The sequence below is a fragment of the Mesorhizobium sp. M0968 genome (genome assembly GCF_040319065.1).
Taxonomy (GTDB): Bacteria; Pseudomonadota; Alphaproteobacteria; order Rhizobiales; family Rhizobiaceae; genus Mesorhizobium.
Genome location: NZ_JAMYNL010000011.1, coordinates 115,107 through 157,986 on the forward strand (window position 1 = coordinate 115,107; position 42,880 = coordinate 157,986).

The 42,880-nt window shown below is 62.4% G+C and carries 48 protein-coding genes (1 of these 48 running past the window's edge); 27 read left to right on the top strand and 21 right to left on the bottom strand.

Translation table 11 applies throughout. The features are described 5' to 3' along the window. Both NKH67_RS20185 and NKH67_RS20190 read right to left on the bottom strand, forming a co-directional pair. On the bottom strand, nt 1–783 hold the 5' portion of the coding sequence (locus tag NKH67_RS20185) for a tyrosine-type recombinase/integrase (RefSeq protein ID WP_352470540.1). The gene continues 258 nt to the left of window position 1, outside the view; the window shows 783 of its 1,041 coding nt (coding positions 1–783); its start codon is at nt 781–783; its stop codon lies off the left edge, out of view. 8 nt (nt 784–791) lie between these two features. After that, nucleotides 792–1,205 (bottom strand): excisionase, encoded by a 414-nt coding sequence (locus NKH67_RS20190; protein ID WP_352470541.1) that lies wholly within the window; start codon nt 1,203–1,205, stop codon nt 792–794. 763 nt (nt 1,206–1,968) lie between these two features. Here NKH67_RS20190 and NKH67_RS20195 point away from each other — a divergent pair. The 4 genes from NKH67_RS20195 to NKH67_RS20210 all read left to right on the top strand — a co-directional run bounded on the left by NKH67_RS20195 (nt 1,969) and on the right by NKH67_RS20210 (nt 5,752). Beyond that, nucleotides 1,969–2,280 carry a hypothetical protein gene (locus NKH67_RS20195; RefSeq protein WP_352470542.1) on the top strand — a complete coding sequence of 104 codons (312 nt, stop codon included), beginning with the start codon at nt 1,969–1,971 and terminating at the stop codon, nt 2,278–2,280. Further along, nucleotides 2,280–3,326, top strand: a complete 1,047-nt coding sequence (locus tag NKH67_RS20200; protein ID WP_352816902.1) for a DUF7146 domain-containing protein — start codon at nt 2,280–2,282, stop codon at nt 3,324–3,326. The genes NKH67_RS20195 and NKH67_RS20200 overlap by 1 nt, the downstream gene beginning before the upstream one ends. 312 nt (nt 3,327–3,638) lie before the next feature. Next, nucleotides 3,639–4,574: an SLOG family protein gene (locus tag NKH67_RS20205; RefSeq protein WP_352470543.1), complete on the top strand. Its 936-nt coding sequence runs from the start codon at nt 3,639–3,641 to the stop codon at nt 4,572–4,574. Nucleotides 4,575–5,422: 848 nt separating this feature from the next. Continuing rightward, complete coding sequence (locus NKH67_RS20210; RefSeq protein WP_352470544.1) at nt 5,423–5,752, top strand: DUF736 domain-containing protein; 330 nt, start codon at nt 5,423–5,425, stop codon at nt 5,750–5,752. A gap of 192 nt (nt 5,753–5,944) precedes the next feature. On the opposite strand, the gene NKH67_RS20215 is transcribed toward NKH67_RS20210, so the two are convergent. Next, complete coding sequence (locus tag NKH67_RS20215) at nt 5,945–6,160, bottom strand: helix-turn-helix domain-containing protein (protein WP_023674290.1); 216 nt, start codon at nt 6,158–6,160, stop codon at nt 5,945–5,947. 126 nt (nt 6,161–6,286) lie between these two features. Here NKH67_RS20215 and NKH67_RS20220 point away from each other — a divergent pair, with 126 nt between their 5' ends. The 12 genes from NKH67_RS20220 to NKH67_RS20275 all read left to right on the top strand — a co-directional run bounded on the left by NKH67_RS20220 (nt 6,287) and on the right by NKH67_RS20275 (nt 13,340). After that, entirely contained in the window at nt 6,287–6,565 is a 279-nt protein-coding gene (locus NKH67_RS20220; RefSeq protein ID WP_352470545.1) for a DNA -binding domain-containing protein, read from the top strand. A 168-nt stretch (nt 6,566–6,733) separates the two neighbouring features. Beyond that, nucleotides 6,734–6,919 carry a transcriptional regulator domain-containing protein gene (locus NKH67_RS20225; protein WP_352452199.1) on the top strand — a complete coding sequence of 62 codons (186 nt, stop codon included), beginning with the start codon at nt 6,734–6,736 and terminating at the stop codon, nt 6,917–6,919. 46 nt (nt 6,920–6,965) lie between these two features. Continuing rightward, entirely contained in the window at nt 6,966–7,490 is a 525-nt protein-coding gene (locus NKH67_RS20230) for a DUF2285 domain-containing protein (protein WP_352470697.1), read from the top strand. A gap of 125 nt (nt 7,491–7,615) precedes the next feature. Further along, complete coding sequence (locus NKH67_RS20235; RefSeq protein ID WP_352502580.1) at nt 7,616–7,906, top strand: helix-turn-helix transcriptional regulator; 291 nt, start codon at nt 7,616–7,618, stop codon at nt 7,904–7,906. Nucleotides 7,907–7,923: 17 nt separating this feature from the next. Beyond that, entirely contained in the window at nt 7,924–8,355 is a 432-nt protein-coding gene (locus NKH67_RS20240) for a replication initiator protein A (protein WP_352470547.1), read from the top strand. After that, nucleotides 8,352–8,912, top strand: coding sequence for a S26 family signal peptidase (locus NKH67_RS20245; RefSeq protein ID WP_352470548.1), 561 nt, complete (start codon nt 8,352–8,354; stop codon nt 8,910–8,912). The genes NKH67_RS20240 and NKH67_RS20245 overlap by 4 nt, the downstream gene beginning before the upstream one ends. A 44-nt stretch (nt 8,913–8,956) precedes the next feature. After that, nucleotides 8,957–9,283, top strand: a complete 327-nt coding sequence (locus NKH67_RS20250) for a DUF736 domain-containing protein (protein ID WP_353031725.1) — start codon at nt 8,957–8,959, stop codon at nt 9,281–9,283. Nucleotides 9,284–9,287: 4 nt separating this feature from the next. Then, the gene (locus NKH67_RS20255) at nt 9,288–10,334 is read left to right on the top strand and encodes a lytic transglycosylase domain-containing protein (RefSeq protein WP_353031727.1); all 1,047 of its coding nucleotides are present in this window, start codon (nt 9,288–9,290) and stop codon (nt 10,332–10,334) included. Continuing rightward, nucleotides 10,331–10,582: a hypothetical protein gene (locus NKH67_RS20260; RefSeq protein ID WP_352470551.1), complete on the top strand. Its 252-nt coding sequence runs from the start codon at nt 10,331–10,333 to the stop codon at nt 10,580–10,582. Before NKH67_RS20255 ends, NKH67_RS20260 begins: the two co-directional genes overlap by 4 nt. Then, a complete protein-coding gene (locus NKH67_RS20265) occupies nt 10,579–12,321 on the top strand; it encodes a relaxase/mobilization nuclease domain-containing protein (protein WP_353031729.1) in 1,743 nt (580 codons plus the stop codon). The genes NKH67_RS20260 and NKH67_RS20265 overlap by 4 nt, the downstream gene beginning before the upstream one ends. 453 nt (nt 12,322–12,774) lie before the next feature. Beyond that, on the top strand, nt 12,775–13,035 hold the full coding sequence (locus NKH67_RS20270; protein ID WP_352452153.1) for a CopG family ribbon-helix-helix protein: 261 nt from the start codon (nt 12,775–12,777) through the stop codon (nt 13,033–13,035). Beyond that, the gene (locus NKH67_RS20275) at nt 13,032–13,340 is read left to right on the top strand and encodes a type II toxin-antitoxin system RelE/ParE family toxin (protein ID WP_352819822.1); all 309 of its coding nucleotides are present in this window, start codon (nt 13,032–13,034) and stop codon (nt 13,338–13,340) included. The genes NKH67_RS20270 and NKH67_RS20275 overlap by 4 nt, the downstream gene beginning before the upstream one ends. Before the next feature lie 188 nt (nt 13,341–13,528). On the opposite strand, the gene NKH67_RS20280 is transcribed toward NKH67_RS20275, so the two are convergent. From NKH67_RS20280 to NKH67_RS20325, 10 genes are all read right to left on the bottom strand, one after another. Continuing rightward, nucleotides 13,529–14,578, bottom strand: a complete 1,050-nt coding sequence (locus NKH67_RS20280) for an L-idonate 5-dehydrogenase (protein WP_352819824.1) — start codon at nt 14,576–14,578, stop codon at nt 13,529–13,531. Beyond that, a complete protein-coding gene (locus NKH67_RS20285) occupies nt 14,575–15,981 on the bottom strand; it encodes a TRAP transporter large permease (RefSeq protein ID WP_352455844.1) in 1,407 nt (468 codons plus the stop codon). Before NKH67_RS20285 ends, NKH67_RS20280 begins: the two co-directional genes overlap by 4 nt. A gap of 3 nt (nt 15,982–15,984) precedes the next feature. Next, nucleotides 15,985–16,557: a TRAP transporter small permease gene (locus NKH67_RS20290; RefSeq protein ID WP_352455843.1), complete on the bottom strand. Its 573-nt coding sequence runs from the start codon at nt 16,555–16,557 to the stop codon at nt 15,985–15,987. 144 nt (nt 16,558–16,701) lie between these two features. After that, entirely contained in the window at nt 16,702–17,676 is a 975-nt protein-coding gene (locus NKH67_RS20295; protein WP_502893778.1) for a sialic acid TRAP transporter substrate-binding protein SiaP, read from the bottom strand. Between the two features lie 51 nt (nt 17,677–17,727). Further along, on the bottom strand, nt 17,728–18,447 hold the full coding sequence (locus NKH67_RS20300) for a FadR/GntR family transcriptional regulator (RefSeq protein ID WP_352969227.1): 720 nt from the start codon (nt 18,445–18,447) through the stop codon (nt 17,728–17,730). A gap of 147 nt (nt 18,448–18,594) precedes the next feature. Next, the gene (locus NKH67_RS20305; RefSeq protein WP_352969229.1) at nt 18,595–19,500 is read right to left on the bottom strand and encodes a DMT family transporter; all 906 of its coding nucleotides are present in this window, start codon (nt 19,498–19,500) and stop codon (nt 18,595–18,597) included. An 88-nt stretch (nt 19,501–19,588) separates the two neighbouring features. After that, entirely contained in the window at nt 19,589–22,189 is a 2,601-nt protein-coding gene (locus tag NKH67_RS20310) for a TRAP transporter permease (protein ID WP_353031732.1), read from the bottom strand. A gap of 56 nt (nt 22,190–22,245) precedes the next feature. After that, complete coding sequence (locus NKH67_RS20315) at nt 22,246–23,199, bottom strand: TAXI family TRAP transporter solute-binding subunit (protein WP_023674270.1); 954 nt, start codon at nt 23,197–23,199, stop codon at nt 22,246–22,248. A 94-nt stretch (nt 23,200–23,293) separates the two neighbouring features. Continuing rightward, nucleotides 23,294–24,625 (bottom strand): aspartate aminotransferase family protein, encoded by a 1,332-nt coding sequence (locus NKH67_RS20320; RefSeq protein ID WP_352969233.1) that lies wholly within the window; start codon nt 24,623–24,625, stop codon nt 23,294–23,296. Continuing rightward, nucleotides 24,622–25,527 (bottom strand): MurR/RpiR family transcriptional regulator, encoded by a 906-nt coding sequence (locus NKH67_RS20325; protein WP_352969235.1) that lies wholly within the window; start codon nt 25,525–25,527, stop codon nt 24,622–24,624. Before NKH67_RS20325 ends, NKH67_RS20320 begins: the two co-directional genes overlap by 4 nt. A 96-nt stretch (nt 25,528–25,623) precedes the next feature. Between NKH67_RS20325 and NKH67_RS20330 the strand changes: the two genes are divergently transcribed. Together NKH67_RS20330 and NKH67_RS20335 are read left to right on the top strand one after the other, a co-directional pair. Then, complete coding sequence (locus NKH67_RS20330) at nt 25,624–26,472, top strand: beta-keto acid cleavage family enzyme (RefSeq protein WP_352470561.1); 849 nt, start codon at nt 25,624–25,626, stop codon at nt 26,470–26,472. 167 nt (nt 26,473–26,639) lie between these two features. Then, complete coding sequence (locus NKH67_RS20335; protein WP_352452141.1) at nt 26,640–27,032, top strand: GFA family protein; 393 nt, start codon at nt 26,640–26,642, stop codon at nt 27,030–27,032. 379 nt (nt 27,033–27,411) lie between these two features. Here NKH67_RS20335 and NKH67_RS20340 read toward each other — a convergent pair whose 3' ends face one another. Continuing rightward, complete coding sequence (locus NKH67_RS20340; RefSeq protein WP_352470562.1) at nt 27,412–27,777, bottom strand: DoxX family protein; 366 nt, start codon at nt 27,775–27,777, stop codon at nt 27,412–27,414. Further along, nucleotides 27,774–28,139: a VOC family protein gene (locus NKH67_RS20345; RefSeq protein WP_352470699.1), complete on the bottom strand. Its 366-nt coding sequence runs from the start codon at nt 28,137–28,139 to the stop codon at nt 27,774–27,776. The genes NKH67_RS20340 and NKH67_RS20345 overlap by 4 nt, the downstream gene beginning before the upstream one ends. Nucleotides 28,140–28,519: 380 nt before the next feature. Here NKH67_RS20345 and NKH67_RS20350 point away from each other — a divergent pair, with 380 nt between their 5' ends. Together NKH67_RS20350 and NKH67_RS20355 are read left to right on the top strand one after the other, a co-directional pair. Then, nucleotides 28,520–29,191: a helix-turn-helix domain-containing protein gene (locus NKH67_RS20350; protein ID WP_352470563.1), complete on the top strand. Its 672-nt coding sequence runs from the start codon at nt 28,520–28,522 to the stop codon at nt 29,189–29,191. 92 nt (nt 29,192–29,283) lie between these two features. Next, on the top strand, nt 29,284–29,715 hold the full coding sequence (locus NKH67_RS20355) for a VOC family protein (protein ID WP_352470564.1): 432 nt from the start codon (nt 29,284–29,286) through the stop codon (nt 29,713–29,715). Nucleotides 29,716–29,860: 145 nt separating this feature from the next. Here NKH67_RS20355 and NKH67_RS20360 read toward each other — a convergent pair whose 3' ends face one another. The 5 genes from NKH67_RS20360 to ehuB are packed head-to-tail and all read right to left on the bottom strand — an operon-like array spanning nt 29,861 to nt 33,673. Continuing rightward, nucleotides 29,861–30,592, bottom strand: a complete 732-nt coding sequence (locus NKH67_RS20360; RefSeq protein WP_352470565.1) for a GntR family transcriptional regulator — start codon at nt 30,590–30,592, stop codon at nt 29,861–29,863. Continuing rightward, on the bottom strand, nt 30,589–31,368 hold the full coding sequence (gene ehuA, locus NKH67_RS20365) for an ectoine/hydroxyectoine ABC transporter ATP-binding protein EhuA (RefSeq protein ID WP_023717024.1): 780 nt from the start codon (nt 31,366–31,368) through the stop codon (nt 30,589–30,591). Before ehuA ends, NKH67_RS20360 begins: the two co-directional genes overlap by 4 nt. Beyond that, on the bottom strand, nt 31,365–32,024 hold the full coding sequence (gene ehuD / locus NKH67_RS20370) for an ectoine/hydroxyectoine ABC transporter permease subunit EhuD (protein ID WP_023674259.1): 660 nt from the start codon (nt 32,022–32,024) through the stop codon (nt 31,365–31,367). The genes ehuA and ehuD overlap by 4 nt, the downstream gene beginning before the upstream one ends. Next, nucleotides 32,021–32,749: an ectoine/hydroxyectoine ABC transporter permease subunit EhuC gene (gene ehuC, locus NKH67_RS20375; protein WP_352470566.1), complete on the bottom strand. Its 729-nt coding sequence runs from the start codon at nt 32,747–32,749 to the stop codon at nt 32,021–32,023. The genes ehuD and ehuC overlap by 4 nt, the downstream gene beginning before the upstream one ends. A 54-nt stretch (nt 32,750–32,803) precedes the next feature. Then, nucleotides 32,804–33,673, bottom strand: a complete 870-nt coding sequence (ehuB, locus tag NKH67_RS20380) for an ectoine/hydroxyectoine ABC transporter substrate-binding protein EhuB (protein WP_352470567.1) — start codon at nt 33,671–33,673, stop codon at nt 32,804–32,806. 242 nt (nt 33,674–33,915) lie between these two features. Here ehuB and NKH67_RS20385 point away from each other — a divergent pair, with 242 nt between their 5' ends. The 6 genes from NKH67_RS20385 to NKH67_RS20410 all read left to right on the top strand — a co-directional run bounded on the left by NKH67_RS20385 (nt 33,916) and on the right by NKH67_RS20410 (nt 41,338). After that, nucleotides 33,916–35,106, top strand: a complete 1,191-nt coding sequence (locus NKH67_RS20385; protein ID WP_352470568.1) for a M24 family metallopeptidase — start codon at nt 33,916–33,918, stop codon at nt 35,104–35,106. Nucleotides 35,107–35,180: 74 nt separating this feature from the next. Beyond that, nucleotides 35,181–36,329, top strand: coding sequence for a M24 family metallopeptidase (locus tag NKH67_RS20390; RefSeq protein WP_352470569.1), 1,149 nt, complete (start codon nt 35,181–35,183; stop codon nt 36,327–36,329). A gap of 10 nt (nt 36,330–36,339) precedes the next feature. Continuing rightward, nucleotides 36,340–37,596, top strand: a complete 1,257-nt coding sequence (locus NKH67_RS20395; RefSeq protein ID WP_352470570.1) for a sarcosine oxidase subunit beta family protein — start codon at nt 36,340–36,342, stop codon at nt 37,594–37,596. A 13-nt stretch (nt 37,597–37,609) separates the two neighbouring features. Beyond that, nucleotides 37,610–37,891, top strand: coding sequence for a sarcosine oxidase subunit delta (locus NKH67_RS20400; protein WP_352470571.1), 282 nt, complete (start codon nt 37,610–37,612; stop codon nt 37,889–37,891). Continuing rightward, a complete protein-coding gene (locus NKH67_RS20405; RefSeq protein WP_352540081.1) occupies nt 37,888–40,842 on the top strand; it encodes a sarcosine oxidase subunit alpha family protein in 2,955 nt (984 codons plus the stop codon). The genes NKH67_RS20400 and NKH67_RS20405 overlap by 4 nt, the downstream gene beginning before the upstream one ends. After that, nucleotides 40,835–41,338 carry a sarcosine oxidase subunit gamma gene (locus NKH67_RS20410; protein ID WP_352470573.1) on the top strand — a complete coding sequence of 168 codons (504 nt, stop codon included), beginning with the start codon at nt 40,835–40,837 and terminating at the stop codon, nt 41,336–41,338. The genes NKH67_RS20405 and NKH67_RS20410 overlap by 8 nt, the downstream gene beginning before the upstream one ends. 65 nt (nt 41,339–41,403) lie before the next feature. On the opposite strand, the gene NKH67_RS20415 is transcribed toward NKH67_RS20410, so the two are convergent. Continuing rightward, a complete protein-coding gene (locus NKH67_RS20415) occupies nt 41,404–41,868 on the bottom strand; it encodes a cupin domain-containing protein (protein ID WP_352470574.1) in 465 nt (154 codons plus the stop codon). Between the two features lie 82 nt (nt 41,869–41,950). Here NKH67_RS20415 and NKH67_RS20420 point away from each other — a divergent pair. Further along, the coding region (locus NKH67_RS20420) for a transposase (protein WP_353031735.1) at nt 41,951–42,880 on the top strand (930 nt) is incomplete at its 3' end.

Consider the following 42,880-nt stretch of genomic DNA (forward strand, 5'->3'; position numbering starts at 1 on the left):
AGTCGCCGCGGTGTGGCGGAACACGTGCGGAGTAACGTCGGGCCCTAGGCCGGCGATTTCGCGCGCCGTCTTGAAGCTCTTGTCTATCGACCGCACCGGCTTTCCATTCCATTCCACGACAAAATCCTGCGATATCTTGCGACCGATGTTCGCACTTTTGCCGCGCGATTTGGTCTCGATGTGAAGATCAGTGCGCGCCCAGCGCCGGAGGTGCGCCAGCAGCCGCTCGGGCAACGGTACAGGGGGTTGGCGCTTCTTGGTCTTCCTTGCGCCGGTGGCACCGCGATAGAAGATACCGCGGTCTAGGTCCACATGACCGCGCCCTTTCGTTGGGCGTATGGCGGCACCGCAGATTGCGGCCGAGCGCGTTCCTGTATAAAGTGCGACGAGGATGAAGCGCGCGAGATGTCGCCCAGTGCGCCGGCCACTCTCTTGGCCCTTCCATGTCTGCTTCATTCGCCAAGCTGCCCAGATCAGTGCGGCCGCCTCACTGCGGGTCAACCAGCGTTCGCGGGCGGCGGCCCTGTCTGGCAGGGTGATGACCGGTGCGGCGGTTGTATAACCCTCCTTGCGGTAGTAGTTGATGGCGGCACGAAGATCCTCGAGTTGGCGGCGCGCCGCGGCTTCGGTGGGGCGCGACGCAACGTACTCGCGGCAGAGTTTGCCATTGATGGCGGCGAGAGTTTTTTCCCCGAAGTAATCAAGGACCTTATCCAGCCGAGCCGCCGTCTCTTCTGGTGTCGCGTGCTTCGGTGCAACCTCTTTAAGGTAGAGGTTGACCACATCGGCAATTAAGACGTCCTCGGCTCCCCGCGCTCGGTGGTATTTGCTTCCAATGTAGGCGGCGAGCGCCTTTTCAGCTTCAGTTCCTGGACGGCCTTTTTCGCCGCCGCCAGCGCTGATGAAGCTGGTTCCATCGCGGATAAACCATCCAGCTTTGTTTCGGCGCGTTCCATCTTTTTTCCAGCTTTCGTCACGCCATACCAGGCGTGGCCCTTTCGAAGTCCGCGGCATAGTTCCCTCATCCTCGCGATTGCCATCAAGCTGACGTATTCCTTTCCGGCGATTAGCTCCGTTTCAAGTCGACCGGCGTCACGTTCCTTGCGTAGGCCTGCTGCGCTCATCGAGCCGTCGGGAAAGGCAATTCGCGCAGCGATTTCGACGCGCAGTGGTGTGGTCTCGTCGAATTGGTCGGGGATTTTCATAAGAAGTCCTCAGCAGTTCTTAGGTCTGAGCTGTTCGCCGACCTCGTTGAGCACTCCGTCCTGTCTCGCCGTTCTGGACACGGTCCTGCCGGAGAACTCTTCTCCAAAAAACCGGCTGCGAAAACCGCCCGCCGGAGGTGCTGCGGCGAAGAGGCGCCTTCGACCTGTCAATCGGAGTGGTTGCGCAACAAATCTATGGCTGGCCTCTGCTTCCAGTCCGGCCAGACACACTCCTAAAGGGATCCGACCATCGTTTCAGTATCGATGCGGCCGAAGGGCCTATTGCGTCGCAACGCCCGCGCGCGCCGCGCCGCCTTCAGGCGAGCAGGGCAGCGGAGTACCTCCTTCGCTTCTTGGCTGGCAGCGTCATTGCTGGCGACGATTAGCGGCAGGCCGCCCGTGATGACCAACCACGTCCAAATCGATTTCCCGTCGCAAAAAGCGCTCTGTTCGCTCTCGAACTCAGCCGCATGCCCTCGGTGTCGCACGCCACAGCGCCGAAGGCGTGATGAAGAACCTAGATACTTCCAATGGGGCGACCGGCCCCGCTCGTCGTTCATCGCCGCGCTGTGGTCCTTAATCGCTACTGCTGCACGTTTGTATGCAGCCGCGTTTGGAAACAGGAACACCGTCACTGAGTTGCTACCCCGCAACAACCTCGGTTGGCTGCCAAGCACAAGAGGACGAGGAGTGCCGGGATCTCCATGACGAGTTTGAAGGTCGAGAGAGAGGCTCTCGACTGCCCGTCTCGGAGTACATCCCGATGGCGACTACCCCTCAGAAAATTACCCTTCTGTCCTCGCGAGACATTGCCTTCAAGAACGTGGAGTTCTCCATGTCCCAGGTCCGCGTCAAGGCTGACATCTGGATCGAGGACCTACCTGACCTCGTAGCTGAAGTGACGACCCACTCGCACCTCCTCGTGCGCAAGACGACCAGTGGTTGCATCGAGCGCCTTGCCGTCGAGATTCGCGCAGGGTCGGCCAGTCCCACTGAGCCACAGGCGCCCGAACCCGCAATTCTGGGCAAGCTGCTGGAGCGCTATCAGCGCATCGACTCGCGGGAGGATGCATGATGCCCCGACACGACGCGTCCGAACTGGCCCACCGCCTGGGCCGACAGGCCGAAGCGGTTTGTCGCCACTATCTTTCGAACGGACATCGCGAGGGACGCTACTGGCTTGTTGGCGATGTCCGAAACACGCCGGGTCGCTCTATGTTCGTGCGGCTCGTCGGCTCGCAGTGCGGAAAGGGCGCAGCCGGCAAATGGACTGACGCGGCGACCGGGGATCATGGCGATCTTCTCGATATCATCCGCGAAAGCCGCGGTTTGAGCGACTTCAGGGACGTTGCCCATGAGGCAATAACGTTTCTCGGCCTACCGCATCCCGGACCAGAGCAGACATCAATGCGGTCGAAGTTGCTGGCCGCGCCGTCGGAAATGTCGGAGAAAGCGCGTCGGCTGTTTGCGATGTCGCAGCCGATTGCGGGTACGGTCGTAGAGGCGTATCTGCACAACCGCAGTATTACCGCTTTGCACGGGACCGGAAGCCTGCGTTTTCACCCGCGCTGCTACTACCGGCCCGACGAACAAGCGCCGACTGAGACCTGGCCGGCGATGATCGCTTCCGTCACCGATCTCGACGGCCATTTGACTGGCGCACATCGCACATGGCTTGATCCTTCCGGCAGGGGCAAGGCACCGGTCGATACGCCGAGGCGCGCGATGGGCGATCTTCTCGGTCACGCGGTTCGTTTTGGCCTGCCGGGCGACGTCATGGCGGGCGGCGAAGGCATCGAGACCGTCTTGTCGCTTCGGTGCATCCTGCCCGATATGGCTATGGCAGCGGCACTCTCGGCCGCTCATCTTGCTGCCATGCTGTTTCCCCTCACGCTGAGACGGCTCTACATCGTGCGTGACGCCGATCCAGCCGGTAACGGCGCGCGTGACACCTTGATCGAAAGAGCGAATGCTGCCGGGATCGAGCCGGTCGTGCTCTCGCCGGCACTTGGGGACCTCAACGAAGATCTCTGTACGCTAGGCGTGGATGCCGTTCGAGCAGCAGTCCGTGTTCAGCTCGCCCCGCAGGACATCGCCCGTTTCATGGCAGTGGCGGGATAACTCGGAACGAACAGCCTGTCCGCTGTCGCTTGCATCACTGGATGCTCCTGAAGTCGGAGAGAACCACGCCTGCGGGCCTTCGAGAGGGCGATCGGCCAGCAAACGACCCGGACCCGCAATGTCTCCGGCCGACTATTTTCCGGCACGCTCCTCAAGGGAGCGCTTTCCATCGCGAAGCAAAATAGCCGGCCTTCACCCTCCTCCGCTGACACTCCGGCCCTTCGCTTCGCTGCGGGTGCAGGTCCGTCCCGTCCGCCGGCTTCCGTCGCCATGAAGGCCGCGAGGGTCGCGGTCCAACCGGCGGAGCATCCAATGAGCGAGCATGACGACTACGAACCACAGCACTCGTCTTCACCCATCGACCACGTCCTCACCGAACTCCAGCTCTATGGCTACCGTCCCTTCGTGGATGAGCCTGATCCTCGACCGCTTCCAGAGGGCCACTGCGTCGCCGGCGCGATCGCCGACATCTTCGACGCCCTCATCGTGGCACTGCAAGACACTCGCCTCGAGCCCGATCTCGACGATCTTCTGTGGTCGACCGTCAACATCTTTCACCGCGCCGCAGATCGGATCGAGCGCGAACTCGATCACAACGAGCAGGCGCAGCGCCGCAGCCAGCGTGAGCAGGACGGCAGCGAAGTGAAATCCGTCGAGCTGGAACGCCTGACGGCCGAAGGGCAGACGCTGATCGAACGCCAAAGCGCCTTCGAACTGATGCGTGATCAGGCCGCGGAGCACTACGAGCGCCACACCGGATCGAGTTGGCGACCGCGCAGCGGATCGATAGTCAACCATCGCAACATGACCTCTGCGCTGATCGACAGCCGCGATTTTCTCAGCGCCAAGAAACGCGCCTCGCAGGAAGTCCTTCTGCCACCTGGCCCGAAAATCGCCTTCACCGCTGGGCTCGACTTCAATGACCACCAGCTGATCTGGGCCAAGCTCGACCAGGTCCACGCCAGGCATCCCGACATGGTATTGATGCACGGGAAATCGCCGAAGGGTGGCGAAAAGATCGCCTCCTGTTGGGCAGACCATCGCAAGGTACCCCAAATCGGCTTTGCCCCTGAATGGACAAAGCATGCCAAAGCCGCCCCGTTCAAGCGCAATGATGCAATGCTGGAGGCGCTGCCGATAGGCGTCATCGTCTTTCCCGGGACCGGAATTCAGGACAATCTTGCAGACAAGGCAAAGAAGCTCGGCATCCCAGTCCTCGACTTCCGCCCCAAGGGAGGCGGCACGTAAGCGCTGCCCGCCCCTACCCTTTTTTCGATTGTGCGATACGGCCGCGATCGGGCAGCGGGTACTGTATTTGCAGCTCGCTGGAGTGCTTGGCCCGGGATGCCCGATCTCCGGCTTCCTGCGCCGCCCGTCTTTTTGCGATACTCAAGTCCGCGCCCTAGCAAAGGCGCGCGACGCCGTCACGCTTGCCGTCAACGTTCAGCTGCGTCGCAGCTGGCATCACAGCTGCGAATAACGACGCCCGTTCAACCGAACAGGGCCTGGATCTGGGCGAACTCACCGAACAACCGGCGTGGGCAGGATGCTTTTTTTGCCCGTCGCATTGTTAGCGTCGTCGCTGACACGGCATCGCGCGACGCACAGTTCGAATCCACCACGGGGTTCCGACCCGTTCTAAAGATAGCGCATATCCGGTGGTGCACGTCAGCCGTGACTTGAACCATCACGTGCGTGTCTTATCCGCGTTGCTGACAACAGCTTGCGACTTCGCGATGCCTGTACAGAGGAGCATCGACGCCGGTGACCATCGTAGCCAGGATTTCGCCAGCGACGGTATCGCCAGGTTCTCCGTTGATGTCTCTATCTGGTGGGCCGCTCCAAACGGCCTCTCTAATGGGCTGATCTGGCCGAAGGTCGGCTGCGCCTCGATCGCCTAAGCCGCAATGGCGCCAATCGACTTTCTTCCCCTGCCAGCTGCGCCGTCATTCCTCGCCAAACAACAAAGTCGCTTGGCTGCCATCCTCCGCTGGCGCTGCGGTCGCAAGCGATGCGGCGTCGATCGCCTGCGGCCCGCCGATCGCCATTGAGGCCGCAATGGTGCGGGCTCGAAACAGAGTTCAAGGAGAAAACTCATGGCGATAATCGGAAGCTTCAAGAGGACCGGCAACAACGAGTTCACCGGCGAAATCGTCACCCTCTCGCTCCAGGCCAAGAACGTCCGCATCGTCCCCGAGGCCAACCGCTCTGGCGACAACGCCCCCAGTCACCGTGTCTTCGTCGGGCGGGTCGAGATCGGCGCCGCCTGGTCCAAGCGCTCCAATGAAGGCCGCGACTTTCTCGGCCTGAAGCTGGACGATCCGAGCTTCACCGCTCCGATCTACGCCAACCTCTTCAACGATGAGCAAGGCGAAGACTACAGCCTCATCTGGTCCCGCCCCAACGGCCGCCGCAACGCGGAGTAAAGCCCCGACCAAGGCTCCGCCCGGACGAACAGGGCGGGGCCGTCCTCCTTTTCACGACAAGATGAGCGCAGTCGCTGCGCAACGAGCTCCGTCGGACTTCGGGGCGACTACCTGTCGTGTTCGCGACTGGAGACTTCATTCCTGCATGTCGCCTCGCCGATCATCGAAAATTGAGGTGTTTCCCGCGTCAACTCACGGTGCCGATTTTCTGATCAACTCGCATGGGTCCACATTCAGCGCAGTTGCGATCCTCCCAAGAACACTGATGCTGGCCGAGACCCGAGCGCGCTCGATCGATCCGACGTAACGCATGCTCAGTCCAGAGCGGGCGGCCAGTTCCTCCTGCGTCACGTTCTGGTCATGGCGCAGACGACGCATGTTGGCCGCCATGATCTCCTTGAGATTCATGGCGGATTAGGGACCAGAAAGGGAACTATCGTTCTAGGAATGATCGTTCCTATTCGCTATGATTGGTGCTCGATCTAAAGGACGGCTCCTTCGAGATCGCGATCGAAATATGAACGGTCAAATACCATGCTTAAACCGCTGCTCGATCCTGATGTCGCCGACATTGCGCCGGATGCCTCGGTCCTGACCGGCTATGACGAGGAGCGTCTGCTCACCTACATTCGCCTGCTTGACGCGGCGGCGGAAGATGCCGATTGGCGAGAGGTGGCCAGGATCGTCTTGCATATAGACCCGGAGCAGGAGCCGGAACGAGCGTTCCGGTCCTGGGAAACCCATCTTGCCCGCGCGCGATGGATAACGACCAGCGGCTACCGATATCTTCTCGCTGGCGGCGCTCCGCACTGACGCGGCCGGCGCTCCACTTTGCTGAGTCGGCATAATGGTTTGTCGACTCTCCAACTATTCAACTTCCTTATCCGCCGGGAATGTTGACGCCGACGCCTCACATCCGGGTACGCGGAGAGGACAGGAACAGTGCAAGGCGATTGGACCGATCCGGCGGCGTATGCACACATGTGCAGCTACCAGGCTACGGAATTCGCTGCCGAGTATCTGATCCGGAATGACGAATTCGTGGCAGAGTGCAGCCAGCTTGCATCGCAACTCGCTGGTTCTGGAGAACCTGCCGGTCAGCCCGATCTCGCCGCCCGTTGGGGCGCGCGATTTCAAAACTGCCGGTGCCGGACTTCCGAAAGCTGACAATATCATCTGGACGGAACAGGCCTCGCCGCGCGTGCTCCGGGTCATGCGGGTATCTACATCCCATCAAACAGTTCGACCTTCCAGCCTTGCCGGAGCCAGCGTTTGGCCGCAGGACGAAGGCCTTCACATTATTTGGTCTACCTTAATTGGGAAAAGTCATCTCGTCGCTGATGACCGCGCCGGTGAATTCAACGCTACCCTTCTGCCGCTCGACGCTGCATTCGAGACGCGGCTCGATGCAGCGCGCCGGTTCTGGCGCGCACTGAACGGCCGGGCAGGAAGTTCATCTTACGGCGCGCTGCCGCAACAGACCAAGACCAGGCATATCCTCAATTTGCGCGCACATGATGGTCACCGCATGGGTGCAACCTATCGTCAGCTCGCGGAGGTGCTGTTTTCGCAAGAGCCGATTGTGCCGCGAGATTGGCGTGATCATCATCTCCGCCACAAGGTCCGAGCTATCTTACGCCGTGCAGCTTTTTTAGTCGCCGGCGGCTATCGCGATCTTCTCTTCTATCCCCACAACCGCAGCGAAAAGTCCGGCCGCCGAAGTCCTTCTTCGGGATAGCAAAGGGGTAGCAAAAACGCGCCCCCCAATCTTTGCCCTCCCTCGCCTTTCCTCATTTCGATCATGGTCCACTTCGCGCGTCCCGGCAGGCCAGGACGACAGCAGAACCGAATGGAGATCGAGCGATGTCGAAGGGTCCCGCGGACGCGCCCCAAAAGTATTTGCGCACGAAGGAGGCAGCACCCATCGTCGGGCTCTGCGTCCGCACACTCGAAAAGCACCGGACCTACGGCACCGGCCCAAAATACCGGAAGGTCGGCGGGCGCGTTCTCTACGACATCAACGACCTGCACGCCTGGATAGAGCTGGGCGCACGCACCTCCACCAGCGATGCCAACGCGACCTATGTTCCGCCGGCAAAACCCCATGCAGCCCGCGCGCCCGCCTATGTCGGCCGGCGCGACCGCAGCTCCTGATCTGTGGCGCACCGAAAATGCAGTATCGCGAGACCGTTCAGCAGCAATTTGCGCTGTCTTATGTCCCCTCAACCGGCTTCCCTCCACGCGGCACGCGGGACGTCGTGGCGCGGCAGCTCGTCTTATTGGTGAAATCCCGCCGCCTGACACCGATCCACCCTCATGCGGGCGAAGAATCGACCTGCGTTGAGGCGGCAAGTGTGCACGGCATGGGAACGATTTGGAACGCTGCCATCCTGGTCTGGGCTGCGTCGCAAACCATCCACGCGCAAGCCAGGAGATTGCAACCGCGCCGCTTGGTAGCGGCGAAACAGCAGCAAATCCTGACCTTCATGTCGCCGCGTCAACGGCGGCACGTCCACAGCCGGATAGCCGCACGCGAGCAGCCGAGTCCATACACCGGCAAGCGTCGTAAAGCTTTCCTGCTGCGCCCCGGGATCGAGTCATGAGCAAACGCACAAAGATCATCGCCACCATGGTTGGCGGCGCAGTGCTCGCCGCGGCGCCGGCATGGATTAGCCATCCGCCGCTGTCCATCTGGAACGCATCGGCGAGCATCCCCGTCGGGCTCTATCGCGTCCAGCCGGCCGACAAAATCGGTATTGCCAATATCGCCGTCATCATGCCGCCCGAGCCATTGGCGGCCTTCATGGCAAGACGCGGCTATCTGCCGAAAAATGTGCCGCTCCTCAAGCATGTTTTGGCACTCGGGGGCGCAACCGTCTGTCGCCAAGGCACAATGATCATCGTCAACGGCAAGACGTATGGACATGCGCGCGAGCGTGACAGTCGTGGTCGATCCCTGCCCATCTGGCAGGGCTGCCGCGACGTTGCCGAGGCCGACGTCTTCCTTATGAACCCGGGTGCAGCCGACAGTTTTGACAGCCGCTATTTCGGCCCGCTCCCGCTCTCATCGATAGTTGGCCGCGCGGTTCCAGTCTGGACCACGGAGCGCACCACTCCGGTACTGGATATCACCAACGATCCCCTCGCTAGCGAGCCGTGAGGGCTCGGCTCGACGCGCACTAACACTCAGAAAGGAGCACTGCAATGACCCAGATCGGAACCTTCACGCGCAATGATGACGGCTTCTTCGGCAATCTCTCCACGCTAACAATCGAGGCGAAGATTGCCATCCTGCCTGCCGAGAAATCCAAAACCGAAAACGCGCCCGACCATCTGATCTATTGCGAAGGGATGGCGATCGGTGCGGCTTGGGACCGCGCCGGAGACAAGGCTGGGGATTACCTCTCCGTCTCAATAGACGACCCGTCCTTTACGCAGCCGATCCGCGCCAAGCTGTTCCGGTCCGATGCAGAGAACAGCGTCTGGAGCCTGCACTGGAAGCGATCTTCGAAGCGCGACGGGCGAGGCTGAACAGATGCTTCTGGAGCCCTTCGACGAATCTTTCTCGCCAACCCTTTTGATCCATTGCGCGCCGGTGAAAACCTTCGACCCGACCGCCCGCGAGGCAGCCCAGAGGGGGCCGGACACTTGCTTGTGGCTGCGGACGCCGATTTCATCACAATTTTGGCAAAGCCGGTTCGATTGGCGAGCCCCTGCCCTTAACGGAAGCGAACACCGTCGCAGGCTGGCGGCGCATCGGTTCTGCGGTCTGCGGGACGCAGCCCACAGAGGCATGACGACGTTTGCCGCATGTGTGATGCTCGGCTTCGTGGCGCCCGAAACTGGTGCAGCGGCTTCCTCTGCTGGTGAACGGCCGGCGCACTCCGAGTCGACGATCTTGTCGGCTGGCCCGTGGTCGCGGCATATCCGGGAAGCGTCAAAACGCTTCGCCATTCCAGAGCAGTTGCTGCGCGGCGTCATGCATGTTGAGAGCGTCGGCGATGTTCGTGCGCTTTCAAGCAAGGGCGCAATGGGCTTGATGCAGATCATGCCGGCGACGTGGCAAGAACTGCGCATCAAATACCGTCTCGGTGACGATCCGTATCAACCGCGTGACAACATTCTTGCAGGTGCAGCATATCTTCGCGAAATGCTCGACAGCTTCGGGCGCAGCGGCTTTCTTGCCGCTTACAATGCCGGTCCTGGTCGGTACACGGAACATCTCTTAACCGGCCGTCCGCTGCCACGCGAGACGGTCGACTACGTCAGGAAACTTGCGCCGCTGCTCGATGGTGCAGTTCTCACTCCGCGGCGCGCGCGGCACGGAAGGGGCAGAGCCAGCTCACTCCGTGCAACGATCTTTCCGCATCCCCATGACATTCGGAACGCCGCTGCATCGGATGGCAATGGTTATGCCGAGACGATCTTTGCGGCGATTCATTCGTCTGCAATGCGGTCGCCAATGGGCAATCCTGTTGCGGACCTGACCGCGATCGAGCCACAGCCGGGTGAAACCGATTTCCAATCGAACCACGCTGGTTCCGGCCTATTCGCTCAGCCCTCTTTAGCCATATCGCAATGATCGCCACGTTCCTCCTCAATTGCATTCCGGCCTGTTCCGTCGCGGAAATTCCGGCGGAAGGGTTGGCTGTGGATGAGAACAGAGAGATTGGCAGGATAAAGGGCCGCGAGGTGCGGCTCGGTTCGGCCGATTGTTTTCCTTACAATTTTCGTCTCATTTCGCAATGTGCTGGCACAATCAGCGATGTGCGCTATTCCCAATTTTTCAGTGTTTCAATGGAAACCGCACCTCGTGGCCGTCTAGCATGAAGCGTGACGATAGCTTTCGCGTCCGCCCTGGTCGCATCCGCTCCCGCGCCGGCCAGCGCGCACGACCCTTCATCTTCCAGGCTCTTGCGGCCACACAGCGCGCCGGCGGTCACCTTACACGCCAGGGTCGGATCACCTCCCCGCGAGCTTCAACGTTTGGCCGCGGCAGGTCAGCGAGCATCCGCGCCAGTCGCCTCATCTCTGACCGGTCACGCGGCGCCGTCGTCAAGACCCGTGTGGTACGGCAGTTCAGAGGGTCTGGGCCACTCGCCACCCATCTCAAATATCTTCGCCGCGAAGGTGTTACACGTGATGGTGAGAAGGCGAGGATGTTCGGTCCCGACACCAAAGATGCAGATCATGACGCCTTCTGCGACCGCTGCAAGGATGATCGGCATCACTTCCGTTTCATCGTTTCGCCAGACGATGCAATGGAGCTCGGCGACCTCAAGAACTTCGCTTGTGACCTGATGGCCGACATGGCGCGCGACCTCGGCACGAGGCTCGACTGGATAGCCGTCGATCACTGGAACACCGAACATCCGCACGTTCACATCCTCGTTCGCGGCGTTGCCGACGATGGCGAGAGCCTTGTCATCTCGCGGGACTACATCCGCCAGGGCATGCGCGATCGGGCGAGCGACATTCTCACCCAGACGCTTGGGCTCCGCATGGACCTCGACATCCGCCGGGCCATCGAGCGCCAGGTCGACACTGAGCGCTGGACGCAGCTCGATCGCCAGCTTGTTCGTGACGCCGACCGTCATGGTATCATTGATCTCGCGCCACATCCTGATCGCCGGCCCGACGAGTTCCTGGGGCTCAAAGTCGGCCGGCTGCGGCAACTGGAAAGCCTGGGCCTCGCGAACGAGATCCGTCCCGGCCAGTGGATAGTGGTCGAACAGGCCGAGCCCACTTTGCGCGCCCTCGGTGAACGCGGCGACATCATCAAGCGCATGCACCGCAGCCTCACTGTGCATGGGCTAGAAAAAGGGACGGCCGACTATGTGCTAGCCGCCGAAAGGATTGATGCGCCCGTGATCGGCCGACTGCTCGAACGCGGCCTTTATGACGAACGGCGCGGCGCGGCCTATGCCATCGTCGATGGCATTGATGGACGCACGCACCACATTCGCTTCCATGACCCTGATGCGGCCGGAGACTCCGACCCGGGCTCGGTCGTGGAGTTGTGCCGCGATGCGAGTGCAAATGGCGGTGGCCGGGTCACGCTCGCGGTCCGCTCCGACCTGTCAATCGAACAGCAGGTCCATGCTTCCGGCGCGACTTGGCTCGATCGCCAACTCGTTGCACGCGAGCCTGCCGAATTCGGTGACGGCGGCTTTGGTAGGGACGTAAGACAGGCACTGCAAGATCGGGTCGACCACCTTGTCAGCCGCGATCTGGCCAAGCGCGAGGGACAGCGCGTCATTCTTGTGCGCAATCTGATCGATACTTTACACGATCATGAGGTGGAATCGCTCGGTGCCCGCCTCGCCGCCCAGACGGGCCTCTCGTTCACGAAGGCTGCCAACGGCGATCATGTGGCTGGGATTTACCGGCGGCGTTTCTCGCTGGCTTCAGGCCGGCTCGCGATGATCGACAATGGACTCGAATTCAAGCTCGTGCCCTGGTCGCCGTCGCTCGAAAAGCGATTGGGTAATCAAGTCATCGGGGTCGTGTGCTCGGATATGGGGGGCGTGGATTGGAACCTGGGAAAGAAGCGCGGCATCGGGCTATGAAGGTTCCAGGCGTATGCTCTATCCTGATGCTGGGAAGCCAGCACGGTCGCACATTCTATTTGTACCTGCACAGTGAAGCGCCGATTGCCTCGCAAAAAACAGGGACTTTGCGCATCCTCGATTCAGTCTGGCGCCGGCAATCGCGGCACTGGCGCTGTTTGCCTTCGTCTATCACTGGAATAGCTATCTCTGGCCGCTGACCGTTCTACAGGGCAATGCACACGAATATCCGATCGTCATCGGCCTTAGTCGCCTGCTCAGCTACAACAGAGGCGCTCTAAACACGGGACTGGTGATGGCTGGCGCCACGCTTGCCGTGCTCCCGCCACTGGTGCTCTTCGTCTTGCTGCAGCGCTTCTTTGTGGATTCGATCGTCGGCTCGGCGGTCAGGGGATAATGAACCAGCGCGGCGCTCTGTGCTAAGGTGTACACCGATCAACACAGGACACCGCTATGGCCGCTAGCACCACTATGACAATTCGCGTCAGTCCCGATGTAAAGGAAAAGCTCGACCGGATCGCAACCGACACCCGGCGTAGCAAGTCGTTCCTCGCAGGTGAAGCCGTCGCAGCGTATGTCGATCGCGAGCTTGAAATCATTGAAGGTATCAAGCGCGGCCTTGCTGATGTCGAAGCTGGGCGCATCGTGTCTCATGATAAGGCTATGGCAGAAATTTATGCCGCGATTGATGCCGGCACGGGCCGCAAGGTGTGACGCGAGCCGTTCAGTGGTCTCGCGGTAAGCTGGACGACATCAAGGAACAGATCGCCTATATCTCGCAGGATAATCCGCGCGCTGCGCGCCTGGCAGCAGACCGGATTCTGGACGCAGGGGCCGCGCTTGGGGAAATGGCAACCGGGCGACCCGGCCGTGTATCCGGCACCTATAAAAAGCCTTTGAGTCGCCTGCCCTACATCATCGCTTATGCCGTGACCGCCAAGGGCGCCCGACAAAGCATTTCAATTTTGCGGGTGATCCACGCAGCGCGCGATTGGCAGGACGAGGCATGGCCGAACTGAACGAAATCTCGCGACGAAGGGCTTTAAGCGCGAGCGGATTTGCTGCCAACAATTTTGACAGCAAGCTGCCGGGTATTGCTCCCGAGTTTAACCGGAGACCTGGGTGGGAGCATATACGTCGAGCACGTTCTGAGTTTCGTCCGTTCGCAATGAGTTATAGCCGCCAACGATCTGGCAAAAACCACGATTCAGTCCGCGGTCAGCACGACCTTGACACTCTGTGAACGGTCGGCGGCAAGTCGGAAGGCATCGGGGGCGCAAGAAAGCGTGCGCTCCGCTGTCATCAGCTTCAGGACGTCCACCTCCCCCGACACGATGAGATCGACCGCCCGGCCGAACTCCGTGCCGAAGCGGAATGTGCCTTTGAGGTCGATCTCCTTGGCCATCACTGCATTGGCAGGCAGCGGGATCTGGCCACCGGGAAGATTGCCGACCTGGACCACCGTGCCGCCGCGCCGGACACTAGCGATCGCCGCGGCAAGGCCGGCGGCAGTGCCTGAAATCTCGAACGCCACATCAAGCGAACCGCCGGCAGCAAGCGCCTGGAGTTCGGCGTCGCCGCCGGAAAGGTCGATCGTCCTGTCGGCGCCCAAACTGCGGGCGAAGGCGAGCGGCGCGGCGGCGATGTCGGCGACGGTCAGTTCAGCGCAGCCCGCAAGCCTGGCCGCGAGCATGGTCAAGAGACCGATGGGGCCGGCACCGAACAGGATGACATTGCGGCCCCTGATGTCGCCCGCCCGCGTGGCAGCGTGCAGGCTGACCGCCAGCGGCTCGGCAAGTGCGGCCGCCTGGTAGGCCACGTCAGATGGAACCTTGAAACATTGCGCGGGCGTGGCGTCGAACAGGCTGGCGAAGCCGCCCTGCATATGCGGCGTCTTCGATGCCGAGCCCATGAAATAGATGTTCTCGCAGAGATTGGCGCGGCCTTCCAGGCATCGCGCGCAATGCCCGCACCAGCGCGACGGATTGACCGCGACATGGTCGCCGACACCCAGGCCGGGTGCCGCGCCGTTGATCTCGACGATTTCGCCCGAGATCTCGTGGCCGAGGACAAGCGGCGAGGTCACAACGAAGTCGCCGGTCCGGGCATGGCGGAAATAATGCAGGTCGGAGCCGCAGATGCCCCCTGCCCCAAAGCGCACCCGCACCATGCCTGGTGCCAGCGGTTCAAGCGGACGCTCCACGACGCGCAGGTCCTGCGGGCCGAACAGCGTCGCGGCAATCACCTGGCCACTCACCGGATCAAGCCCATCTCGGTCGGCAGCCAAAGCGTGATGGCGGGTATGAAGGTGATCAGAAGCAGCGCCACGATAAGCGGCACCAGCCACGGCAGGATCGCCATGGTGGTGCGCTCAACCGAGAGCTTGGCGACGCGCGACAGCACGAACAGCACCATGCCGAGCGGCGGGTGCAAAAGCCCGATCATCAGGTTGAGCGTCATGATCAGCCCGAAATGCACAGGGTTGATGCCGTAGACGGCAGCGACCGGCAGCAGGATCGGCACCAGAATCGTGATCGCGGCGATCGTATCGAGGAAGCAGCCGACCACCAGCATCAGGATGTTGACCAGGATCAGGAAGACCCACTTGTTTTCGGTGAGCGCGAAGATGAAGTTCGAAAACAGCTGTGCTGCCTGGCTGACGGTGAGCAGCCAGGCGAAGATCGATGCGGCGGTAACGATGAAGAGCACCGAGGCGGTCGTTTCGATCGTGTCGAAGCTGGCCTTGGCAAGCAAACGCAGCGTCATCGTGCGGTAGCGCACCAGCCCGAGGAAAAGCGACCAGATCACAGCCGCCATCGCCGCTTCGGTCGGCGTGAACCAGCCCATCGTCATGCCACCGATCAGGATGACCGGCGTCATCAGGGCCATGACCGCGGAGAAATCGAAATACCAGTCCGCCACGATCAGCACCAGCAGCGCTATGCCGACCGCGATATTGATCGACAGGCCAAGCTGCACCAGCACATAGCAGCCAATCGGAAAGGCAGCCACCACCAGCACCTCGCCCGCCGCTTCGGCCAGCCGCCGAAGCTCGAAGGATGTGTCGGAGCCCCAGCCGCGCCTGTAGGCGAAGATGGCGACCGTGATCATCATCAGCACGGTCATGACCACGCCGGGCAGGATGCCGGCCATGAACAGCGCGCCAATAGAGACATTGGCCATCATGCCGTAGATGACGAAGGGCAGCGAAGGCGGGAAGATCGGCCCGAGCGTGGCTGAAGCGGCGGTAACCCCGACCGCGGCGTCGATCGGATAGCCGTGGTCCTTCATCGCCTTGATCTCGATGGTGCCGATGCCGGCGGCGTCGGCGAGCGCGGTGCCCGACATGCCGGAAAAGATCACCGATCCGATGATGTTGACCTGCGCCAGGCCGCCTTTCATCCAGCCGACCAGGGCAAGGGCGAAGGAATAGATGCGCCCGGTCACGCCGGCGATGTTCATGAGGTTGCCGGCCAGGATGAAGAACGGAACGGCGAGCAGCGGAAAGCTCTCCACCCCGGCGATCATGCGCTGGGCCGCGATGATATCGGGCGCGACGCCGTAGATGACGAGGTAAAGGATCGACGCGGCCGCCATCGAAACGGCGACCGGCACGCCGATGAGCATCAGGACAAGAAAGCCCCCGACCAGAAGCAGCATCGCTCAGACCCCCGCCGTCTCGAACGCGCCAGGACGCTCGAGCACCGAATAGCCGCGCCTGTAATTGCCGATGAAGACCTGGATCGAGCGCAGTAGCATCAGCACGAACCCGGCCAGTACGGCGTAGAAAAACCAGCGCCGCGGCAGGTTGACGGTGACCATGCGCTCATGCGCCACGATCGTGACGTAGCGCCACATCAGCCAGGATCCGTAGGCGAAGAATGCGATGCGGATAACATCGACGGCGAGCGCCAGCCAGCGGCCGACGCGCTCCGGCAGATAGTGGTAAAGCACGTCGACATGGATATGGCGCGAAAGGCGCACGCACATGGCGGCGCCGAGAAAAACGACGACGACGAGCGCGTTGATGGCGATCTCTTCGGTCCACGCAAGGCTGTTGTTCAGCGCATAGCGGGTGAAGAACTGCAGGAAGACACACACGACCATGCCCCAGAAAACGGCAAGCGTAATCCAGTCCTCGATGCCGTGGTCCGACAGGTCGACGTGTACCGGCACCTCCTCGAAGGCGTGCGCGATCTCTTCGACGGTGATCTCGGTGTGGTGTTCCTCGGCCATCGGCGCGGGCTCCCGAAGCTGGTGGGTCGTCAAGGATTGAAAAGGCCGTCCGGCGCAATTTGGAGCCGGACGGAAGGGCAGGTTAAAGCAGCAAATCCGATTGCCGCTCTGTCTTCTTGATCAAGCATCTGATTTCCCGGTGCCCTACTTGATGGCGCGGATCGCTTCCCAATCGGACTTGTTGTAGCCGAACTCCTCGAAGGTGACCTTCTCCAGCACATTCTTCTCGAAGTCGGCACGGTCGACATCGGTTACGCTGATGCCGCGGTCCTTGAATACCTGCACCAGTTCCTTTTCGCGGGCGACGATCTTTGCCGTGGCGCGGGCGGCAGCCTCCTGCATCACCTCGGTGAAGATCTTCTTGTCCTCGTCGGAAAGCGAGGCCCAGCGCGACGCCGATATGATGGTGTTGAGATGATCGACGATATGGCCAGTGAGCACGATGTTCTTCTGCACCTCGTAGAATTTCTTCGCCTCGATGGTGGTCAGCGGATTCTCCTGGGCCTCGACCGTGCCGTTCTGCAGGGCCAGATACACCTCGGCGAAGGCAATCGGCGCGGTGTTGGCGCCGCAGGCACGCGGCATGGCCAGATAGGCCGGCACGTCGGGAACCCGCATCTTCAGGCCCTGCATGTCGGAGCACTTGGCGATCGGACGGTTCGAGGTGGTCTGCCGCGTCCCGTAATAGGTGGTGGCGGCGATGTGATTGCCGGTCTTGTCCTCATAGCCCTTGGTCAGGGCCTTGTAGACGTCGCTCTTGGTGTATTTCAGCAAATGGTCGGCATCGCGGAAAGTGTATGGGAAATAGGTGACGCCGATCGGTGGATATTCGCGCGCCGCGAAGCTCGATCCGGAAATGATGATATCGACGGTACCGAGCATCAGGCCCTGGTTGATGTCTGCTTCCTTGCCAAGCTGCGAGGCCGGATAGACGTCGATGGCGTAGCGGCCCTGGGTGCGCTTCTTGATTTCGTCGGCCGCCCACACGGATTCGGTGTGGAAGGGCTCCGTCGTCTCGTAGACATGCGCCCATTTCAGGACCGTTTCCGCCGAGGCCGACGCCATGGGTATGGCAATTGCGGCGATCGCACCGAGCAGAACTGCGTATTTTCTCAGCATCTAATTCCTCCCTGGTTGAACTTGACGGCCGGATCTCCCCCCGGCCAACTGCTATTCCGCAACCTCCTTGGCTGCGGCTCTCTCATCGAAATTGCGTGAGAATCTGATTTGCGACTGGCGCAGATGCTGCTGCATGGCGGCCTTGGCCCGCTCGGGGTCGCGCGCGGCAATTGCATCACGCACGGCAAGATGTTCCTTTGCCGCGACCTGCCAGGAATCGCTGGTCTCGAAATAGATCGACAGGCGTTCGAAGTACGGGTTCATGCGCTGGTCGAAAAGCTCTCCGATGAAGCGCACCAGCACCGCGTTCTCGAGAATGCCGGCGACGGCGGTGTGGAATTCCCGGTCGAGCGCAATGGTCATCTTGTTGGGGTGACGCATGGCCTCCATCCGGCGCAGCACGTCGTCGAGCCGTTCGATATCTGCAGGCCGGACATGGAGGGCCGCTTCGGCGGCGATCGCGCCTTCGACGAATTCGCGCGCGCGCAACAGCTCGAACGGGCCTTCCTCTATTTCGGGTTCGGAGGCGGCGGCGCTCGGCGGATCGGTGACGTAGATACCCGAGCCGACGCGGATGCGTATGCGGCCTTCAACCTCCAGGGCTATCAGCGCTTCACGGACCGTCGGGCGGGAAATTCCGAGCTGGTCGGCCAGATCCCGCTCGGTCGGCAGACGGTCGCCGACGGAAAACTCGCCGGCATCGATCAGCTGCCTGAGCTGATCGGCGACCTGTCGGTAAAGCCGGCGTGGTTCAACGGCCTGGATCGGCATGCGCGTTTAGTTCCCTCCCGGGCCAACCCTGGTACATTGGTCTGACCCATTGACCGCAGCTTAGACAGAGGATGCGGAGAGTCAAGCTCGATAGAACCGCGACCCGCACAACCGGAACGCGGCGGCATTGCGCAAGCATTCCATGCGTCAGCGCCGTCCCCCGCGAATGACCAGGACGTTCCCGGCGGCGACGAGGGCGAGCCCGGCGACCGCGTAAGCGGTCCAGGCATAGCCTTCCAGCGCCGTGGAGATCAAAAGCGCAAAGACGGGAAATATGACGGTCGCATAGCCGGCGCGGGCGCCGCCAATGCGTCCGAGCAGCGTCAGGTAGGCGGCGAAAGCCACGACGGTCGATATGACGGCGAGGAAGACCAGCGAGCCGATATAAGAGGCGGTCGTCGCGAACACGAACGGCTCACCAAGCAGGAAGGCCAACAACGCCGACCACAAAGTGCCATAAAGCATGCCCCAGGCGCTCGTTGAAACGAGCGGCAGTCCGCGGCGCTGGTTGGCGACGGAGACGAGATTGCCGGCGCAGAAGCTCAGCGTGCCGCAGAGGCACAGAAGAAGGCCCACCAACGTGCCGCCGGAAAGCCCGTTGGCAGCGATTTCGGGAAAGAACATCAGCGCTATTCCGGCGAAGCCGATGATGCCGCCGGCGAGAATGCGCGGCGCCGGGCGCTCGCCGATGACCAAGGCAGCGAGCAGCATGTTGATGACCGAAGCGAGCGAGAAGACGACTGAGAGCAAGCCGCTGACGAGATAGCCGGCGCCATAATAGAAAAACAGGAAGTTCGACGAGAAGATGAGGATGCCGAGCACAGCAAAGCGCAAATGATCGGTGATCGGAAAGCGGAGCCGCCGACCGGAAAAACCCGCCCAGGCAAACATCAGCAGCGTGGCGATGGCGAAGCGCCAGACCAGATTGACCTCGTTCGACACGCCGCTGCCGACCTGAAGTTCGATCGCGAACCACGATGCGCTCCAGGCAATGACCGTCAGCGCGTAAAGCCCGTAGTCGACGGGTTCGAAGGGGCGGTCGCGCGTCGTCATGCGCATTTCCGCATTAGTCGGTTCCGCGGCGCCGTTTGGTTCTCTTGTTACTGACATGCTGGCCAAGACTCTTCCGCTCACAAGACGCTTACAGACCGATTGTCCTCCTTCGCCGCTTCTGAACCCAGAAGACGAGACCGACCAACAACAGGGCCGGGATGGTAAACCAATAGCGCGATGGCCGTTCCGCAGGGACTAGCACCTGGTTGATTTCGTCGCCGGGCTGCAGGCCGAATTTGGCCGCCTGGCTGCCCAGTCGCACGACGCCGACTGTCACGCTATCGCCAAGCGCACTGACGTCCAGGCCCGCAGCCTTCAGGCGTTCGGCCGATGAATTTGCAGGCCCGAGCTGCAGCCGAACCAGCTTCGATATCTCATCGCCGTTGAGGTTCAGTGTCGTCAGGCGCAGGCGAACCGCGCCTCCCTCGGCCGTCTCGTCGACGATACGGCTGAGTTCGGTGGCGGGTACTGCCCGATACGGTTCACTCACCTGATCGAGCAACAATCCCGGCCTGAACAAGATGAAACAGGCCACAAGCAACGCAATCGTCTCGTACCAGCGGTTGCGCACGAGCATCCAATTCTGCGTCGCTGCTACAAACGAGACCATGGCCAGCGTCGATGTCACCACCATCGCGACGAAATCGAACGGACCTTCGAGATCGATCATCAGCAGTCCGGTGTTGAAGATGAAGATGAACGGCAGCAGGCCGGTACGGATCTCGTACTTGAAGCCCTGAATGCCGGTCTTCACCGGATCGGCGCCGGAAATTGCCGCAGCAGCATAAGCCGCCAGGCCCACTGGCGGCGTCACATCCGCCATCAGCCCGAAATAGAAAACGAACATGTGGACGGCGACCAGCGGCACGGCAAGATCGTTCTGCGCCGCCAAATCGACGATGACCGGCGCCATCAAGGTGGCGACGACGACATAGCTTGCAGTGGTCGGCATGCCCATGCCGAGAATGATGCAGATCACCGCGGTGAACAAAAGCATGACGAGGAAGCTGCCGCCCGAGATGAATTCGACCAGTTCGGTCATCACCAGCCCGATGCCGGTGAGCAGAACCGTGCCGACGATGATGCCGGCCGTCGCAGTGGCGATGCCGACCGTCGTCATGTTGCGTGCTGCAGCGGACAGACCACCGACCAGATCGTCGAAACCGTGAAGCCAATGCTGCGCCAGCGCGCGGTCCTTGCGGAAAAAGGCGGTGAGCGGCCGCTGCGTGACGATCAGCGCCATAAGGGCGACAGCGCCCCAGAATGCCGACAGGCCGGGCGACAACTCCTCCACCATCAGGCACCAGATCAGCAGGATCACAGGCAGCAGAAAATGCAGGCCGGTGCGTGCCGTCTCGCCGAAGTGGGGAATCCTGACGATCTCGCCCTCCAGATCCTCCAGCGGCAGGTCGGGATAACGCGCCCGGTAGGCGACAAGGCCGATGTAAACGGCGATCAGCGCGGCAGTGATCATCCAGGTCGCGGCCGTGCCGAAAACGATCTTCGTCCAGCCAATGCCGTAATAGACAAGCCCTGCGAGGATGATGAAACCGCATACGCCCATCAGCCCGCGCAGCGCGCCCTGAAATGCGGAGTGCGTGCTGCGTGACGGCAGGCCCTTCATCCCCGTCTTCATCGCCTCGATATCGACGATGTAGAACAACGAGCCGTAGGTCAGCAGCGCCGGATAGAAGGCGTGCTTGACCACCTCGGCATAGGAAATGCCGACATATTCCGCGATCAAGAACGCGGCGGCGCCCATCACCGGAGGCATCAGCTGACCATTGACGCCGGCCGCGCATTCGATGGCGCCCGCCTTCACCGCAGAATATCCGACCCGGCGCATCAGCGGGATGGTGAAGGTTCCGGTGGTCACGACATTAGCGATCGACGACCCGGAAATCATGCCGGTCAGGCCGGAAGCCACGACACCGGCCTTGGCCGGACCGCCGCGGTATTTGCCGAGCAGCGAGAAGGCAAGCTGGATGAAAAAGCCGCCGGCGCCGGCGCGCTCCAGCAATGTTCCGAACAGAACGAACATGAAGACGACGTTGGTGGACACACCGAGGGCAACACCGAAGACCCCCTCCGACGTCAGCCACATCTGCGAGGCTGCGCGCGATAACGTCGCGCCCTTGTGGCCGAGCAGGCCAGGTAGGTGAGGCCCGGCGAAGATATAGATCAGCATGATCGCCGCGATGACGGTGATGGCAGGCCCGACGGCGCGACGGGCGGCCTCGAGCAGGATGAGGACGCCGGCGATCGAGACGACCAGGTCAGCCGTAGTAGGAAGGCCCGGCCGATGGGCGATATCGCTGTAAAAGACCAACAGATAGAGGGCGGACGCCGCCCCGGCGATGCCTAGCACCCAGTCGGGCAGCGGCACCTGGCTGCGCGACGAGGTCTTGAAGGCCGGAAACGTCAGCATCGCCAGAAACAGGGCGAAGGCCAGATGGATGGAGCGGGCGATGCCATCGCTGATGACACCAAAATTGAGCATGAACGGAAGGGGCGAGGCATACCAGAGCTGGAACAGCGACCATGCCAGCGATACGCCGAGGATCAGCTTCGCGGTGCGGCCGGTCGGCTTGCGCCCACCGGTGTCGGCCTCGGCGACGATCTCGCTAAGCTTGTCAATGTCGATAACGGGTTGGTCAGGCCCTGCCGCCCGCTGGCTTTGATCTGTCATCGTTCCCCACAATTATTTGCGATGCGAGGCGCCTGTGGCGCCTCGCATTGAAGGCCTCAGAGCCAGCCCTTCTCCTTGTAATAGCGCTCCGCGCCCGGATGCATTGGCGCCGACAGACCGGTCTTGATCATCTCCTTGGGATCGAGATTGGCGAAAGCCGGATGCAGTTTCTTGAAGTCGTCGAAATTTTCGAAGACCGACTTCACCAGTTCGTAGACCACCTCATCGGGCGTGCTGGCATTCGTCACCACTGTCGCGCGGACGCCGAATGTCGTCACGTCGTCCGGATTGTTGGCGTACATGCCGCCCTTGATGGTGGCGACTGAATAGTACGGATGAGCTGCCAACAGCGCGTCCACTGCCGGACCGGTCAGCGGGATGAGTTTGGCGCCACAGGCCGTGGTCGGATCCTGGATCGCGGCGGAAGGATGGCCAACGCCGTAGAAGAAACCGTCGATCTTGTTGTCGCACAGCGCGCTGCCCTGCTCGTCCGCCTTCAGCTCCGCGGCAAGCGAGAAATCGCCGAGCGTCCAGCCCATCTGCTTGAGCAACTCCTCCATGGACGAGCGGGTGCCTGACCCGGGATTGCCGACGTTGAAGCGTTTGCCTTTGAAGTCCTCGAATTTGGTGACGCCGGCGTCTGGCCGCGCCAGCACGGTAAACGGCTCGGGATGGACAGAGAACACGGCCCGCAGATCCTTGAACGGCTTGCCGTCGAAATTTCCGGTCCCCTCATAGGCCTGGTACTGGACGTCCGATTGGGTCAAGCCGAAATCGAGGTCGCCGGTCTGGATGGAGTTGACGTTGAAGACCGAACCGCCGGTCGACTCCGTCGAGCATCGGATGCCGGTTTTCTGCCGGTCCTTGTTCATCAGTCGGCAAATGGCGCCGCCGACGGCATAGTAGACGCCGGTGACCCCGCCGGTGCCGACCGTGACGAAGCGCTGCTCGGCTCCGACGGATGGCAGCGCCAGCAGCATGCAGGCCGCCGCGCCGATCAGGGTTTTCATCGAACTGTACATGGTTGCTACCTCTCTGGTGGGTGTCCCGGCCCGTCGCCGATGACGCGTTGGAACTGGTTTGAGGCGGTCCGCGTCGTGCGGGTCAGGCCGCTGAAGCAATCGCAGCGTCGATTGCCTCACCGAGCCGTTCGACGATCCGATCGATATCCTGTTTGGAAATGATGAATGGCGGCGCCACAAGCACATGAACGCCCCGCACACCATCAATCGTCCCGGCCATCGGATAAATCATCAGGCCGCGGGCCATTGCTTCGCGCTTGATGCGGGCGTTGAGTTCAAGCCTCTGATCGAACGGCTCCTTGCTGGCGCGATCAACCACCAGCTCGATTCCCCTGAACAGACCCCGCCCGCGAATGTCGCCGACGTGATGGTGGTTATCGAAGCGTTGGTGCAGGCGTTCGTCCAGCTGCGCGCCCATTGCGCTGACGTTGTCGAGTAGACCGTCACGTCGGATGACCTCCTGCACAGCAAGGCCGGCCGCCGCTGCCATTGGATGGCCCATATAGGTATGCCCATGCTGGAAGAAGCCCGAGCCTTGGGCAAAGGCATCGAAGATATGCCGGCCGAGCAGCACCGCGCCAATCGGCTGGTAGCCACCGCCGAGTCCCTTGGCGATGGTCAGCAGGTCGGGGGCGATGCCGTCCTGTTCGCACGCATGCAGCGTGCCGGTACGGCCCATGCCGCACATCACCTCGTCGAGAATGAGCAGCACGCCGTAGCGGTCGCAAATCGCGCGAATGTGCTTGAAGTAATCGGCGACCGGCGGCACCGCGCCGAGCGTCGCACCCACCACCGGCTCGGCGACAAAGGCGATGACCTCGTCCGGGCCGAGTTCGAGGATCTTGTCTTCGAGCTGCTGGGCGGCGCGCGCCGCATAGGCTTCGTCGCTTTCGCCATGCTTTTGATAGCGATAGGCGTAACAGGGGTCGATATGGTGGGTCTCGATCAGCAACGGCCTGAACTGGGCGCGCCGCCATTCGTTGCCGCCGGTGGCGAGAGCGCCGAGCGTATTGCCGTGATAGCTCTGCCGGCGTGCGATGAGATGGCGCCGTTGCGGCTCGCCTTTCTCGACAAAATATTGCCTGGCCATCTTGAGCGCGGCCTCGACCGCCTCCGAGCCGCCGCTGACCAGATAGACGTGGTCCAAGCCTTTCGGCGCGTCCTCGACCAGCCGATCCGCCAAGCGCTCCGCCACCTCGGTGGTGAAGAAGCTGGTGTGGGCGTAGGCGATGCGGTCAAGCTGGGTGTGCAGCGCGGCAATCACGTCGGGATGACCGTGGCCGAGACAGGACACCGCGGCGCCGCCCGACGCATCGATATAGGACTTGCCCTTGGCATCGAACAGTTCGATGCCTTGGCCGCGAGCGGCGACCGGCAGCGTCGAGTGGATGGTTCGATGAAGAATGTGTGTCATCGACGGTCCCTCAGGGGCATTTTCTTCGGCGCACGCTGGTTCAGGTGGGTCTTGAGGGCGGCGCCCTGCTCATCGAAGCGTCGCAGCGATTCGACGGCGCCCTCGCCTGCCTGTCCTGCGACAAGAGCACCGAGGATCTCAGCAACGATGAAAGCTGGCGTCATGGTGTGGAAAAAGGACGGGCTGCCGGTCGGCACGACGACTAGGTGATCGGCAAGCAGCGCCAAGGGCGCTACCCCGCTGTCGGTGATCGCAATGACCGGTACGCCGCGGCCGGCAGCGTACTCGACAAGCTGGATTGTGAAGCGCGTGTAGGGCAGGACGCTGGCGGCGATCAGCACGTCGTCCTTGGTCGCATGGGTCAGAGCGTCGCCATCAGTTCCGCCGATGCCGTGCAACAGCACCGACTTCTCGCCGATCAGCGACAGGATGTAATGCAGATGCCAGGCCACCGCATGGCTCGAGCGCAGGCCGAGGCAATAGACGCGCCTTGCCGCACTCAGCGCCCTGGCCGTGTCGACCAGACGGTCGATCGACCTGCTTTCGGCCAGATGGGAAAGCTGGTTGGAAATCGAATCCAGAATATCGGCCGCCAGCGCGTGGTCGCCCTTGAGCTTTTGGCTGGCCACCTGAAGGCCCGCCTTGCCAGCGAAACCGATTTCGCCGTCCCGGATCGCGGCGGCGTAGATATCGCGTACCGCCTCGTAGCCATCAAGGCCGAGATGCTGGGCCAGCCGCGTCATCGTCGCCGGCTGCACTCCTGCGTGCCGGGCCTGCTCGCGCATGGACAACAGCGCGACATCATACGGCTTGTCAAGGACATAGCGCGCAGCGGACCGAAGCTGCGCCGACATGCCGTCGAAGGCAGTGACGATCTGTCCAGCAAGCTCTCCCTGGTCCATGGATATTGCTAGCTCGCCAGCCCAGCGATTGCAACGTCTGTTTCAGTGTGATCAAAGATTGATTCATATGAATCTTGTCGCTCACAGAACGTCCCCATGAAGCCGGCCACTGGTCTCGACCGCATCGCCATAGCCGTCGCCCCGAATGGGGGACGTCGCAGCAAGGCCGACCATCCGGCGATTCCACTGACACCAGCCGAACTTGCGAGGACGGCCGCGGAATGCGCCGATGCCGGTGCGGCTATGATCCACGTCCATGTCCGCGACAGAAGCGGCAATCATCTGCTCGACCCCGACGCCTACCGCCAGACGATCGCCGCCATCCGCGGTGCTGCCGGCGACCGCTTGATAATTCAGATCACCTCCGAAGCGCTCGGTATCTATTCGCCGGCCCAACAGATGGCCGTCGTACAAGATGTGAAGCCGCAAGCTGTCTCGTTGGCGCTTCGCGAAATCGTTCCTGATGCCGGATCGGAACTCGCCTGTGTGCGCTTCATGGCCTGGCTGCACACCGAGGGGGTTGCGCCGCAGATCATCCTCTATTCGCCCGAGGAGGCCGTCAGGCTTTCGGACATGCAGCAGCGCGGACTGATCCCCTGGGCAAGCATACCGGTTCTCTACGTGCTGGGCCGATACACGCCGGGACAGGCGTCCGTTCCTGCCGATCTCCTGCCATTCCTCGCGGCGAACATGCCGCGCTTCGACCATTGGAGCGTCTGCGCCTTCGGCCGCAACGAAGCGGCGTGCGTGACCGCCGCCGCGTTGCTTGGCGGCCATGTCCGGGTCGGCTTCGAAAACAATCTTTTCCTTCCGGACGGCAGCATAGCCTCGTCCAACGCCGAACTGGTAGCGACCGTCGCACGCATACTCGCCGACTGCGGCGTCAAGATCGCCTCGGCCGCCGAGTTGGCGGCTCAATGGAACGCGCCGTTTCGTTCCATATGACAAACCAAAGCCTATTTTCGGCGGCAAGCTCGCGCAAGACATAGAGAGGCGGCTGCAATGTCATCGCCACGGAAGAACGACGTGTCCCCGCCCGCGGCGCGGCGATTGCAACAACAGTGCCGGTCGTTGTAACCATTCCGGCCGCTTGATATTGGAGGAGACGCAGCATGGACCGATTCACCGGCGGTTGCCTGTGCGGCAACGTCCGAATTGTCGCGTCAGGGCGCCCATACCGGGTCGGCCTTTGTCACTGTCTCGACTGCCGCAAGCATCATGGCGCCCTTTTTCACGCTTCCGCGATTTTTCCTGAGGATGCGGTGACGATCGACGGCGAAACACGCGACTACGCCGGGCGGTTTTTCTGTCCCCGCTGCGGCTCCTCCGTTTTCGGACGCACCGCAGACGAAATCGAAGTAAACCTGGGGTCCCTGGATGCGCCTGACCAGCTGATGCCAACCTACGAAAGCTGGATCATCCGACGCGAGTCCTGGTTGCCGCCGTTTCCGCTCACCAGACGGTACGAGCGCGATCGTGACGCCACGGGTCGCTTTGAGGAATAGGTCGCAGGAACGGTGCCGAGGAGGCAACGACATCAGAACATGGATTTTCACAGGCCGCCTGCTCACGCCGCTAAAATGTGAACTTGCATGCTTACAAGGTGCGCTGCCTTCATCCACATTGCCCCATGGGCATTCGTGAGCGCCTAAGGCGACCCGTGACAGCCAAGGCGCCGGACCTTAGAGGAGGATCGCAGGGGATGGGATTCATCGTCGCGATCCTGACGCAGGCTTTGTACAGAGCGCCGCGTTCAAAGCTGGCCGTTTAGGAGGTCACGCCGGAAGATCGGCCTTGCGGAAGCCATCAACGAAATGCCCAAGCAGCGCAGCGTCGTGGAATGGCTCTGTCGTGGTCCAGTGGCCCGCCGCCTCGAAACGATGATCACAGGCTAGTGGTCGCGGCGACAATCAACCCGCCCAAGACGGCGACATTGATGGTGAAGCCGGTACGAAGCGCTTCGCGTTCATCGCCGCTGTAGCGCCAGAAGTTGAGCGCCATGAACGACGCCGCAATGGTGAATACGGCCAAGGTCGCGGCGGGAAAGGGTCCACCAAGGCCCGCTGCTAGGCAAAAGCCGCCTGCGATCTCCAGCACCGATCCGGCCGCGAGAAGAGGCCTGGGAGCAGGAAAGCCCCGCTCGGCCAGGGACGCTGTAACTGCCCGGAACCTGAGGAAATGCTCGGCGCCCGCCCAGATAAAGACGCCGCCGAGCAAAACCAATCCAAGGTGGTGGAGGAACGCGATCATTCCTTGCTGCCGTCCTCGGTGTAAACCGCTAGCTCGTAACCATCCGGATCCGCGAAATGAAAGCGCCGGCCGCCGGGGAACCCATAAATCGGCCTGACGATCGTGCCTCCCGCTTCCTCGACCCGCTTGACCGTTGCCGGCAAATCATCGGCATAGAGAATGACGAGCGGGCCTCCTCCGGACCTCGCTGGGCCAGCGGCGAAGCCACCTGACAAGCGCCCGTCGTTGAACTCGCAATATTGCGTGCCGTAGTCAGTGAAGGTCCAGCCGAAGGCCTTTCCGTAGAAGTCGCGTGACCGCTGAATGTCTTTCACGTTGAATTCGACGTAGTCGATCCGTTGATCGTTGTTGTTGCTCATGATGCATACCTCTCGTGTGGTGTACGACGGCGAAAGATAAGCACGCATCTCGCCTGCCGGATTGAACAAAACGGCCATCGACGTATGGCTTCACACGGCGCCGCCGAGGCGATGCATCTGACATGATTATTCACCTACCCTCTTCCTTCCGGCCGGAAGAAACAACCGATTCTTGCAACCGTTTTCGATTGGCAGACGTTGTCGGTCGTGCAGATTGTTGTCTCGAGCGACGGCGGGCGCAGCCACTGCGTCGGTTCACCGCCGGTAATCCGAAGAGGAGCGAGATGAGCGATCCCGTCCCAGCGCAGGCAACGGGTTCATTTCAGCAACGTCCAGCGTCGGCGCGGCTTCACGGGAGCTTTGCTTCGGTGTGGGCGCATCGAATGGACCCGGCGGGCGCACCGCCAATCGTCGTCATGCCCGATGCAACGATCGACCTGCAATGGATCGGAGGCAGCTTCCGAATTGCCGGCCCCGACAAGGAGCCGCAGACCGAGGTCCTGGCGGCAGGCGAGATCGTGATCGGCTTGCGCTTTCATCCTGCCACGGCGGCGGCATGGCTCGGCGTGCCACAAATCGAGCTTGTCGGCCAGAGGCTGTTGCTCGACGATTTATGGGGCGCGCGAGCCCGGCGCCTCGCCAGCCGCGTGCGCGCAGGCGACAATCTCGAGGATCTGGCCTGTTCGCTCGAACAGGTCGTCGCCGAGGAGGCGGCCTCCCGCGCGCCAGACGTTCCCATGCAGGCGGCATATCGCCTGATCGAGCGCGGGCCGCCACCCGACGCGCCGCTCGTCCCTTGGTTGATGCGCGCACTCGAGATGAGCGAAAGGACGTTGCGCCGGCGCTTCGACGAGAGCTTCGGCTATGGCCCCAAGACGCTTGACCGTATCCTCCGCTACCAGCGCTTTCTGCGGCTTTCGAGCCAATCAAACAGCGCCACGGCCATCCTGGCAGCCGAGGCGGGCTATTCCGATCAGGCGCATCTTGTCCGCGAGAGCCGACGCCTGACGGGAAGCACCCCGCGACAGATTCATCACCTGCTGCAGAACGGGTGAAACCACGTCGCGCTCTTCATTGGCCGTTTTGTTCAATTCGTCACTGTCGCCCGACTTTATCCTGGTGTCTCCGACAACCAGAGGAGATCGCCATGAAACCGCGCATTTCGGTTTTGACTATCGCTGTCGCCAACCTCGAGAGTTCTCTGGCGTTCTACCGCGACGGTCTCGGCTTGCCGACGGAAGGGATCATCGGCCGCGAGTTCGAGCATGGCGCCGTCGCGTTCTTCACGCTGTCCGGCGGGTTGAAGCTCGCGATCTGGGCGCAGGACGACCTCGCCTACGACACTGGCCTGCCCAAGGCGCCGATCAGCTCGACCTCGTTCACAGTCGGACACAACGTTGTGCGCCGCGAAGAAGTCGATCAAGTGATGGATGAGGCCGCTCGCGCCGGAGCCGAGATCATCAAGCCTGCCCGGGACACGTTCTTTGGCGGATATGCCGGATACTTCCGCGATCCGAACGGACACCTGTGGGAGGTCGTCTGGAACCCCGCCAACATACCGAATGAGGACGCTCTCTGAGGGCAGGTATGGCCCTGTAGGATCGGGCCGTTCCGGTCATTCCCGGTGCTGGCAAATTCTATCGGCATCGGGGCGGGCGGCCTGCTTTCCCTGGCAAACGAAGCCAGTTCGACGGCAGTCCACCAGCATAATCTTACGGGGCTGATTATGTAGCTCTATCCAGATTCGCCTCGCCTGCATGGCGCATCATGCGGCGGAAGCTCATTGAGATATGCGCCCGCCTTATGTGCCCGATGGACTCCCAGTCGCCGATTTCGGCCGCGGCAAGGACCTCTTCCATTTCGCGGCGGAATGCGGTGAATTCCTCGACGAGGCCCAATTGCGGCATCAGCTTCAGGACGACGCGCGCGACCTGAAAATACAGGCGCTCGCTGATCTCGCGCAGTGGCTGGTTGCCGGTCATCGCCGTGAGCTCGTAGAAAAAATCCATGTTGAGGCGCAGGAAAGCGCGCTGGTCGGGATTGAGTATATCGGCATCGCAGCGCGCGATGAGCGCCCGTATCCGGTCAAGATCGTCCGCCGTGCGCGGAATCGGCGAAAGCTTGCCGACGAGGAGCGCCAGCTCCAGGCGCAAATGATAGACCTGCTGCAATTCCTCGATGTCGACGTCGGTGACGATCGTGCCGACGCCGTGGACGGATTGAACCAGACCCTCGGATTCAAGGCGCGCCAGCACGCGCCGGACCGGCGTGCGGCTGATCTGGAATTCCTGGGCAAGTTCTTCCTCGGACAGGTGGCTTCCCGGCGCATAATCGAGCAGGCAGATGCGGTCGCGCAATATCCGGTAGATGCGCTCGAACCGCTCCCGCGCGGAGAGCGGGCGCGGCGGCGCGGCGGTCACCGTCGTGGGCGGCTTGGCCTCTGTCTCGATCGTCACCCAGCCTCCAGGACAGCATGCAGGAATTGCCGTGTCCGCTCGTTCTTGGGAGCACCAAACAGTTCGCTTGGCGGCCCCTGCTCGCAGATCTTGCCTTGATAGAAGAAACAAACGCGGTCGGAAAACTCCTTGGCGAAGCCCATCTGATGGGTGACCATCAGCATGGTGAGATCATGCTCGCGCCCGATTTGCCTTATCACCTGCAGCACTTCGCCGACAAGCTCCGGGTCGAGCGCCGACGTCACCTCGTCGAACAGCATGATCTTGGGCCGCATTGCCAGCGCCCTGGCGATGGCGACGCGCTGCTGCTGGCCGCCAGAAAGCTGTGACGGATAGTGGTCCTTCTTCTGGGCCAGACCGACCAGCTCCAGCAGTTCGGCCGCTCTTGCCTCGGCGTCCGCCCGCTTCATTCCGAGCACCGTTATCGGCGCCTCGATGCAGTTCTGCATCGCTGTCATATGCGGAAACAGGTTGAACGACTGGAACACCATGCCGATTTTGGCGCGGATCTTGCGGATGTGGGCGAGATCGGCGGGAACAAGCTTGCCGTTCCTCTCCATATGGGTCAGCGGCTCGCCTTCGACCCAGATGACGCCGTCATTGATCGTCTCCAGCGTCATCAGCATGCGCAGCACCGTCGTCTTGCCCGAACCCGACGGACCGATGACGGAGACTTTTTCGCCGCGCGCTATTTCGAGATTGAGCCCGTCGAGAACGGTTAACGTGCCGTAGCGTTTCGATACATTGTCGAAGCGGACCATCGGTTGTTCAGTCATCGGGTGGTCCTCCGGTTGAGCAGCCCTTCGAGGGAGCGGATGAGCGCCGCCGAAACCAGGCTCATGGCAAGGAAAAACAGGCCGACCAGCGTGATCGGCTCGGTGTAGCGGAACGTTTCGGAGCCGATGATCTTGGCGGTCTGCATCAGTTCCATCACGGCGATTGCGGAAAGCAACGGCGTTTCCTTGAACAAGGCCACCAGATAATTGCCGAGCGCCGGAACGATCGGCGGGATCGCCTGCGGAATGATGATGTCGCGGAACGTCGTCCAGGACGAGAGATTGAGCGCGATCGAAGCTTCCCACTGGCCGCGATGGATGTTGTCGAAACCGGCGCGATAGACCTCGGAGCAATAGGCGGCGTAGTGGATGCCGATGGCCAGCACCCCGGCGGTGAAAGCGTCGAGCACGACACCGAATTTCGGAAAGACGAAATAGAGAAAGAATATCTGGATGAGCAGCGGGGTCGAGCGGATCAGCTCGACCAGCACCGAAATCGTCCAGCTGGTCCATGGCACGGCGATGCGGACAACGGCCAGCACCAGGCCGAGCGAGGCGGCAAGCGCAAAGCCGATCAGCGTCGCTTCGATGGAAATGACGGCGGCGCGGGCAAGCACCGGCAGGATTTCCAGGGCAAATCCCCAATCCCAGATCATGCCGCCTTCCCCCGCGCCAGTCCGAGCGACGCTCGCCTTTCAAGAAGCCGCATGCCGATGGTCACAACCAGCGACATTGCCAGGTACATCAAAAGAACGAGGGTGAAGATCGGAATGGTCTTGAACGTGTTCTGGTTCATTTGCTGCGCCTTGAAGGCGAGATCCGAAAGCGTGATCAGCGAGACCAGCGCCGTCGATTTCAGAAGCTCGATGAACAGATTGCCCCAGGGCGGGATCATCGCGACAAAGGCCTGCGGCAGGATGATCCGGCGCAGCATCTGCGGGCGGCTCATGTTCAATGCAGTACACGCTTCCCACTGGCCGCGGGCGACGGACTGGATCGCGCCGCGCACGCACTCCGATCCGTAAGCGCCGACATTGAGGCCGAGCGCCAGCACCGCCACAACGAATGCGTTGATCGTGACGCCGAATTGCGGGAGCACGAAAAACAGCCAGAACAATTGCACCAGTGCCGACGTTCCGCGGAAGATCTCGACGTAAACCGTGGCCAGCCATCTGAGCGGCGTCGGGCCATACATCCTTGCAAGTGCCGCAAGCACGCCCATGATAATTGCCAGCAGGCTGCCGAGGACGGCGATCTCGACCGTCAGGACCGCGCCTTGCAGCAGCCCCGGCATGAACACTCTATAGCTTTCCTGTGTTGCCAACGCGCCGATCACGACTAGCGCGATGACCAGCATGGCAATGAGCGTACGGATTCCCATGCGATTCCCCCGGGAAAAAAGGGCGGCGCTTTCGCGCCGCCAGCAGTTGGGAACCTATTTGCCAGCGCAGAGCTCTGCGGTGGTCTTGTTGGGCAGATAATCCTTGCCGAAGCCGAGTGGCTCGACCAGCGCGATATGCTCCGGCGAACCGATGAACTTCTTCAGCTCGGCGTTGAAAGCCTGCTGCAGGTCGGTGTCTTCCTTGCGGAAGCCGAAGCCGCCATGGCCTTTCACCGACTTGCCGGCGACCTCGCCGAAGGGCTTGGTCGATTCGACACCGTCGGCCTTCTTGGCCATGTCGGCGATCGAAAGGGCGGTAAGCGCGGCAGCATCGGCGCGGCCCGACTGGACGGCGGCGACCAGGCTGGACTGGTCGGGCAAGGAGACGATCTGCCCATCGGCAACGCCCGCTTCCTTGGCGAAGCCGCCTTCGACGGCGCCGGCCATCACGGCAAGCTTGAGATCCGGATTGTCCTTGATGCTGGAAAAATCCTTGATGCCTTTCGGATTGCCTTTTGCCACCAGCATAGCCTCGCCGATGCCGTAGGACGGCTCGGAGTAGTTGATCTCGGCGCAGCGCTTCGGGGTGATGAACATGCCGGCGGCGATGATATCGAAGCGGCCGGCCTTGAGACCTGGAATGAGCGAGCCGAATTCGGTCAAAACACCGTCGACCTGCGGTATGCCCATCTTGGCGAGCACCGCCTTGGCGACTTCCGGCGCCTCGCCGGTCAGCTTGCCGTCTGGCGTGGCGTAACCGAACGGCGCCTCGTTGGCGAAACCGACGCGGATGTAGCCGTCCTTCTTGGCCCGTTCGAGGGTGGTTTCCGCGTGAGCGGACAGCGAGGTCAATGACGTCGCGGCGAGCGCGATGCAGGCAGCCGCTTTCACGACCATGCGGCGCGATATCGATGAATTGAACATGCTTTTCTCCCATTGGACAACTGTGGATGGTTCCCAGGGCGCGGCCTTCTTCGAGGTCGGCGCCTGCTTGATCAGACGTATACAACTGCCCTAGACATTTCGCAAGCAGAGATATAGAAACCATGGAAATTCGGCGATAATTCGTAGTTAGCCAACAAATTGACGTCGAGTTGTGCACAATTTGGGCCTGCTTGCCCATATTTTATCAAAGGGCAAGCGGCGTACTGGAAGGCAGGATTTCGGTGGCGACCGCGAAGGGCTTCGGGACATTCACGCAAGCGGAGTATGGGCAGCGCCTCGCCGGCGTGAAGACACGCATGCAACAAGCCGGCTTCGATCTCATCGTCTGTCAGGATCCAGCCAACATGTGCTGGCTGACCGGCTATGACGGATGGTCGTTCTACGTTCCGCAGTGCGTGCTCGTCCATCTGGAGGAGGACCGGCCGATCTGGTTCGGCAGGGCGCAGGATGCCAAGAGCGCACGCCTGACCACCGGCCTGCCCGAGACAAACATCGTGCCGTTCTCGGAACGGCTGGTGCAGCAGCCCGTCGAACACCCTTATGACGAACTCGCCCAACTGATCCGGTCGCGCGGCTGGGGAAAGGCCCGTATCGGCGTCGAGATGGACGCGCATTATTACACTGCGCGCTGCCACGCCCACCTTGTCGAGGGGCTGCCCGACGCGCATTTCGCCAACAACCACGATCTCGTTAACTGGGCGCGGCTGGTCAAATCCGAAGCCGAGCTGGTGCTGATCCGCGAGGCGGGTGCGATCTGCACGCATGCCATGAACCGCGCCATCGGGAAAATGCGGCCCGGTGTGCCTCAGAACCATGTCATTGCGGAAATCTATCACGCGCAGATCATGGGGGTGCCCGGAGCGGGCGGCGACTATGCCGCGATCTGTCCGCTGATGCCCGTCGGCGAGGGCACCAGCACGCCGCATCTGACGTGGTCCGACGCGCCGCTGCCGGACAGCGGCCCCGCCATTCTGGAGATTGCCGGCGTGAGGCGCCGCTATCACGCGGCGCTGACGCGGACCATACATTTCGGCAAGCCGCCGCTAGCCATCCTCGACATGGCCAAGGCAATCGTCGAGGGTGTCGACGCCGGCCTCGAGAAGGCGCGCCCCGGCTACACCGCCGAACAGGTGGAAGCCGCCTGGCAGGCAGTCCTGCGACGGAACGGGCTGAAGAAGGAAAGCCGGGTCGGCTATCCGGTCGGGCTCGCATACCCGCCCGATTGGGGTGAACGCACCGCAAGCCTTCGTCCCGGCGATACTACCGAGATGCAGTCCGGGATGTGCTTCCATTTCATGGCCGGCGTCTGGCTCGACGATTTCGGCATCGCCATCTCGGAGTCGTTCGTCGTCACGGAACGCGGCGGCGAACGCCTCTGCGACGTGGCGCGCGACCTCATCGTCATCGACTGACATGGCGGCCGGGAAACCGGCTGCCGAAAAGACCATGCCCGCCAGCAAGCCGGCAACAAGCACGAGGACGCCCGATGGACCGCAATCCGTTTTCCGAAGCCGAAATCGCCGGCCGCCTGGCAAAGGTCCGTACTGCACTGATCGAGCGGGAGCTCGACGCGGCGGTGTTTGCCTCGCCGGAGAACGTCTTCTATCTCACCGGGCTTGATCACTGGGGGTATTTTGCCCCTCACCTGCTGATCGTTCCACTCCAGGGAAACCCCGTCCTGGTCACCCGCTCGATGGAGAAGGTGACGATCGAGAAGCAGGTGAAGGCAGCGGAATTCCGCGGCCACTCCGACAGCGAAACGGCGGCCGACCTTGCCGCGCGGGTGCTTGCGGAGCTCGGCCTGTCGGGCAAGCGGATCGGCCTCGAATACTGGACGGCCGGCCTTAGCCATGGACTTGCCGTGGCGCTCCAGACGCAAGCCGATGCAACGTGGAGCGATGTCTCCGGTCTGATCGACGAGATGCGGCGGGTGAAGAGCGCCGAAGAACAGGCGCTGATGCGGCGTGCCGCAAAGGTGACGGACGCCGCCGCCGGTGCCGCGATCGCCGCGATCTCCGATGGCGCTTCCGAACAGGAGGTCGCCGCCCAATGTGTTTCGGCAATGATCCGCGCCGGCGGTCATGCGCCGGGCTTCGGACCGTTCATCCGCCCGGCCGCGCGCCTGGGTGAAGAGCACACGACCTGGGGCGACGGAATCTACCGCAAGGGCGAGCCGGTCTTTGTCGAACTGTCCGGGTGCATCTCGCGCTACCATGCCCCGCTCGGCCGGCTCGTTCGCATCGGCCACATCAGCGATGAAGACGCCGCAATGGCGGAGGTGACCGCCAAGGCCTTCAACGCGGTCGTCGAGGCGCTGCGCCCGGGCGCCAAGGCGCGTGATGTTTACGCCGCCTGGCAGGCCGTCGCCGACGAGGCCGGCCTTTCCCACTATCGCCGCCATCACTGCGGCTACCTTGTCGGCGCCGGCCAGCCGCCGTCATGGACCGGCGGCAATTCGGTGACCGGCTTGCGACACGATTCCGACCTCGAGATCGAAACGGGGATGAGCTTCCACATCCTGTCATGGCTGATGGGAACGGGTCACGGCAATGACTTCGTCTCCAACACGGTGCTTTTGACCGACGCGGGCGCCGAAGTGCTCACCCGCACGCCGGCCGGCCCGATCGTTCGATAGGCCCGCACGCATGGCGCGCTACTCGGCACTCTCGATTTTCCGCAACGCGCTCGCCGGCCAGAAGAATTGGCAGCGCGCCTGGCGTGCGGCGGAGCCAAAACCGTCCTATGATGTGATCGTCATCGGCGGCGGCGGACACGGCCTCGCCACCGCCTTTTACCTCGCCGAGAACCACGGCATCCGTAACGTCGCCGTACTCGAAAAGGGCTATGTCGGCGGCGGCAATGTCGGCCGCAACACCACCGTCATCCGCTCCAACTACCTGCTCGACGGCAACACCCAGTTCTACGAATTCTCGATGAAGCTCTGGGAGGGCATGTCGCGCGCGCTGAACTTCAACGTCATGTTCTCGCAGCGCGGCCAGCTCGTCACGGCGCATTCGGCCGATCAGCTCGACGGCTTCAGCCACCGCGCCAATGTCATGCGGCTGAATGGCATTGATGCCGATATCCTCGACCGCGACGAGGTGCGCCGTCTCGTGCCCTATCTCGATTTTTCCGACACCGCCCGCTTTCCGATCCATGGTGCCATCTTCCAGGGCCGGGCGGGCACGGCGCGCCACGACGCCGTCGCCTGGGGCTATGCGCGCGCCGCCGACAGCCATGGCGTCGACATAATCCAGAACTGCGAAGTGACAGGCTTCCTCCGCGACCGCGACAGTATCGTCGGCGTCGAAACGACGAAAGGCCGGATCGGCGCCGGCAAGGTCGGCCTCGCTGTTGCCGGTCATACATCCGTGCTCGGTGCCAAGGCCGGCCTTGACCTGCCGATCGAAAGCCACGTCCTGCAAGCCTTTGTCACCGAGCCGCTGAAGCCGCTGGTAGATCACGTCGTCGCTTACGGCGCCGACCATTTCTACGTCAGCCAGTCCGACAAGGGCGGACTGGTCTTCGGCGGCAATCTCGACGGCTACAATTCATACGCCCAGCGCGGCAATCTCGGCGTCGTGCGCGAGGTGGCGGAGGCGGCGATTGCTTTGATGCCGTGCATTTCGCGCGTCCGTCTGCTGCGCCACTGGGGCGGCGTCATGGACATGACTCCCGATGCCAGCCCGATCATCTGCCCGACGCCGATCGACGGCCTCTATCTCAATGGCGGCTGGTGCTATGGCGGCTTCAAGGCGACGCCGGCTTCCGGCTGGTGCTTCGCCCACACGATCGCCACCGGCAAGCCGCATCCCCTGATCGCGGCCTACGGACTCGATCGTTTCCGCACCGGCCACACGCTCGATGAGGCCGGTGTCGGCCCTTCCGCCTGGCTGCAATAGGAGGCGGGACAAAATGCTGCGCATCGAATGCCCCTGCTGCGGCCCGCGCGACCATGACGAGTTCCGCTATGGCGGCGATGCCTCGGTCACGCGTCCAACCCATGACGATGCCGATCCGGAGGCCTGGTACCGCTACGTCTATATCAGGACAAACCCGGCCGGCCCGCACCGTGAATTCTGGCAGCACGTGACCGGCTGCCGGCAATGGCTGGTGGTCGAACGCGACACCCGCAACCACGCGATCGCATCCGTCGACTTCGCCAGGAAATCGACTGTCAGGAAACAACCGGCATGAGTTCGAACCGCAAACGCCTGCCAGCGGGTGGCCGCATCAGTCGCGAGGTGCCGGTAGATTTCACCTTCGATGGCCGCAAGCTGATTGGGTATCGCGGCGACACGCTCGCCTCCGCGCTGCTCGCCAATGGCGTCACCCTGGTCGGTCGCAGCTTCAAATATCATCGCCCGCGCGGCATTTTTTCCGCCGGGCCCGAAGAGCCGAATGCGCTGGTTACGCTCGGGAGCGCCGGCAGGCGCGAGCCGAACCTGCCGGCGGCGACGCTGGAACTCGCCGACGGCATGGTCGTGGAGAGCCAGAACCGCTGGCCGTCGCTTGCCTTCGACGTGCAAAGCGTCAACGGCCTTTTCGCGCCGTTTCTGTCCGCCGGCTTCTACTACAAGACCTTCATGGGCCCGACGCGCCGCGCCTGGATGTTTTACGAACATTTCATCCGCAAGGCGGCCGGCCTGGGCAGAGCCGCCACCGGCCCCGATCCCGACCGCTACGAGGTTCATCATGCCTTCGCCGATGTCGCTATCGTCGGCGGCGGCCCGGCGGGATTGTCGGCGGCGCGGGCGGCCGCCGCGGCCGGCGCGCGGGTCGCGCTGATCGAGCAGGATTTCCTGCTTGGCGGCCAGCTTCTGGCGGAACCGTCCGACAGCGCAGCGGCCGCATGGCTGAGGCAGGCCGCGGCCGAGTTGGAGGGCTTCGAAACCATCACGCTGATGAAGCGGACGACGGCTTTCGGCAGCTATGACGGCAATGTCCTTGGACTGGTCGAACAGCGCGATCCGACCGATCCGAAGCCGGCCGGCGAGGCCCGGCAAACGGTCACTATGCTGCGCGCCCGCTCGATTGTTTTTGCCACCGGCGCCATCGAGCGGCCGATCGTGTTCTCGAACAATGACCGGCCCGGCGTGATGCTTGCCTCGGCCGCCCGGACCTATCTCAACCGTTTCGCCGTCCTGCCGGGCAGGAAAATCGTCGTCGCCACTAGCAATGACGGTGCCTGGCGCACCGCCTTCGACTATGCCGCAGCCGGCGCGGAGGTGACGGTTGCTGATCTGCGCGCCGTCCCGCCCGCAGCACTTGCCGCGGAAGCCGCACGGCTCGGCGTGGTGGTGCGGGCCGCAACGCGCATCGTCGACCTGCACGGCCGCCATACCGTCAGGCGCGTAACGCTCAATGGACCGGAGGGACAATCCTCGGCCGCCTGCGACCTGGTCTGCATCTCCGGCGGCTGGTCGCCAACCGTGCATCTCACCTCCCACCTCGGTGTCAAACCTGTCTATCGCGACGACATTGACGGCTTCGTGCCGGGCGTCTTTTCAGCCAGCCAGTTCGGCGCCGGCGCAATGATAGGAGCTTATGCGACCGCCGCTGCCGTCGAGCACGGCCATCGGGCCGGCATCGAAGCGGCAGCCTCCTGCGGCAAGTCGGCGCCGGTGCCCGCTCCATCGAAACTCGATCTCGATGAGACCGCCTCGACCGTGCTTCGCGAAGCCCTGCCCGCTGGACGCGGAAAGGCCTTCGTCGATTTCCAGATGGACGTGACGACCGGGGATATCGAGCTCGCCCATCGTGAGGGCTATGAATCGGTCGAGCATCTGAAGCGCTACACCACGCTCGGCATGGGCACCGATCAGGGCAAGACCAGCAATTTTCCCGCACTTGCCGCCATGGCAGCGCTGCGCGGCGCAACGATTCCCGAGACCGGCACCACGACCTTCCGCCCGCCCTATACGCCGGTGGCGATCGGCGCGCTTGCCGGACGCGCCGTCGGCCATCATTTCAAGCCGATCCGCCGCACGCCGATGCACGACTGGCACATGGCGAATGGCGCCGAGATGCTCGAGGTCGGGCTCTGGATGCGGCCCTATTTCTACCGGCAGTCGGGCCGCGACGTGAACGAGGCCTATGTTGCCGAAATGCGTACCGTGCGTCAGGCCGCGGGGCTGATGGACATCTCCACGCTCGGCAAGATCGATGTCCAGGGCCCGGATGCGGCAATCTTCCTCGACCGCGTCTATGCCAACGGCTTTGCCAAACTGGCGATAGGCCGCGCCCGCTACGGCGTCATGCTGCGCGACGACGGCATCGTCTTCGACGACGGCACCACGACGCGGCTAGCGGAAAACCGGTTCTTCATGACCACGTCGACCGCCAAGGCCGCCGATGTGCTGTCGCGTCTCGAATTCCTGCTCGACACGGCCTGGCCGGATTTGCGCGTGGCCGTTACCTCGGTCAGCGATGAATGGGCGGCGATGTCGGTTGCCGGGCCCAACAGCCGCGCAATCCTCGGTGTTGCTTTTCCTGGTCTCGACGTTTCCGACGCGGCGCTTCCGCATATGGGGCTACTCGAAAGCGAGTGGCAGGTCCGTGGGCTCCGCATCCTGCGCCTCAGTTATTCCGGCGAGCGCGCTTACGAAGTCTATGTCGGCGCCACTGCCGGTGAACAGCTCTGGAGCCGCTTGCTCGAAGCCGGCAGACCCTTCGACCTGAAGCCTTACGGTGTCGAGGCGCTCGGCGCGCTGCGGGTCGAAAAGGGCCATGTCGCCGGACCGGAGATCGATGGGCGCACGACGCTCGACGATCTCGGCCTCGGCCGCATGGCCGGCAAGCGCAGCGGCTTCGTCGGCGATGTACTGCGCCGCCGCCAGGCCTATCAGGCGCCTGAGCGCCAGCGGCTGGTCGGACTGGAATGCGCCGAAGACGGCAAGCGCCTCCGCGGCGGGGCGATCCTGTTCCTGCCCGACGACAAGATCGAGGGCCATGGCCGCGGCCGGGTGACCTCGATCACCTTTAGCCCAGAACTCGACCGCTATGTCGGATTGGCCCTGCTTGCCGGTGATGTCGCGGCAGAAGGAAGCGAGGTCGTGGCGGTCTATCCGATGAAGGCCGAAACGGTTCGCGCCCGCGTTGTCTCGCCGGTATTCATCGATCCGCAGGGAGAACGGCTGCATGGCTAGCTTGACCTCTTCTCGGGATTTCAGTCTGTCCGTGGCGGATTGTCCGCTTATCCAGATCGAGGGCTGGGACGCGACACTGAGACAATTCGAAAAGAGCGTCTCGGCGTCGCTCAACACGAAACTTCCCGCTTCGGTGGGAGAGACGGTTCGCCACAAGGGCCTTTTGACCATCCGCGTTGCACCTCGCCGCCTTTGGCTGGCTCTCGACGAAGGCACAGAAGCGCCAGCCCTTGTCGTCGACCCCGATCTCGGCTGTTCCGTGCCCCTTGGGGAAGGTCGTGTTCGTTTGAAAATGGCCGGCCCTGGTATCGCAAGGCTTCTGTCCGGCTGCATTGCCGTCAACTGGCACGCGCCGACCGCCGCTCCGGGCCGCGCCGTGCAAACATCCTTCCATCACGTGCCCGTGCTCTTCCTGCGCACCGGCGAGACCGCGTGCGAACTCATCGTGCCGCGAAGTTTTTCGCGAAGCCTCTCGGATTGGATTGCCGACGGCTAGCCAATACCGGTTCTTCGGGCAAGGGCCGGCTTTAGCGGCGATCCAAGCCGCCATCACGAAGCCATCTACTCTCTTGCCGGCCAGTCCTGCAGGAGCGTAATCCCAAACTTCGGCGCGGCTACTTTGAGCCGCTCGATATCGGCAGGCGTCGGCGGCCCGACCACCTCTCCCTTGCTGCGTTCATGGCCACCTTCGGCAAGAAACTGCTCGAACACACTTGGCGTGTCTATCAGGATATAGCGAACGAGCTGGTTGCCGGGATTCATAAGCTGGTGCGGGATGCCCCGCTTCAAAAACATGCTCTCGCCGGGCGAGAGCGTTCGGACCACACCGTCCACAATTGCGGTCAAGTGCCCTTCGATGACGTAGACCGTCTCGTCGTCATTCGCATGAACATGGATTGGCGTTTTGGTGTGCCCGTCGCTTCTGTTTTCGAACAGACTCAACAAGCCTCCCGTCTGTTCGCCGGAGACCAGTCGCTTCATGACGATGCCCGCGAGCACGAATTCTTTTGGTTCAACATCCGTCATTGATCGATAGTGTTGAAAAAGTCCGGGTTGCAGCAGTCCTGAAGCACTGATTCAATCTTCGTCGTAAGAGGAGATTGAGTCGATGATGGGCGAGCAAAGTGTGATGCAGGAGGAGCTGTTCTACGGCTTCAGCCTGGAGCGGCATGTGCCGGCGGATCACCTGCTCAGAGCGATCGACCACTTCGTCGACCTGTCCGCCATCCGCCAGCATCTGGCGCCCTTCTACAGCCCGATCGGCCGTCCCTCGATCGACCCTGAGCTGCTGATCCGCATGCTGATCGTCGGCTATTGCTTCGGCATCCGCTCGGAGCGCCGGCTGTGCGAGGAGGTACATCTGAACCTGGCCTATCGGTGGTTCTGCCGGCTTGGCCTCGAGGGTGATGTGCCTGACCACTCAACCTTCTCCAAGACCCGCCACGGCCGCTTCCGCGATGCCGACCTGCTGCGCGAACTGTTCGAGACCGTCGTCCGGCGCTGCATAGCTGAAGGGCTCGTCGGCGGCGAAGGCTTTGCGGTCGATGCCAGCATGATCGTCGCCGACGCCCATCGTCAGCGCGGGATCGAAACGGCCGAGGACCTCAATCCCAAAGCCAAGCGGGCCGTGGCTGAGTATCTCGCCACTCTGGATGACGCCGCCTTCGGGGCCGCCACGCCGGTGGAGCCCAAGTTCGTCTCCCCTGTTGATCCCGCCGCGCGCTGGACTGCCGCTTGGGGTGGCCCAGCCGTCTATGCCTATTGCACGAACTATTTGATCGACGTGGAGCACGCCATCATCGTGGACGTGGAGCCCTCGACCGCGGTGCGCCAAGCCGAGGTGACGGCCGCCAAGACTATGATCGAGCGGGCGCACGACGAGCTCGGCCTCTGGCCGGAGCGGCTGATTGCCGACACCGGCTACGGCTCGGCCGAAATGCTGAACTGGTTGGTGCATGAGCGTGGGATCGAGCCGCATATCCCGGTCTTCGACAAGTCTAGGCGCAAGGATGGCACCTTCTCGCGCGACGACTTCACC

Bases quoted from the DNA above. Each gene is read 5' to 3' on its own strand.
- NKH67_RS20340 (WP_352470562.1), bottom strand. From the start codon at position 27,777: ATGATCGCGTTCCTCCACCACCTTGGATTGGTTTTGCTCGGCGGCGTC.
- NKH67_RS20210 (WP_352470544.1), top strand. From the start codon at position 5,423: ATGGCGATAATCGGAAGCTTCAAGAGGACCGGCAACAACGAGTTCACC.
- ehuB (WP_352470567.1), bottom strand. From the start codon at position 33,673: ATGTTCAATTCATCGATATCGCGCCGCATGGTCGTGAAAGCGGCTGCC.
- NKH67_RS20190 (WP_352470541.1), bottom strand. From the start codon at position 1,205: ATGAAAATCCCCGACCAATTCGACGAGACCACACCACTGCGCGTCGAA.
- NKH67_RS20240 (WP_352470547.1), top strand. From the start codon at position 7,924: ATGCAGTATCGCGAGACCGTTCAGCAGCAATTTGCGCTGTCTTATGTC.
- NKH67_RS20250 (WP_353031725.1), top strand. From the start codon at position 8,957: ATGACCCAGATCGGAACCTTCACGCGCAATGATGACGGCTTCTTCGGC.
- NKH67_RS20350 (WP_352470563.1), top strand. From the start codon at position 28,520: ATGGACCCGGCGGGCGCACCGCCAATCGTCGTCATGCCCGATGCAACG.
- NKH67_RS20410 (WP_352470573.1), top strand. From the start codon at position 40,835: ATGGCTAGCTTGACCTCTTCTCGGGATTTCAGTCTGTCCGTGGCGGAT.
- NKH67_RS20195 (WP_352470542.1), top strand. From the start codon at position 1,969: ATGGCGACTACCCCTCAGAAAATTACCCTTCTGTCCTCGCGAGACATT.
- NKH67_RS20320 (WP_352969233.1), bottom strand. From the start codon at position 24,625: ATGACACACATTCTTCATCGAACCATCCACTCGACGCTGCCGGTCGCC.
- NKH67_RS20260 (WP_352470551.1), top strand. From the start codon at position 10,331: ATGATCGCCACGTTCCTCCTCAATTGCATTCCGGCCTGTTCCGTCGCG.
- NKH67_RS20405 (WP_352540081.1), top strand. From the start codon at position 37,888: ATGAGTTCGAACCGCAAACGCCTGCCAGCGGGTGGCCGCATCAGTCGC.
- NKH67_RS20300 (WP_352969227.1), bottom strand. From the start codon at position 18,447: ATGCCGATCCAGGCCGTTGAACCACGCCGGCTTTACCGACAGGTCGCC.
- NKH67_RS20230 (WP_352470697.1), top strand. From the start codon at position 6,966: ATGCGGGTATCTACATCCCATCAAACAGTTCGACCTTCCAGCCTTGCC.
- NKH67_RS20285 (WP_352455844.1), bottom strand. From the start codon at position 15,981: ATGCTGCTTCTGGTCGGGGGCTTTCTTGTCCTGATGCTCATCGGCGTG.
- NKH67_RS20290 (WP_352455843.1), bottom strand. From the start codon at position 16,557: ATGGCCGAGGAACACCACACCGAGATCACCGTCGAAGAGATCGCGCAC.
- NKH67_RS20295 (WP_502893778.1), bottom strand. From the start codon at position 17,676: ATGCTGAGAAAATACGCAGTTCTGCTCGGTGCGATCGCCGCAATTGCC.
- ehuC (WP_352470566.1), bottom strand. From the start codon at position 32,749: ATGGGAATCCGTACGCTCATTGCCATGCTGGTCATCGCGCTAGTCGTG.
- NKH67_RS20235 (WP_352502580.1), top strand. From the start codon at position 7,616: ATGTCGAAGGGTCCCGCGGACGCGCCCCAAAAGTATTTGCGCACGAAG.
- NKH67_RS20220 (WP_352470545.1), top strand. From the start codon at position 6,287: ATGCTTAAACCGCTGCTCGATCCTGATGTCGCCGACATTGCGCCGGAT.
- NKH67_RS20415 (WP_352470574.1), bottom strand. From the start codon at position 41,868: ATGACGGATGTTGAACCAAAAGAATTCGTGCTCGCGGGCATCGTCATG.
- NKH67_RS20325 (WP_352969235.1), bottom strand. From the start codon at position 25,527: ATGGACCAGGGAGAGCTTGCTGGACAGATCGTCACTGCCTTCGACGGC.
- NKH67_RS20215 (WP_023674290.1), bottom strand. From the start codon at position 6,160: ATGAATCTCAAGGAGATCATGGCGGCCAACATGCGTCGTCTGCGCCAT.
- NKH67_RS20200 (WP_352816902.1), top strand. From the start codon at position 2,280: ATGCCCCGACACGACGCGTCCGAACTGGCCCACCGCCTGGGCCGACAG.
- NKH67_RS20225 (WP_352452199.1), top strand. From the start codon at position 6,734: ATGTGCAGCTACCAGGCTACGGAATTCGCTGCCGAGTATCTGATCCGG.
- ehuA (WP_023717024.1), bottom strand. From the start codon at position 31,368: ATGACTGAACAACCGATGGTCCGCTTCGACAATGTATCGAAACGCTAC.
- NKH67_RS20205 (WP_352470543.1), top strand. From the start codon at position 3,639: ATGAGCGAGCATGACGACTACGAACCACAGCACTCGTCTTCACCCATC.
- NKH67_RS20395 (WP_352470570.1), top strand. From the start codon at position 36,340: ATGGCGCGCTACTCGGCACTCTCGATTTTCCGCAACGCGCTCGCCGGC.
- NKH67_RS20310 (WP_353031732.1), bottom strand. From the start codon at position 22,189: ATGACAGATCAAAGCCAGCGGGCGGCAGGGCCTGACCAACCCGTTATC.
- NKH67_RS20400 (WP_352470571.1), top strand. From the start codon at position 37,610: ATGCTGCGCATCGAATGCCCCTGCTGCGGCCCGCGCGACCATGACGAG.
- NKH67_RS20335 (WP_352452141.1), top strand. From the start codon at position 26,640: ATGGACCGATTCACCGGCGGTTGCCTGTGCGGCAACGTCCGAATTGTC.
- NKH67_RS20390 (WP_352470569.1), top strand. From the start codon at position 35,181: ATGGACCGCAATCCGTTTTCCGAAGCCGAAATCGCCGGCCGCCTGGCA.
- ehuD (WP_023674259.1), bottom strand. From the start codon at position 32,024: ATGATCTGGGATTGGGGATTTGCCCTGGAAATCCTGCCGGTGCTTGCC.
- NKH67_RS20270 (WP_352452153.1), top strand. From the start codon at position 12,775: ATGGCCGCTAGCACCACTATGACAATTCGCGTCAGTCCCGATGTAAAG.
- NKH67_RS20315 (WP_023674270.1), bottom strand. From the start codon at position 23,199: ATGAAAACCCTGATCGGCGCGGCGGCCTGCATGCTGCTGGCGCTGCCA.
- NKH67_RS20245 (WP_352470548.1), top strand. From the start codon at position 8,352: ATGAGCAAACGCACAAAGATCATCGCCACCATGGTTGGCGGCGCAGTG.
- NKH67_RS20355 (WP_352470564.1), top strand. From the start codon at position 29,284: ATGAAACCGCGCATTTCGGTTTTGACTATCGCTGTCGCCAACCTCGAG.
- NKH67_RS20265 (WP_353031729.1), top strand. From the start codon at position 10,579: ATGAAGCGTGACGATAGCTTTCGCGTCCGCCCTGGTCGCATCCGCTCC.
- NKH67_RS20305 (WP_352969229.1), bottom strand. From the start codon at position 19,500: ATGACGACGCGCGACCGCCCCTTCGAACCCGTCGACTACGGGCTTTAC.
- NKH67_RS20330 (WP_352470561.1), top strand. From the start codon at position 25,624: ATGAAGCCGGCCACTGGTCTCGACCGCATCGCCATAGCCGTCGCCCCG.
- NKH67_RS20255 (WP_353031727.1), top strand. From the start codon at position 9,288: ATGCTTCTGGAGCCCTTCGACGAATCTTTCTCGCCAACCCTTTTGATC.